We start from the raw sequence: 57,671 nt of genomic DNA, 5'->3' as shown, positions 1-57,671 counted from the left end.
TTTGCGGGCAAGCACCCAGAGGATTGATCTGGACAACGGCTCCGTCTGGTACCGCGTCAACGTTGGCCCTTTCACATCCAGAAGCCAGATGAATTCCGCTATCGACAAACTGGTTTCCCTGAATATCCAGCCACTGGTCCGGAAGATCCCCAAGGAAGGCTGATCTTTCGGGCCTGGTGCGAACACCTTGAATTCGCACCAGAAGCCTCCATAACAACGGGATACCAATTTCAATCAGGCAATTGGAGCCCAAATGACTACCATTCTTTCCGTCAGGCGCGATGACGAAGTTGCCATGGGTGGCGACGGCCAGGTTTCCCTCGGCAATACCGTAATGAAAGGCAATGCCCGGAAGGTTCGCCGACTTTACAACGGCCAGGTGATCGCCGGCTTCGCGGGCGGTACCGCTGATGCCTTCACCCTGTTCGAGCGATTCGAAGCCCAGCTTGAAAAACACCAGGGCAACCTCACCAGGGCTGCGGTGGAATTGGCGAAAGACTGGCGAACTGACCGTGCGCTGCGCCGGCTCGAGGCCTTGCTGGCTGTAGCGGACAAAACCGCCTCGCTGATCATCACCGGCAACGGGGATGTGATAGAGCCGGAACAGGGCCTGATTGCCATCGGTTCTGGCGGGCCCTTTGCCCAGGCTTCAGCCCGGGCTCTGCTGGAAAACACCGATCTGTCTGCCCATGAGATAGTCGAGAAAGGTCTGGATATCGCCGCCGACATCTGTATCTACACCAACCACAATCGCACCCTTGAAGTGCTCTCCAAAAACGACTGATCCGGAGCGACCATGTCTGCAATGACTCCCCGTGAGATTGTCCACGAACTCAACAAACACATCGTGGGCCAGGAAGAAGCCAAGCGGGCGGTGGCTATCGCCCTGAGAAATCGCTGGCGCCGGATGCAGCTGGACAGCAGCCTGCGCGAAGAGATTACACCCAAGAACATTCTGATGATCGGCCCTACGGGTGTGGGTAAAACCGAGATCGCCCGGCGCCTCGCCAAACTGGCCGACGCCCCGTTTCTGAAAGTGGAGGCCACAAAATTCACGGAAGTCGGTTATGTGGGCCGTGACGTGGAATCCATTATCCGCGATCTGGCGGATATGGCCGTCAAAATGCTGCGCGAAGCAGAGATGAAGCGCCACGAAGAACAGGCACTGGATGCTGCGGAAGAGCGCATTCTGGACGCGCTGATTCCGCCGCCGCGGGATTTCGGTGAAGACAGCCAGCGCAGCTCCGATTCATCCACCCGCCAGCTGTTCCGGAAGAAACTCCGGGAGGGCGAGCTGGATGACAAGGAAATCGAGATCGATCTGCGCAACTCCAGCGCCGGGGTGGAAATCATGGCGCCCCCGGGCATGGAAGAGATGACCAACCAGCTGCAGAGCATGTTCTCCAACCTGTCCTCCGACAAGCGCAAGACCCGGAAAATGAAGGTTGCGGACGCGCTCAAGCGCGCCAAGGAAGAAGAGGCTGCCAAGCTGGTCAACGAAGAAGAGATCAAGCAGAAAGCCATCCAGGCGGTGGAGCAGAATGGCATCGTATTCGTGGATGAGATCGACAAGGTGGCCAAGCGGTCCGAGAACACCTCGTCAGATGTTTCCCGCGAGGGCGTCCAGCGCGATCTGCTCCCGTTGATCGAGGGCAGCACCGTGAGCACGAAATACGGTTCGGTGCGCACCGATCATATTCTGTTTATTGCTTCCGGCGCGTTCCATCTGTCCAAACCCTCGGATCTGATTCCGGAACTGCAGGGCCGTTTGCCGATCCGCGTTGAGCTTCAGGCACTGACACCCGAGGACTTCAAGCGCATCCTGACCGAACCGGATGCCTCCCTGGTGCAGCAATACGAAGCACTGATGCTGACCGAAGGCGTAAAACTGACGTTCCGGGAAGATGCCATTGCCCGTATTGCCGAGGTTGCCTGGAAGGTGAACGAGAGCACTGAAAACATCGGTGCCCGTCGGCTGCATACCGTCCTTGAGCGGTTGCTTGAAACCCTGTCCTTCGATGCCGGCGACAAGGTTACCGATGGCTTCGAGGTAACCGCTGAATACGTGGACGAAAAGCTTGGAGAGTTGTCCGAAGACGAGGATCTGAGCCGGTATATCCTGTAAGCGTGAACATGGGGTCAGATGAAAACGGGGTCAGATGAAGAGTTCATCTGACCCCGTTTTCATCTGACCCCGATTTACTCCTTCCAATATTACTGCGCCTTTGAGAAGAGGTGCGACACGTTTCCCAATCCGCTCGCCAACCGTCCCTTCTCGGCTTTTTTCTTCCTTCCCTTGGCCACATACAGTGGCAGCATTTCGCCATACAGGCTGGTACTGATCGTCCGCTGCTCATCTTCAAGGCGATCCCGCCGAAGCTTGATGCCGTATTTCGCCAACTTGGGCTCCAGTTGATCCGCACGACTCAGAAGATCCCGCCGGGTCATCTGATAGGCGTGTTCACACACCATTCTCCGGGACTGGAAGCTGAACACATTGGAAAAGAATAGCTTGGCGTCGTCACGGGTAGGCTCGAACAGCAGAATGTCCTTGTCGGGATAATCTCGGGCGTACTGGGCAATGCCCGACTGCATCCGGGAGTACACCATGGTCCTGAAAGTCTGTGACAGAACATTCGGCATGCCTGAGCGGGTCAGCTCGCCTGGTTTCATGGAGCCCGCCCGGACCGCGGCGCTGGCATCAATCGGCACTTGAGGGTTCACGGCGAATACCAGATCCGCACCGTCTTCAAAAGCCACTGATGCGTGCAACCCCTTACGCAGAGTACCGTCCACATAATAGCGGCCGTCAATTTCTACAGGCACATACAGGCCCGGCGAAGCAGTACTGGCCTGAATGGCTTTGGAAATGGGTACGTGATCAAAACCGGGAGCGCCAAAGCAAACTGCCTCGGTACTCTCGACATCGGCAGCAACTATGTAGAGGCTGTGCTTGAGCTGACGAAAATCGTTGGTGCGACCGAGCATGGTGAAGGCCCGTTTGAGATACTCATGCAGACCCTCGTTATCAAACAATCCAGCCGGCGCTGCCTGAGCCAGGATGGTCATGGCTTCCAGCAGACTCTGATCGTAGGGGTTGTTAATGAAGCGACTCACCGCCGTCGAAACCAGGCCCGGGATTGCCAGCAAACGACTGCCAATCTCCCGGAAAGCCGGGCGATAGAACACTTCCGGATGGAACGGGTGTACTTCGGCCTCGTTGCGCACGAAGATCCGGCACAGTTGCGCCGTGGTCATCTGGTTGGCAAGATTCGCCGCCACAAAAGAGCCACCATTCACGCCAACATAAACATCAATGTTGTTGAAATCGAGACCATCAAGCGCCTCATCCAGCGCCCGGAGCGCCCCGATTTCATAAATTCCGCCCAAAGGACCACCGCCACCAAGGGCAAGCCCGATGCGGGGAGCGGGTTTATGATCAGCTGGCGAGCTCATAGCCTTCCCTTTTCCGGATAAAGAATGCGGGTCCGTGAGCCGGACCGCCGGATACATCAGTAATCAAGATAACAGCCGTATTTAGAGTGCACACCCTATATTGCCGAAAGCCATTGTCGTGATCAGGAGACGGCGGCCTCCGATACCGCCGTGGCCGCTGATTTTCCGGGTCTCAGATAGCGGCCAAAACCGGCATTTCGCAACGCCAGATCTACACAGCTCTTGATAACGTGGGGCGAATCCAGCAGCAGCACGTCTTCCAGTAACTGGACGGCCCATTCCCGGCTGACACTGCGAATCACCGACTTGACTTTGGGCAGGCTGGCCGCGTTCATGGACAGGGAATCGTAGCCCATGGCCATCAGCAGCAGCGCACCGCCGGGATCACCAGCCAGCTCGCCGCAGATACCAACAGGTTTGCCGACCGAGTGAGCGTCCTGAGCGATCCGCACCAGTGCCTGAAGCACCGCCGGATGGTAGGAGTGATAGAGTTGGGCAACCCTTGGGTTGTTGCGGTCCACCGCCAGCAGGTACTGGGTCAGATCATTAGAGCCCACCGACAGAAAGTCCACCCGGTCTGCCAGCTCGCGGATCTGATAGACGGCAGCGGGAATCTCGATCATCACACCCACTTTGGGCATATGAATGTCGTAGCCCTCTTCACGAACCTCGTGATACACCCGGTAAATCAGATGCAGGGACTCTTCCACTTCCGAGATATTGGATATCATCGGCAACATGATCTGGAGGTTGTTCAGGCCTTCACTGGCTTTGAGCATTGCCCGCACCTGAACCAGGAAAATCTCGGGGTGGTCCAGAGTAACCCGGATACCACGCCAGCCCAGGAACGGGTTCTCTTCCTTGATCGGAAAGTAGGTCAGCGCCTTGTCACCACCAATGTCCAACGTGCGCATGGTTACCGGGCTGGGTGCAAAGGCTTCAAGCTGCTCCCGGTAATACTCACGCTGTTCCTGCTCGGAGGGGAACCGGTCCTTGATCATGAACGGTACCTCCGTCCGATACAGGCCGATACCCTCTGCACCGTGGGAGAGCGAGCGGACAACATCGGTCATCAGTCCGGTGTTGACCAGCAGCGATACCCGATGGTGATCGGTGGTTTCACAGGGCTTGTCCTTGAGGACTTCCAATCCACGGATCAGCTCGTCTTCTTCATCACAGATCGCCTGGTAATAGGAGCGGAGATCTGAAGAGGGCGAGGCAAAGATCTGGCCTTCAAAACCATCAACAATCAGTTCTTTGCCATCGAGCTGGTTAACGGGAATATCCACCAGCCCCATGACCGTGGGCACGCCCATGGCACGGGCAAGAATGGCGACGTGGGAATTACTGGAGCCCTTGACCGAAACCAGGCCAATCAATTGCCCCTTGGGAACCTCCCCGAGCATAGCGGGTGTAAGCTCCTCGCTGACCAGTACCGTCCGTTCCGGGTAATTCAGGTGTTTCTGCTCACCTTCCTGGAGATGCGACAGCAAGCGGCGGCCAAGATCCCGGATATCAACAGCACGCTCCTGCAGGTAGTGATCGTCCATCATCTCGAAGTGACGGATGTATTGCTGGACCACCTGTTTCAAGGCGCCCTGGGCCCAGATGCCTTCCCGGATCTTGTTTGCGACCTCACCGGGCATGGCATCATCACCCAGCATTCTCAGATAGACATCGAACAGGGCCTGCTCCTCGGGACGCAGCTGTGAAGCCAACCGTTTGGCCACCCGCTCGATATCTTCCCGGACCGCTTTGACCGAAGCTCCGAACAGGGCCAGTTCCTGATCAATATCGTCAGTGGGCTTTTCCGGAACCACATCAAGGTCAGCGGACGGATACACGACAACGCCACTTCCGATGGCAACACCCGGGGCACCCGGCACACCATTGAAGCTGACATCGTGCGCCTCCTCACCGGTCAGGGACAGGCCGCTGATGGCGCCGGTGGCTTCACTGTGAGCGATAACCCCCGCCAGCTGGGCGGAAACGGTTACCAGGAAGGCCTCTTCGCCCTCATCAAAGCACCGGGAACTTTCCCGCTGCTGAACAACCAGCACGCCCAGCACCCGGCGATGGTGAATGATAGGAACACCCAGGAAAGAGCGGAACCGCTCCTCCCCTGTCTCGGGGAAATAACGATAGCGTGGATGAGAGGGGGCATCTTCCAGGTTAATGGGTTCCTCGCGGGATCCTACGAGCCCGACAAGACCCTCGGAGTAGGCCAGACTCACCTGGCCAACCGCCTTGCGGTAAAGACCCTCGGTGGCCATCAGAATGTAGCGGTTGCTGGCCGGGTCGAGCAGGTAAACGGAACAGACCTCGGTTCCCATGGCTTTCTGCACCCGCGATACAATGATATCCAGCGCCTCCTGCAGATCGCGGGCGCTGTTTACCTCTTGTACTAGACTTCGCAGAATGCTCAGCATAGCGGTGTCATTCCGTCATTTCTGGTGTTCCTGTAAACGCTGGTTCTGCTCTGCCCTGTGCCACTGCTCCATGTTGTAGAACAGCCGCGGCGCAAGCTCTCTCAGCGCGCGTCGATACACTTCTCGCTTGAATGAGACCACCTGGCCCAACGGATACCAGTAGCTTACCCATTGCCAGCCATCGAACTCCGGTGAATCCGTGCCGTCCACGCAAACCTGCGCGTCCGGCGATAACATCCTCAGCAGGAACCATTTCTGTTTTTGGCCCACACAAACGGGGTGGGAGTTTTGGCGTACCATCCTCCTCGGGAGTCGATACCTCAGCCAGCCTCGGGTGCAACTGATGATCTCCACATCGTTTGCACACAGGCCGATTTCCTCTCCAAGCTCCCGGTACAGTGCATCCTCGGGGGACTCATCATGTTTGATGCCGCCCTGGGGAAACTGCCAGGAGTCCTGCCCTATTCGCCTTGCCCAGAGAACTTCTCCTCTGTGATTGGCCAGAATGATTCCGACGTTGGGTCTGAAACCGTCTGAATCGATCACGGCACAGTCCTCTCAAAAGTCGGTGGACCGGTCAAAAATTCACCGGTCGGATTTGTCCAAGTTGCTCTCATTCTTACAGAATCCCAAGGGTTCGGCAAACGGAGCCGTTGGGGACAGGTCGTGGTAGACTTGGCGTTTTCCTGCAAGCCCTGTGATCACCGGAGGTAACTGCTTGACGCTCGCAATTTTTGATCTGGACAATACCCTGCTGGCCGGCGACAGCGACCATGCCTGGGGCGAATTTCTGGTGGAGGAAGGCATCGTTGATGCCGAGGAATACCGCCGAGCTAACGACCGTTTCTACCAGGAATACCTGAACGGCGAGCTGGATATCCTGCATTACCTCGGCTTTGCGCTTCAGCCGCTGGCTAACCACAACATGGAGGAGTTACTGACGTGGCGGGAAGCCTTCATGGAGAAAAAGGTGCGCCCCATGATGCAGGCCAGTGCGAGTGCGCTGCTGGACAGCCACCGTGAGCAGGGCCACACCCTGATGATCATCACCGCAACCAACCGTTTTGTGACCGAACCCATTGCCGAAGCCCTGGGCATCGAACATTTGATTGCCACTGAACCAGAACTGGTCAACGGCCGGTACACAGGCGAAGTGGCAGGCATTCCAAGCTTTCAGGACGGCAAGGTCACGCGCCTGGATGACTGGCTGGCTGCCCACAACAGGACACTTGAGGGGGCGTGGTTCTACAGCGACTCCCACAACGACCTGCCGCTGCTGAAGAAAGTGGACAATCCGGTGGCCGTCGACCCGGACTCCACCCTGGAGCGATTTGCCAGGGATAACGGCTGGAAAGTGATGTCACTTCGGGGTTGAAGGGGTCAGAAAAATCCGGTTAGTGAGCGAACAAAGCAGGATTTGATGTAATCGGTCTCTGGAATGCCCGGAATCACCGGATGATCCGGAGCCTGATGCCCCTGCTCCAGCAACTGGACAAAGCGGTCGATCTTCCGGCCGCTGCCCCGAATGATGTCCACCAGCTTTTCCTGCGAGAGGTGCATGGAACAGGACGCGGACACCAGAATGCCATCGCGCTCCAATAACCGCAGACCAAGCTGATTCAACCGGGCATAGGCCTCTTCCCCCGCCTTCTGGTCCCGGCGGCGGGGAATCAGTGCCGGCGGATCCAGCACAACGACATCAAACTTCTCCTTCTCATCCGCCAGCGCCTTCAGGGCTTCGAAGGCATCGCCCTCAATGGTTTCCACATTGTCCAGGCCGTTTAGCCCGGCGTTATGGTGGACCGAATCAATGGCACCGGCCGAACTGTCAACACAGGTTACCTGAGTGGCCCCCGCACAGGCTGCCTGGATACCCCAACCACCAACGTAACTGAACACATCCAGGACCCGCTTACCCGGCGCATAGGCCTGTAAACGGGCACGATTCATCCGATGATCATAGAACCAGCCCGTCTTCTGCCCGCCTTCCAGAGGTACCTCGAACCGGACACCATTCTCCTCCACTTCCAACAGACTGATTTCAGCACCATGGGCCTGCTCCACATAGGTATCCAGCCCCTCCACCTTGCGCATCTTGCCATCGTTCTTGAGGATGATCGCCTCAGGATGCACCAGCCGCTGAACCGCCCGAACAACCGCTTCCTTCATGGCCTCCATACCGGCCGTGGAAATCTGCACCACCACCGTGGAATCAAACCGGTCAATCACCAGTCCCGAAAGCCCGTCACTGTCGCCAAATACCCAACGGTAAAACGGCTTGTCAAAAAGCCGATCCCGCAGCGCAAGCGCAGCCTCCATCCGCTGGGTCAACCGCTGCGGCGTCATGCCATGGCCCGGGTCGCGACTGATCAGCCGGCCACAAATCAGCGCATGGGGGTTCACAAACACCGTCCCCAAAGGCTTGTCATTGGAAGCCCGAAGCTCCGCCTGAACACCGGCCTCGAAATCCGTCAGCGGGCTGCGACGGGTGTCCACCTCATTACTGTATACCCAGAGATGGCCAGCACGGAGACGGCGCTCTGCGCCTTTTCGAAGATACAGAACCGGAAAATTCATAAAGACCACCTGGAAAGGAAAGACAGGGATTATACAAGATGAGTTGAAACTGATACCGATGTACGACGGGCTGACGGGGCGGGCCTTCCAAAACTGTGCGGAGCCAGGGATGGCGGAGCCAAGCGTACAGGGACGTATTCACAGCGTGTTTTGGAAGGCCCGCCCCGTCAGGCCAGCCTCCCAAATCGAAGCATTATTCCTCGGCAGCCACATGCTCCGCATAAGCCGCAGAGTCCATCAGGCCATCCAGCTCACCAGCATCCTCAAGCCGCACCTTGTAAAGCCAGCCGTCGCCATAAGGATCTTCATTGACCTTCTCCGGCTCATCCTCAAGGCTCTCATTCACCTCGATAACCTCACCCGTCACCGGACTGAACACATCCGAAGCCGACTTGACCGACTCCGCCACACCGGCTTCCTCACCACCATTAACGGTGGCGCCTACATCCGGAACCCCGATGTAAACCACATCACCCAGTAGCTCCTGGGCAAAATCGGTAATGCCAACCGTCGCCGTGCCGTCATCGGACACGCGAACCCATTGATGGGTCTCAATGTATTTCAGGTCTGCGGGTATCTCACTCATAGTCTGGTTTCCTGAACGAATTTTTTGCGCAGTTTAACTGAAGACGTTAACTCCAGCGAACCTCACGTGCCAGCTTCATGAACGAATTCAGGTAATCCACCTCCCGGTCACGCTCCCGAAGGCCCAGAAAAATCTGTTTGGGAATCCCGGACTCCCCCAACTGCACCGGCAGAACCGGGATTCGGGAACCGTAATCCTCCACCAACCAGCGCGGAAGCGCGGCTACCCCGCGGCCTGCGGCGACCATTTGCAGCATGATATCGGTGGTCTCAATGGTTTTATGCCGTGCCGGACTGGCATGGGCCGGCAACAGGAACCGCGTGTAGATGTCGAGGCGCTCGATCTCTACCGGGTAGGTGATCAGGGTCTCTTGCTCCAGATCCTCGGGTTCAGCCCACGCCTTATCTGCGAGGGCATGATCCGCTGCCACCACCAGCACCTGCTCGTAGTCGAACACAGGCTCGAAAACCAGGCCCGGGCGGTGCAACGGGTCCGGAGTCACCAGCATGTCGATGTCGTGACCAAACAGTGCGCCAATGCCGCCGAACTGGAATTTCTGCTTCACATCCACATCCACCCCGGGCCAGTCTTCCAGGTAGGGCCCGACCACTTTCAGCAACCATTGATAGCACGGATGACACTCCATCCCGATGCGCAGCGTGCCACGCTGCCCCCTGGCAAACTGACCAATCAGCATTTCCGCATGCTCCATCTGCGGCAACAGTCTGTTGGCGAGTGACAGCAAATACTCACCAGACTGAGTGAGCCTGAGCTGCCGCCCTTCCCGCACCCAGATGTCGGTACCCAGCAGCTGTTCTAGCTTACGAATGGAATGGCTGAGGGCAGACTGGGTCAGATGCAGGCGTTCGGCAGCTGACGTCAGAGAACCCTGCTGATTGACCGCCCTGAGAATTTCCAGATGGCTCCGCTCGATCATCGACACCCCATATATGACTAATATTCATCGTTGTCTGAAATAATACCATTATTCTTCATCTACCCAGACAGATACTCTGCCCTTGTTGCAATCCAAAGAACCAAGCAGAGGACACATCATGGTAACTACACACTCTCTCGGCTTCCCCCGTATTGGCGCCCGCCGTGAACTGAAATTCGCCCAGGAAGCCTTCTGGAAAAGCCAGATCAGCGAGGAGGACCTGCAGATTACCGGTGCCGATCTTCGGCGCAGACACTGGCAGAATCAACAGCACCTTGACCGGGTACCCGTGGGCGATTTCTCCTTTTACGATCAGGTTCTGGACATGACTTTTACCCTGGGCAACCTGCCCGAGCGGGTTAGCGATACGGGGGGCAGCGAGCTTGACCGCTATTTTCGGGTGGCCCGGGGCCGCTCCGGGCAGGAATCAGCATGCTGTGGTGTTCAGGCGGGGGAAATGACCAAGTGGTTCGACACCAATTACCACTACATCGTGCCCGAGTTTCAACAGCACACCTGTTTCCAGCTCAATGCCAACCGGCTGATCGAACAGATCACTGAGGCGCGGGCCCAGGGACATTCTCCCAAGCCGGTGATCATCGGACCGGTCACCTATCTCTGGCTGGGCAAAGCCAAAGACGAAAGCGACCGGCTATTGCTGCTGGAGTCGCTGCTGCCTGTTTACTCACAGCTTCTGGACCTGCTGGCAGACCATGGCATTGAGTGGGTTCAGGTGGACGAACCCGCGCTTGTAAACGACCTGGACGCAGACTGGCGCCACGCCTTCAGCCTGGCCTACCACCACCTTAAAACCAGCGCGCCCAAGCTGTTGGTAACCACTTACTTCGGTGAGTTGCGTGAAAACCTGCAGCTGGCCTGTGAGCTTCCCGTGGCAGGATTGCATCTGGATGCCATCAGTGCCCCGCAGGAAGTCGCCCGTGTCGTTGACTGGCTGCCTGCGCACAAGCAACTGTCTCTGGGTGTCGTCAATGGCCGGAATATCTGGCGAACGGACCTGGAGAAAACCCTCGACTGGCTGGAACCGGTCTATGAAAAACTGGGAGACCGCCTATGGCTTGCGCCATCCTGCTCACTGCTCCATGTGCCTGTCGATCTCGCGAGCGAAGAAACGCTGGATCCGGAAATCCGCAGCTGGCTGGCGTTTGCAATTCAAAAGCTGGATGAGCTGAATACGCTCTCCACGGCGTTAAATCATGGCAGAACAGCCGTTCGCGAACAGCTGGCAGAATCGGCTTTCGCCGTGAACAGCCGGGAAACGTCCGAACGAGTGCATGATGCCTCTGTCCGGGCCCGAATAGCGGACATCAGCCCGGTATTCGGCCAGCGCCAAAGCCCGTATCCGGACCGCATCAACACCCAACAGCAGAAGCTTGGTTTACCTCGCTTCCCTACCACCACCATTGGGTCCTTTCCCCAGACGCGGGATATCCGCCAGACCCGCCTGCAGTTCCGCAAGGGCGAACTTACCGAGGCGGACTATAACGCCCGGATTCGCGAGGAAGTGCGCCGCTGTATTACCGAGCAGGAGGCCCTCGGACTCGACGTGCTTGTTCACGGCGAAGCCGAGCGCAATGACATGGTCGAGTATTTCGGCGAACAGTTGGACGGTTATGCCTTCAGCCAGTTCGGTTGGGTCCAGTCCTACGGATCCCGGTGCGTGAAGCCACCCATCCTGTTCGGCGACATCTCGCGCCCGAAGGCCATGACCGTCGAGTGGATCCGCTATGCCCAGTCACTCACCGAAAAGCCCCTGAAGGGCATGCTGACCGGTCCCGTCACGATCCTGAACTGGTCGTTCGTTCGGGACGATCAGCCACGGCGGGAGAGCTGCCTCCAACTGGCACTGGCAATTGGTGAGGAGGTACTTGATTTGGAGGCCGCCGGGGTTGGCATTATCCAGATCGATGAAGCCGCCCTGAGGGAGGGCTTGCCGCTGCGTCAGTCCGATTGGAACAACTACCTGGGCTGGGCCATCGATGCATTCCGGATTGCCGCCAATGGCGTTCGCGACGAAACCCAGATCCACACCCACATGTGCTACTCGGAATTCAACGACATTATTGAAGCTATCGCCCGAATGGACGCGGACGTCATCACCATCGAAACCTCCCGCTCGGACATGGAACTTCTCGATGCCTTCCGTGGTTTCCAGTATCCGAACGACATCGGCCCGGGGGTCTATGACATCCACTCACCCAACATCCCTGACAGCGAGCAAATCCGATCGTTGATGATGAAGGCGGCAGAGCGGATACCGGCGGAGCGGCTATGGGTTAACCCGGACTGTGGCCTGAAAACCCGTCAGTGGGAGGAAGTGCTTCCCGCCTTGAGAAGCATGGTCGCTGCCGCCCGGCAACTGCGGGCAAGCGTTTAGTAACCCGTGCTGTTCTGATCCAGCTCGAACTGGAAATCTGTGGCCCGGCGGACTTCCGTGGTGAAGTCCCCGGAGTCGTGGAATTCGAACCAACGGTAGCCCGGCGGCAAATCCTCAACCGAAAACCTGCTGGAACCCGAGGTAAACTGGATACAGGTGGACGGTGTGGCCATCAGTTGCACACCGTTGCGTTCGCGCACGTGCTCCTGATGAATATGCCCCCACAACACGAGCCTGACCTGAGGGAATCGATCGACCACCTGCCAGAACGCATCCCGGTTGGTGAGGCCAATTTTTTCCATCCAGTCAGAGCCGATATCGACCGGGTGGTGGTGAAGAGCAATAACTGCCGGCAGGTCCGGATGCTGTTCAAGGGTTTCCGCAAGAAACGCCAGCTCCGAATCGGCCAGGGCTCCGAAGACCTTACCGGGCACCGAGGAGTCCAGCATGATGAACTGCCAGCCACCCTGAATCACGTGACGTTCACCAGCATCATACTCGCGAGACACTTTCAGGAGATTATCACCATGATCATGATTACCGGCAATCCAGACTGAAGGGCAGGAAAACGCCTTCAGGCTCTCGCCAAACACGCGGTAGGCGTCTTCCGAGCCGTCCTGGGCAAGATCCCCGGTAGCCAGGATCAGGTCGGGCTGGCCATGGACTTCAAGCACTTCGGCAATAACCGCCTGCAGGCTTTCCCGGGTTTTTACGCCCAACAAATCCCCGTCGGCACGCGCCATCAGGTGTGGATCAGTCAACTGCAGTACCCGCAGTGGCCGGGCTTGTTCCTTGTTGGTCATGGCTGTCTGGATTTACTCGCTGGCAATACGTGGTGTTAAACGAAGTGTACGACGCCGGTTCGCGGATTTATCACTTTCGAATCGAACCGGGGTCACATTCTGGCCAGACTTTGGCGAAATATTGCAATTTTTGACAACTATGGCACATCGGTGAGCTATCGCCACACCACTTTAGTACGGGATGAGCCTGTGACAGGCCGCCTCAGTCGACGCCTTCACCGGCAGACCAGGCGGCATGTTCCATGGGCAGGTGACCAAACCGAAGACAGTAATCCAGCCAGTCGGCGAGGAAACCGTTGACCTGAACTTTCTCGTCCGGATGGTGCATGAAGCGATTGGGGTAATCATTGACGGGGGCAATCTGGCGATCACGGTAGCAGCTGATCACTTCCGCCATGTTGGCGTCGTGGTAGACCCGCACGGTCATTTGGGGGTTGTTGAGCCAGCGCCCGGAGTTATGGACCTGCTCAAGCAGCAGGGTTTCGGTGAATCTCGCGGTCTGGAGCACCTGAATACGGACTCGTCCCAGATAATGGTTTTCCCGATGCAGCTCGAATTCGCAGACAGGCTTGCCGTCTACCTCGAGCTGGCGCAACTTCTGTAGCCGCTGATAGTTGCCATCACACAGGGCACCCAGTTGCCGCAAATCCGGAACGTATCGCTTGGGCTTCATGCTCCACTCACCCATCACTGCCACCCTTGCCTCAAACGGGCCCGATTCAGCTCGAGCCACTGTAGGGCAATAATGGCGGCAGCGTTGTTGATACGGCCATCGTGGATCATCGCTATGGCATCGTCGGATGACACCACATGGGCGCGGATATCCTCGTGTTCGTGTTCCATACCATACAGCCCGCCAGCGTCTTCGGTGCTCACGCGACCACAGTAAAGGTGAATCATCTCGGTACTGCCACCGGGGGAAACCAGGTAATCGCAGATTTTTTCCAGCGGTTCAAAGGTAAGCCCGGCCTCTTCCTGGCCTTCCCTCTGGGCAACCTCTTCCGGGCTCTCGCCGTCTTCGTTCATGCCGGCTACGAGCTCCAGCAGCCACGGCGACTGGTCGCGGCCGAGCGCACCGAGGCGGAACTGCTCCAGCAGAACTACTTCGTCCCGCTCGGGATCGTAAGGGAGCACGCAGGTGGCATCGCCACGAATAAAGAGTTCGCGGGTAAATACGGGCATGTCCCGGCCATCAAAACGCGGGTGGGTCAACCAGAGCTTATCCATGCGGAAGAAGCCCTGGAAGACGGTTTCACGTTTTTCGACTTTGACGTCGTTGGCTTTGAACTGGAACGGTTTGGCCATTTTTCGTCCGGTCGTTGAATCGACTTGGAACGATAGCCTTTAGTTGGGTATTACTTCAAGTTCAAACCTTGTCGTAAAGCTTGCTCCCGGACTCCACGAACTCGCGGGATTTCTCCTGCATACCAGCATCCACCGCGGATACCTCGTCAAGACCGTGCTCCCTGGCATAATCCCGAACCTCCTGGGAAATCTGCATGGAGCAGAACTTCGGTCCACACATGGAGCAGAAATGGGCCACCTTGGCGGACTCCTTCGGCAGGGTTTCGTCGTGATAGGCGCGGGCCGTATCCGGGTCCAGCCCCAGGTTGAACTGGTCTTCCCAACGAAACTCGAAGCGGGCCTTGGACAAGGCGTTGTCGCGGATCTGGGCGCCGGGGTGCCCCTTGGCCAGGTCGGCGGCGTGGGCGGCGATCTTGTAGGTAATGATGCCGGTTTTCACGTCGTCCTTGTTGGGCAAACCCAGGTGCTCCTTGGGTGTGACATAGCAGAGCATGGCACAGCCGTACCAGCCGATCATGGCGGCACCGATGCCGGACGTGATGTGGTCATAGCCCGGCGCAATATCCGTAATCAGCGGGCCAAGCGTGTAGAACGGCGCTTCGTCGCAGCACTCGAGCTGCTTGTCCATGTTCTCCTTCACCAGATGCATGGGCACGTGGCCCGGACCCTCGATCATGCACTGCACGTCGTGTTTCCAGGCAATTTTGGTGAGCTCACCCAGGGTTTCGAGCTCGCCGAACTGGGCCGCGTCGTTGGCATCGGCAATGGAACCAGGGCGCAAGCCATCGCCAAGGCTGAAGGACACATCGTAGGCTTTCATGATCTCGCAGATGTCTTCGAAGTGTTCGTACAGGAAGCTTTCCTTGTGATGAGCCAGGCACCATTTGGCCATGATGGAGCCACCCCGGGAGACAATGCCTGTGGTGCGCTTGGCAGTCATAGGCACATGGTGCAGGCGGACGCCCGCGTGGATGGTAAAGTAATCCACCCCTTGCTCGGCCTGCTCAATCAGCGTATCCCGGAAGATTTCCCAGGTCAGGTCTTCGGCCACGCCGCCGACTTTTTCCAGGGCCTGGTAGATCGGCACGGTACCGATGGGCACCGGTGAGTTGCGAATGATCCACTCGCGGGTTTCATGGATATTTTTGCCGGTGGAGAGATCCATGATGGTGTCGGCGCCCCAGCGGATGCCCCAGGTCAGCTTCTCCACTTCCTCTTCGATGGAAGAGCTCACTGCAGAGTTTCCGATATTGCCGTTAATCTTCACCAGGAAGTTGCGACCGATGATCATCGGTTCGATTTCGGGATGGTTAATGTTCGCGGGGATAATCGCCCGGCCGCGGGCCACCTCGTCACGGACAAACTCCGGTGTGATTTCCGGAGGCAGATTGGCGCCGAAGGACTGACCGGGATGCTGGTCTTTCAATAGCCCCTGCTCCCGGGCTTCCTGCAGTTTCATATTCTCCCGAATAGCGATGTACTCCATTTCCGGGGTAATGATGCCCTGATGGGCGTAATGCATCTGGGAAACGTTATGGCCCGGTTTGGCTCGCAGGGGTTTGCGCTCGTCCATAAACCTCAGCGGGTCGAGCTGCGGGTCTTTCATGCGGCGGCGGGTGAACTCGGAGGAGTAACCGGGGAGTTTTTCCACATCGCCGCGCTCCGCAATCCACTCAGATCTCAAAGGCTTCAGGCCTTTGCGCAGGTCAATGGTGGCATCGGGATCGGTGTAGGGGCCGGAGGTGTCGTACACCACAACCGGTGGATTCTTTTCGCCGCCCATCTCGGTGGGCGTGTCCTGCACGGTAATTTCCCGCATGGGCACACGCAGATCGGGTCGGCTACCCTGTACGTAGATTTTGCGTGAACTTGGCAGGGGTTTAATGGCGGCGGAATCCACCTGGGCGGAATCGCTGAGGTAATCAGGCAAGTTGGTCATCATTCGCTCCCGGAAAAATCATTGGATTTCGGGTCGCGTATGACGGAGCTTTCGACACGGATTCCCTCTGGGGGGAACACTGGTCTGTCAGCACTGTGGTCTTAAATCCCTACGCCGGTATTATCCGGATCAGGTCGCGGGTTCTGCGATGCAATCTCAGCCGGCTGCCCCCAAATTTCTCGGAAAGCAGACCAGCACCCCGTCAAGACGCGAATCTGTAAAGCATGACACCCACAATGGGTGCCATCTGCAAGTGTAGAGCTGCGGGCAATTATTGTCCATAATGGCCAACCAGACCCGTCAGCCCATAAAACCGGGGCAAAGTTGCGTGCCCGCCAACCCGATACGCGCCCCGGCTACCGGGCAAAGATGCGTAACTGTATTCAGGAGACAGAATGAAGAAGCGATTGCTTTCCGGACTTATTGGCCTCATGGCGGCCCAGCCCGCCCTTTCCATGGATCTGGTCGAGACCTATGAGAAAGCGCTTTCCTACGACTCCGGCATTGCCGCCGCCCGGGCAAGCTTTGAAGCCCAGCAGGCGGCCAGCGATGTCAGCCAGAGCGCATTACTGCCTCAGATCGGCGCCTTTGGTGAAGGCAACTACATTGATGTGGATGGCCCCAACCAGGACAATAGCTACCGGGAGCTGAACTACGGGGTTCAGCTTACGCAGCCGCTGTTCCGGGCCGACGCCTGGTTCCGCTATGACGCCAGCAAATTTCAGACTGAATCGGCTCGCGCAGAATACAACCTGGCCCAGCAGCAGTTGATCCTGGACGTTGCCACCGCTTACTTCAATGTCCTGAGGGCCAGGGACACCGTCACCACGGCCCGGGCAACCGAGGCTGCTATCCAGCGCCAATACGAGCAGGCTCAGGAACGGTTTGATGTAGGGCTCATTGCCATTACCGAGGTCTATGAGGCGCGGGCCAGCTACGACGACAGCAAAAGCCAGCGCATTGCAGCCGAAAACCAGCTCAACGTGGCCCGGGAACAACTGGCCCGGCTGACCGGTGAGTACGCAGAGGAGCTGGACAACCTGCGCCAGAACTTCCCTCTGGGCCGTCCGGATCCCATGGACCCGTCCGCCTGGGAAGCAACCGCTCTGGAACAGAACTGGTCAATTCAGTCTGCTCTTTTCGAGCTCAATGCCAATGAAGCCGGCCTTCGGGAAGCCAAGGCTGGCCACTACCCGACTGTGGACTTGAATGCGTCCTACGGGAAAACAGATCTCAGCGGAATTGACGCGGCCAACGCGCCCATCACCAGTCAGCAGGATGGCACCACGACACGCGGGACCATCGGCCTCACACTGAACGTGCCGCTCTACAGTGGGGGTGGCACACAGGCAGGTGTTCGCCAGCAACGTTCATTGGTTACTGTTGCGGAACAGTCATTGAATACCGTTCGCCGCGATGTCCGGGTGAACACCCGAAGCCTTTTCCTGACCGTCAACAACAACGTTGAGACCGCCTCGGCACTTGAGCAGACCATCGTTTCCCGCCGCAGCGCACTGGACGCAACCCGCGCAGGTTATGAGGTTGGAACCCGAAACATCGTCGAAGTGCTGGATGCCGAACGAGCGTATTACGTTGCACTGAGAGATTACGCCAACGCCCGCTACGACTACGTGATCAACTCACTTCAGCTAAAACAGGCGGCCGGCACCCTGAGCCCCCAGGATCTGATTGAGCTGAACAACTGGCTGAGTGCGGCCGCACCAGGCATCGAAGCTCTGGCAAACGAGGAAGAAACCCTGGACGACCCGACCCGGTGACCGTCAGGGCGAGCCTGCGGGCTCGCCCTGTCTTGTTCCAGAGGTGCGTCACACCCGCTCGATGATGCCATCCACTACCTTGTCCAAAGCCCCGCGGTTCTGGTTTACAACCGCCAGCGCTCGCTGACCAATCGCTTCACGTTCCTGAGAATTACTAAAAAGAGACGAGACGTGAGCGGCCAGATCATCGGCATCGGCAACCAATTTTACCCCCCGGTCATCCAGCAGGCTCTGGTAAATCGTTTCGAAATTAAAGGTATGCGGGCCGGAAAACACCGGAATTCCCCATCCGGCGGGTTCGAGGGGGTTGTGGCCGCCGCGCTCGATCAGTGAGCCGCCTACAAAGGCCAGGTCACTGGCGCCGTAGAGCATCATCAGCTCCCCCATGGTATCTCCGAGATACACCTGGGCCTGGGCAGGGCCCTCTCCAAGGGAGCGACGGGCCAGAGTCAGCCCCTCCTTGACCGCTTTTTCTGCCACAGGCTCAAAGCGGTCGGGGTGTCGCGGAACCAGGATCAGCAGAGCGCCTGGATGTTCTGCCAAAACTTTTCCATGAGCCGCCAGCAGTTGATCGTTTTCGCTGCCGTGGGTGCTGCCGGCAATCCAGACTGGCCGCCCCGCCAGCTCCTGTCGGAGCGCCATAGCCGCAGCTCGCACATCTTCCGGGATATCAACGTCAAATTTGACGCTACCCGTTACGGCCACTTTCTCAGGCGCAACGCCAATTCGCCGAAACCTCTCGGCGTCTTTCTCTGCCTGGGCCGCCACCCAACTGATACTGCGCATGATTGGGGCTGCGAGGCCGCGAATACGCTCATAGCCCCGGGCGGATCGTTCTGACAGGCGGGCGTTGATCAAAAAAACGGGAACCCGGCGGGCACGGCACTGGCGGATCATGTTCGGCCAGATCTCAGTCTCCATTATAACGAGTATCCGGGGGCTGACCCGGTCGAGAAAGCGTCTGATGGCACCTGGCGTGTCATAGGGTGCGTAGGCGTACTGCACCTGATCACCAAACATCTTGCGTGCCTGGGCCAGGCCGGTGTCGGTCATGGCTGTCATCAGGATGGTGATACCCGGGTTCCGGGCCAGCAATCGCCGGACCATGGGCGCTGCCGCTATGGTTTCACCGACCGAGACAGCATGAACCCACACAACCGTACCGCTCGCCCGGGGCACAATGCCCAGGCGCTGGTACCAGTTACGCCTGAGTTCCGGAGCGCGACGTCCGTTCCACCACAGGCGCAGCAGAATGAACGGCAGAATCAGCCGAATAAGCTGGGAATAGATAAATTGCAGCACACAGGACTCCGGGCAAAACAGTGCGCTATCATAGCGCAAAACCTATTGATTTGCTTCCGATTGATGGCTCGGGCCATTGTGCCACCATCGATCGATTCAAACTTTGCAGGACCGGCTTTACGTGAAAACGAAATACCGCAAACTACCGCGAAACACGGATTACTCGGCCTACCGCCATCCCCGATGGTGGCCCACCTGGCTGGGAATCTTTCTGATGTGGTGTGTGTCCCGGCTGCCAATACGCGTTCAGTGGTGGCTGGGCAAGCTGGCGGGACTTCTGGCGTTCCGCCTTGCCCGGGAACGTCGGCACATCGCCGAGGTGAACATTCGGCTGTGCTTCCCGGAACTCACGGCCGCTCAGCAATCTGCGCTGGTTCGGAAAGCGTTTATTGCCAATGGTATTGGTTTGCTGGAAATTGGCATCGCCTGGTTTCGCGATCCAGCCAAACTGACAGGCATCACACAGGTCCATGGCCTTGAGCATTTCGAGCATGCTCTGGCACAGGGTAAAGGCGTTTTATTACTGGGCGGCCATTACAGCACTCTGGATCTGGGCGGGAGCCTGGTAACCGAGTTCATTGAAGCAGACGTGATGCAGCGGGACCATAACAACCCTTTGATGAACGCCGTGATGACGAGAGCCCGTGAACGCCGGTATGGCACCGTGCTCGGCGCCAAGGATCTCCGGGGCCTGTTTCGCAGCCTTAAGAAAAACCGGGCCGTCTGGTATGCCACCGATCAGGATTACGGCCGCAAGGATATTGTCTTTGCGCCCTTCTTCGGAATACCGGCGGGGACGATTACCGCTACGTCCAGGATCGCGGAGCGCAGCGGCTGCAAGGTCGTCCCGTTCAGTCATTTCCGACGTGACGATGGTCCGGGCTACGACATCTACTTCCATCCTGCCCTTGAGACCTTTCCCAGCGGGGACGATCTTCAGGATGCAACATTGATCAACCAGACTATCGAGCGGGAAGTGCGGCGCGCCCCGGATCAATATCTGTGGATGCACCGGCGCTTCAAGACCCGCCCTGATGAGAACGATCCGGGATTCTACAAACGCCGGTAATAACGAACTCAGGCAACACGGAGGCCGGCAATACATGCCGGAACACCATGGCCAAACCCGAGCCCAGAACGCAGGATGCATCCACTCCGGTGGTGTGGCTCCTGACCGACAATAAGCCGGGGCACCGGAATCAGCTGAAGGGACTTGGCAACCGGCTTCGCGTTCTGGCCGGGGCAAGCACCTACTGGATCGATGCTTCCCCCATAAAGGTACCTCTGTGGCGGGCATTGCTGGCCTCTTCGCCACGTATGGAGGCGTCACTGCCTCGCCCCGATCTTGTCGTCGCGGCAGGGTCCGGCACGCATCGATTACTGCTTGCGCTGCGAAAACGTCGCGGGACCCGAACGCTGGTCATCATGAAGCCCGCGTTTCCGCTGTCTCTGGTCAGCGGTGCCCTGATTCCAGCCCATGATCGCGTAAAGCCAGGCCCGCGGGTTCTGTTAACCGAGGGCGTTTTGAACACCATCACACCCCTGGCCAGAATCACCGAGAAACGGGAAGCGCTATTACTCATAGGCGGGCCTTCGCCGCACTTCGACTGGGACGACGATGTCGTCCTGGGCCAGATATCCCACTTGATCGGTCAGTACCCTGACTGGCGCTGGACCATCAGCACCTCACGGCGAACACCGGAACCCCTGCAGGACCGCCTCGACGACATGGCCGGACTGCGGATCACCGTTGTTCACCCCCAGCAGACCCACGAGGATTGGCTGAGCCATCAACTTTCCGCCTCACGGGCGGTCTGGGTGACCCCCGACAGCATGTCCATGGTTTGCGAGGCGGCAACCTCCGGGGTGCCAACGGGCCTTTTCGAGTTGGCGGCGAGACCCGGCAGCCGGGTCGTGGACGGAGTGGAACGGTTGGTCCGGGACGGCTATGTTGCCAAGTGGACGGACCACGCCAGCGTCATGGCCGGCAGGGCCGACCACGCCCAGTCGCTCTGGGAAGCCAATCGCGCAGCACTATGGGTCATCGAAAACGAATTATTGCCAAAGAGCCACAAAACCAATCAACGCCTGCCCAAGGGGGCCCAGCCTTGAGAATTCTTCAGGCACTTCCAGCGCTGTACAGCGGCGGTGTAGAGAGAGGCACCGTAGAGTTCGCTGCAGACCTCGTCAAACGCGGCCACGAATCCTTTGTCGTCTCCAAGGGCGGCCCCATGGCGGAACAACTGCGGGGACAGGGTTCAAAGCATATTTTCATGCCGATTCACCGGAAAAATCCGGCGTCCTTCGGGCAAATCCTGCCAATGCGAAAGCTGCTCCTTGAACTGAGGCCGGACATCGTTCATGTCCGCTCGCGCATGCCCGCCTGGATTATCTTCCTGGCCCTGAAAAGCATCCCGAAGCGGGAACGCCCGGCGGTTGTGTCCACATTCCACGGCATGTATTCGGTAACACCCTACAGCGCCATCATGACCCGCGCCGATCACATCATTGCCGTGTCCCAGTGTGTGCGGGACTACGTGATGAGCAACTACCCGGTACCCGAGGAAAAGCTGACCGTCATCCAGCGTGGTGTCGATGTGGATGCCTTCCACCAACGTGAACTCAGCCAACAATGGCTGGACCGCTGGTTCCGTCAATACCCACAGCTTGCCGGAAAGAAAATCATCATGATGCCCGGGCGAATTTCCCGTTGGAAAGGCCAACTGGATTTCCTGGCCATGATCGCGAAGCTGGTGCGGAATCGGCCTGATTGCCATGGCATCATTGTCGGTGGTGCAGAACCCGGCAAAGAGCATTTCCTCGACGAACTGGAAAAGGAGCGGGCACGCCTGGATTTGACCGACAAGGTCAGCTTTCTTGGCCAGCGCAATGACATGACCACGCTATATCTGCTCGCCGATGTGGTCTGCCATATGAGCACCAAACCGGAACCCTTTGGCCGAACGGTGACCGAAGCCCTGGCCTCCGGAACACCGGTCTTGGCCTATAATCGCGGCGGGGCGGCGGAAACCCTGCAGGCCTGTTTCAGGGATGGACTGGTGACACCGGATAACGTGGAGGAATTTGCCCACGCCGTTTCCAGGCTACTCGATGCCAAACCGCCGAGCATCGAGATCCCCTATCGATTCCGACTGGAAGCGCAAACCGAGGCAACCTTGCGGGTTTATGAGAACGTGCTGAAAAACGCAGCCGACCAATCATGACTCCCCCCCGCCAATTAACCATTGCCCTTCTTGTCGCCACACCCGGAACCACATGGGGCGGCATGGAACAGCACACCGCGGATCTGGCGGGTGCGCTGGCGGAACGCGGGCATAGCGTCCATGTGCTTGGACACAAAACCTACCGTGATCACTTCCCAGCCGGTGTCCAGTTTCATCCACTGCCGGTTCAACTCGGGCGACGGAACCTCTGGCTCCAACTGGCTCTCCGCCGGCGACTTCGCCAATTATCGCCCGATATCCTGCACGCCCAGGGCAATAAGGCAGCGCAACTGGCTGGTAAAACCGGAAAGCTTGCCCGTGTGCGCATCGGCACAGTGCACGGCACCAAGTCCAGCCACAAGGCATTTGATCGCCTCGACGAGATCGTTGCAGTAAGCCCACGGATCCTGGGATCTCTGCGACACCCCCATACACACCTGATCTACAATGGTGTCGACTCAGAACGCCAACAGAATACAGCGGACGATGGCCCCAACCTTCCGGCAGGTGTCACCAATGTGATCGCCGTGGGGCGCCTGGAACCCGTAAAAGGTTTTGATGCGCTGATCAGGGCCTGGGCCATACTTGGCCCCTCTGCCGACAACTGCCACCTGACCATATTCGGCGAAGGAAGCCAGCGGGAACAGCTGGCGCGTCTAATTCAACAATCAGGTCTCGGAGAATTGGTCACCCTGGCAGGGTTCAGCCGGAACCTGGCACCGGTTTACTGCAAAGCCGAACTTACAGTGATCAGCTCCGAGCGGGAAGGTTTTCCCTATGTGCTGGCGGAGTCGCTCATCTATGGTTGCCCGGTTGTCTCCACTCCGGTGTCCGGGCCTCGCGACCTTCTCCCACCTTCCTCTCTCAGCGCCGGACACAACGACCGAGACCTTACCGATCTCATGGCCCGGGCGCTCGCCAATCTGGAAGCGTTGAAACAGAGCCAGCGGTCCGCTATGGCGTTTGCACGTGAAACCCTCACAGTGAAAGCCATGGCTGAACAAACAGAGGCCCTTTATCGAAAAGCCATTACTGAACGCCGGGCCACTGGAAAATAATCTGGGCACACTGATTCCTACCGGGTACTTTCCTCCTCAAACTCAGACAGCATCTGTATCTCGCGAGCCTTCGCCAGCCGCATAAAGTTACGGTTGGCCGCAGTAATGGCAACGCTAAGGCCAAACCAGCCGTTCAGAATCTGTCGGTGCAGCAGGTAATACTTCAGGAACTTCAGGGGAAACTCGGCAAACAGACGGGCACTGGAGATTCGTCGCCCCTTTGCGGCAATAAAGCGGGCCTGCTCCGAAGACAACTGGCAGTACTTGCGCTCCATCTGCTCCAGGGAAATCAGCGTGCGATGTAACACGTCGCCCTTGAGATCCAGGACCCGGCCTGTTTTCACCTGGGGTCGGTCATTGTTGCTGTCTTTTTCAGCCTCAATCACCGCCTTTTTCCGATTGTAGAGTCTCAGGATTTTCTTCGATTTATCATGACGGAACGGATGCCGGGGATTTGGCTGGGACAGCACCCAGCGCATTCGAAAACCCGCAATATCCGGGTCGACCGGCTTTGAAAACAGGGCCTTGATATTGGCCACAAGCTCGTCCGACAACACCTCATCCGCATCCAGATCCAGAACCCAGTCATTGCAGCACAGGCTTGCGGCGAAGGCCTTCTGACAAGCAAATCCCTGCCAGTCGTTATGAACAAACCGGGCGCCCGCCGCTTCCGCAATATCTCGGGTTCGGTCAGTGCTCCCGGAATCAACTACGATAATCTCATCGACCCAACCCGAAACCTTCGCCAGGGACTCTGGCAGTCGCAGTTCTTCGTCTTGGGTGATGTAATAAACGGACAACGGTAGCTTCATCACAATTCCTGGTATCGGGACAATCAGTTTACGGACTGGTCAGAACAATATCATGGTTGCCTTATGATAAGATGACGCGCCTGATATTGATGTTTTTCTTGGCATTCTTTAACTCAAGCCCGGAGTGTACAGATGATTCACCCCGTCATTATGGCTGGCGGTACCGGCTCACGCCTTTGGCCGATGTCGCGCCAGCTGAATCCGAAGCAGTTCCTGAAACTGACCAACGGCCCCCCGTCGATGTTGCAGGCCACCGTTGCGCGGCTTGAGGGCATGGACGCAGCAAACCCTCTTCTGATCTGCAACGAGGAACACCGGTTCCTGGCTGCGGAACAAATGCGGCAATCCGGCCACGAGGATACCCGGATCATTCTGGAGCCCTGTGGCCGGAATACGGCGCCGGCCATTGCATTGGCAGCGCTACAGCTGACCGAGGCTGCAGAGAACGGTGCCGATGATCCCCTGATGCTGGTTTTGGCAGCCGACCACCTGATCAAGGACGTCACGGCCTTTCAGGAAGGGGTGAAGAAAGCTATTCCCCTGGCGCGGGAAGGGAAGCTGGTCACCTTCGGTATTGTCCCGAACCATCCTGAAACCGGCTACGGCTACATCCACCGTGGCACCGAACTGGGGCCGGACAGCTACCTGGTGGACAAGTTTGTCGAAAAACCGGACCAGGCGACCGCCAATGGCTACCTGGATTCCGGCGAGTACCTCTGGAACAGCGGGATGTTCCTGTTTGGTGCCCGCCAATACCTCGAGGAGCTGGAAACCCATCGCCCGGATATCCTGGCTGCGTGCCGCGCTGCCATCGCAGATACCGCCGATGACCTGCACTTTACCCGAATAAATGCCGAACGATTTGCGGAGTGCCCCTCGGACTCGGTGGACTACGCCGTTATGGAGAAAACCGACAAGGCTGCCGTGGTTTCCCTGGATGCCGGCTGGAGCGACATCGGCTCCTGGTCCGCGCTCTGGGAAGTCAGCGACAAGGACGCGGATGGCAACAGCCTGACCGGCGACGTGATTACCCACAATACCGCCAACACGCTGGTCCGTGCCGATAGCCGACTAGTAGCAACGGTTGGCGTGGACAACCTGGTGGTTATCGAAACCAAGGATGCTGTGCTGGTTGCCCATAAAGACAGCGTTCAGGACGTCAAAACCGTGGTGGAGCGAATCAAGATCGATGGCCGCCACGAACACATGAACCATCGGGAAGTCTACCGGCCCTGGGGTGTGTACGATTCCATCGACAACGGCGCCCGCTACCAGGTCAAACGCATCACGGTAAAACCCGGCGCCAAGCTCTCTGTGCAGATGCACCATCATCGCGCCGAGCACTGGATCGTGGTCAGTGGCACCGCCCGGGTCACCAACGGCGAGAAAACCTATCTGGTCACCGAGAACCAGTCCACCTACATTCCGATTGGCCAGGTGCACTCGCTGGAGAATCCGGGGGTCATCGACCTGGAACTGATCGAAGTCCAGTCAGGCTCTTACCTGGGTGAGGACGACATTGTCCGTTATGAGGATCGGTACGGCCGGAAATGAGCAAGCTCAAATATTTCGTCATTGCCGGGCTGCTCAGGATTGCCGGCTGGTTATCCCTTGCCGGCGCCCAGCGGGTGGGTCGTTTCGTGGGCTATCTGGTGTGGCGTCTGCCTACCAAATCGCGAAAGGTTACCGATACTAACCTGTCCATCTGCCTCCCCGAGCTTTCAGACACCGAACGTGCGGTTATGTCAAAGAGGTCTCTGGCCCAGACCGGCATGACCATGCTTGAGGTTCCGCTGATGTGGGAGTGGCCGGTGGAGAAATGCCTTGGCCTGATCCGGGAAACCGAGGGGCTTGAACTGATCGACAGGGCCATGGCCGGAGACCAGGGGCTGATCCTCCTCGCACCGCACCTGGGTAACTGGGAGCTGGCCGGGTTGTTCTTCTCATCGCGCTACAAGATGGCAGCCCTTTACAGCCCGCCGAATATGCCCGAATTCGAAGACTACATGATCAAGGTACGCGGGCGGCTCGGCTCTGAGCTGGTCCGGGGCGACCGACGCGGCCTGGCCCGACTTGCCTCGATTCTCCGGGAAGGCGGCGTTGCCGGGATTCTGCCGGATCAGTCACCCCGGGGTAAAGGCAACGCCTTTGCGCCTTTCTTTGGCATGGAAGTGAAAACCATGACCCTGGTTTCCAAGCTGATCCAGCGCACTGGCGCCAACGTGCTGATTACTTATGCCGAGCGTCTGCCCGACGCTTCCGGGTTCCGGATCGTTGTACGCGAGACCGGCCCGGGCCTCGGCGACAAGGACCCTGTGGCCGCAACCACGGCCATGAATCACGCCATCGAGCAATGCGTGCGAGAGATCCCCGAGCAGTATCAGTGGGAATACAAGCGTATGCGCCATCGGCCGCCCGGCGAAATCAACCCCTATAATCCGGACCGAGTATGTTGAACCCCAGACTCGCCTTTCATGCACTGCTGATCATCGGGCTCGGCGGCGCGCTCCTGTCCTCAAGCATCCTGGCAGGCGCGACCCTCTTGCTTGCCATTGCCGGAATGGTGCTCAGTGCCCGCAAATCTTTGTATAAAGCCGGCTGGGACAAGCCCAAAGAGCTCAGGCTGCTGCACTTTTCCTTCTGGTTCTTCGTTCTGGTGAGCTTTCTGTCCTGGGCCCTGGAAGGCTTTGATTATGAGGGCGGCAAAACATTTGGCACGCACGCCCGGTTTATCCTGTTCTGGCCACTCATTGTTGCCATTAGCTATGCCCGGATCGGCGCCCGAACCACCTTTACAGCCGTCGGACTGATGGCCGTTTCCGTCATCGGAGTTTTTCTCGTGACCGTTGCTGCCCGCCAGGGCGCACTTGATCAGGTGCTGAATTCCCGTTTCGGTGGCGGGATCAATCCCATCAGCTTTGGCAATCTCGCTCTCCTGGGCGGCATGCTAACGATCATCGCTGCCATGTTTTTTATCCGGGACAAACGGGTGGGCCTGGCAATACTGTTTCTCACCGGTGGAACGTCTGCAGTCCTGATTTCCATGCTGTCTGAAACCCGCAGCAACCTGGTTGCTCTGCCATTTCTTCTGGTCGTGCTCGTACCGCTGCTCAGCAAAAGGCTTCGAATTGCCGGATTGATTGTTGTGCCACTGCTCGTCGCCGGCGCGATTATCACCAGCGACCGCATGTCCAGTTCGCTCAATGGTTTGCTCCATGATGGCCACCTGGATTCAGGCATGGAAATACGCCTGGAAGTCTGGGGGCAAGCCTGGAATATGCTCAGCGACAACCCCTGGACCGGCGCTGGCCTCGGTGGCTACACCCACCGCATAGAATCGGAGGTTGCAGCTGGAAATCTGCCAGAACACTTCCTGGACTGCTGTACGGGACATGCCCATAACGACCTGCTCAATAATGCTGCCACCAGCGGTATTCCCGGTATTCTCAGCTGGGCCCTGTTGATTTTCATTCCGCTGGCCATCTTTGCCAGAAACCTGTCCAGCCGCCACGCCGCAACGGCCCACCTTGCGGCGGCTGGCTGTATGATCTCCATCGGCTACTTTTTCTTTGGCCTTACAGAGGCCACTTTCAATCGGACCCTGTTCCTTACCTTCTACCTTCTGGCAGTTGCATCGATCGCCTCCTCGATGTTCACAGACTTAAGCGCCTCTTACGTTCGAAACAGGGCCCGGAAGGTCTCAGCGACCATTATCACGAAAAACGAAGAAGACCATATTACCGACTGCCTTAAGTCAGCGAGGCTGGTGGCAGACGAAATCATCGTCCTGGATAGCGGCAGTACTGACCGGACTGTGGAACTGGCCAGAGAGTTGGCCGATGTCGTTGAAGTCACCGACTGGCCGGGTTTTGGCATCCAGAAGCAACGCGCACTTGAGAAAGCGACCGGTGAGTGGGTGCTGTCACTGGATGCCGATGAGCGCGTCACACCAGAGCTGGCAAGAGAGATCAACGATCACCTGGCAGACCCTGACGCGGACGCCTACAAGCTTCCCTGGGCGGTAACGATTTATGGCAGCCGCCTGGATTTCGGGCGTAGCGGCCGGGCACCTCTCCGACTGTTCCGTCGGGAAGGCGTAAGCTTTTCAGACGCCCTGGTACACGAGCGGATACTGATTCCATCCGGCCGCAGGATCAAGACCCTCAGAGGCCGCCTGACGCACTACACACACCGGGATTTCGGCCACTCTCTGGAAAAAAGCGCGAAATACGCCTGGCTTGGTTCTCTGGAGAAGCACCGCAAAGGCAAGAAGACCCGCACCATGATCTACCCCACGCTGCGGGGGCTGATGACGTTCGTGCAGGTGTACTTCATCCGTTTCGGCTTCCTGGACGGCGCTGTTGGTTATCTGACGGCGGTTACCTATGCGCAGGTAACCTTCAACAAGTATGCCGGATTATGGACTCTGGACAGACCGGCCCGCTTCGAAAAGTCGTGACCCCCGAAGGAGCGTTGTTTCCACGCCGACGCTCCTGAACATACTCCTTATTTCGTCATAGTAGGGTAGCCGCGCACCAAGTGCGGCATCATCAATCTGGAAAACCCGGATTTCCGGGAAAATCTTTTTCAGAGTGAACAGAGCGGTTGAAGCAAAGCTGTAGAAAGCCAGATACGATTCTCCGGACAGAGCTACCTCTACCTCTATGGGACGACCCGCCTGTCGAATCTCGAGCGGAAATTCCGCCAGCAGCTTCTCCAGCTCTTCCCTGCTCTCCTTCCGGTGCATGAAGTACACGACACGGCTATCGGGGTGGCGCTCCACCACATGCTGAATTTGCAATTTCAGTTGCTGAAGCCGGTCCTCACCACCAAAGGGCTGGCCAAGAAACCCGACCATGGGCGTCTGACTGCTGTCACGGGCGGATGTTTTGAAGGTTCTGCGAAATACCGGGAAATCATGAACCCGCACCTGAACCAGCTCGGAACTCTGCAACGGAAAGAACGTGAAGAAAGCGATCACATCGGGAACAACCCGATGAATCCGGATTCCCATGGTTCTCAGAAGCCGTTTTTTTGCTACTGAAATACGGGAGGCGATACCCTCTTCGTGGATGGCATGGTAGTAGGTCACTGTCGCCAGGCCGTCATCCACAAAGATGAGCTGTTCGCTATCGAATCCCCGGTAAAACACTTCATGGATCCAACTGGACTTGTTTCCGATAAACAACCTTTCAATTTTTCGTCTCGAAAGGCTCTTGGCGACCGCTCCCAGACGAAGATAGAAGGAGCTCTTTTTCAGATAGATGGTTTCGATGCCCTGCCAGCCAAGTGCTTCGGCAAGGAATTCAATCTGCTCCTCCGTTTCCCGGTTATCAGGTCGGGCAATGACAAGAAGTGTCGTTTCGGCGCTGCAGCCATAATGGTGGCGAGCCTCGGAGCAACTGATCAGTTGCAGGGGAGTGCTCGCAACAAAGACATTGACAGGAATGGCGGCGCTGCTCAAATCATTCGTTTCCCGATCTGGATCATCGAAGCATCTATCCTGAGCTTTCCGGTGCCATGCGTGCAAGTTCCTTACGCAAGCGGCGCCTGACTTTCAGTTTGCGCAACAGGTTCATCGGCTTGCGTTTGAGTTCGCTGCGCTTGTTGATCAGGAAATCCTCAACCGCATCCAGAACCCGCCCGCTCGAGCGACCATCCCTGAAGCTGTGCAGCTGGTCGCAAAGGGCTCGTGTTTCTTTCATCAGGGTATCGGGATACTGCACAGCCTCTTCCAGCGCTGACTCAACACTCTCCACTTCGTGGACGTCGATCAGATAAGGACCCGGCATTTTAGTCCTGAAGGTAACCACCGGGCGATCAAGGAACATGAACTCGAACATGATGGACGAAGTATCGCAAAGCATCACATCCGCCTCAGGAAGTAGGGGCAGCAAATCCTCATCGCTTTCGACAAAGCGAAGGTTCTCGCCGCTCAGCTTGCGATACTGATCCACTACCACGGGATCCATTTTGGGATGCAGAGTTACAATGAACTTCCAGCGACCATTCCTGGACAGCTCGCCGATTTTCGCCACCAGATCCGGAGCGGAAGTAACGGATCGGCTGAACGTTGATGCGTAGAATACAACCGGTAACTCGTTTTCCGAGCGGTTTCTCTTACCCTCCTCGGGCTGCGACAACAGCGGATCCAGTTTGGGCCAGCCGGTATGGGAAACCCCGAAATGCTGGTATTGGGCCGCCAGCTCACGGAATTTTTCCGTGTCTTTCACGGCATGCGTACAGTAGAGATCAAACCATCCGCGAATGCGGTAATGATCACTTTCATCCTCGCTGCTATGGCCACGCTTGTTGCGAGCCATGCCATGAAATACCTCGACCTTGATTCCGGGGAAAAAATAGGGCACCCAGTCCCCGGGCACAAAGGTCGCATCGGCGTTGTACTCCATAACCTCTTTGACGCTGCCAAGGCGGCGCTCGTCGGGTCGAAGTGGCGCCGTTGAGCATCCCGCAATGAACCAGGCCGCTTCATCGCCCCGGCGCCATATCTCCTCCTGCAGGGGGCGCAGGATTGAATAGGAATAGGGCTGATTGACAAAAAACAGATACCGCCGCATTCAGGCCCTGCCCGTGAGTGCTGTGTAAAGCTCACCCGTCTCCCTGACGGTCTGTGAGGTGTGGAAATCCCGGGCTATCCTTTGCCTCGCAGCTTGCCCGAGGGAGGCCGCCAGTTCCCTGTCGCGGTATAGCCGCTCGATGGCCGCTGACAATTCAGGCGCATTTTCCGGCGGGACTACCACCCCACTGACACCATCTTCCACCAGCTCTGGCATGCCACCGACATTGGTTACCACCGGTGCAACACCATAGACCATAGCCTCGATAACCGCTCGAGGCAGCCCCTCCCTTTCTTTCGAAGGAAGCACAAACACATCACTGGCTGCGGCAATGGCCGGCGCATCGGTACGGAACCCCGTGAAGTGAATGCGTTCGGGGTGAGACGTGGCAGCAGCCAGCGCCTGAATCTCATCGTTTTCAATGACATCCCCGACCAGCAACAAATGTGCATTCACATTTTCTGGCAGCCTATCCATAGCCTCTATGAGGTCGTCGAAGCCTTTTCGAGGACTGTTGCGTCCGGTGCAGCACACCACAAAGGCGTCTTCAGGAACGCCAAACTGGGTCAGATCAGCCTTGGGCGATTGATACCAGTTCAGGTCATGCCCCTTGTAGATTCGTTGAAGCTTTCTTTCAGGGATGTGCATCCACAGGAACCGAAGGCTCGCGAGGTAATTCTTGATGGCATCGGCAACACAGACAATCTTGCTGACGCGTGGATGCAGAAAGGTAATCCAGGACTCCGGATTGAGAAAGCTGATGTTACCGATCACACCACGATAGGCGACGATCTTGATATCTGTGCCCCGGGAAGCGCGCAGCCCGCAGGCCAGCGCTCGGGGATTATAAGCGTGAATGACATCGTATTTTTTCTTCGCCAGTTGTTGGCGGATGGCCTCAGTGCCCTCTTTGTCAAAGCGGTTCTTCAGGGCCATGGGACAGGCAACCATGCCCTCGTCGACGAGACGCTGATAATTCCTGCCCTTGGGGTTGCACATGACGTCGACGTCGAATCCGGCCTTTCTGAGTCCGATAAAAAGTTCAGTCTCCGGACGATCACAGGCATCCGTAAGACAAAGTATCGACGGAAGCGATCCGCCCTGTTGTGGATGGGTCAAGTGGCCATTCCCCTGTTATATCCGTTCATAAAAAAATTCCAGACCTTCGCACGGGCGTCCTCCCCGGCCACCTTCACTAGCGACCGAGAGAAGCGATGAAGATTGGCCTCTTTCCAGCGCGCCGGGGCACTGCCTGTAATCAGCGTGCTCTTGTCGAAATCAATCAGAAAGTATTCTTTGCCTCGAACCAGCACGTTGAAACAGTTCAGGTCTGCATGCATGACGCCGGCGTCGTGAAATCGACGAATGGTTTCTCCGATGGAAGCCCAGGCCTCACCGTCCAACTCGGAAATAAGGTCAGCCAGCGGTGACGTGTTCTCCAACCGCTCAATGATGATGGCCGCGCGATACTGAATCGGTGACAGTTTCCGGTACCAGGCTGCAACCGGCCGGGGCACGGGAAGCCCCTGGCTGACCAGGGTGTTCAGCAAACGGAATTCTGCAAAGGATCGCACATCCGCCTCGCGAGTAAAGGCATAGGCGTATCGCGCAAATTTCGCCATCAACCCGCCTCGGCGATATTCCCGAAGCACCAATCGGTCGTCTCCGGCCTTTAAAAACCAGGCACCGCCACGACCGCCGCTGCTTACCGGTCTGGCCTGATCACCCCAGGAATCGGCATTGAACCAATCTTCGGTAACCCTGCCCTCGTAATCCGGGTGAATCAGCATTGCCGAAGCCCTTTCCCGGATACAGATTTCAGACTCCACCATGCTGGGTCCCCGGTCACCGAAATTGAAAGAAGGCACGCCTTACCCGCTCACGCCGGGACGGACGCGCGCGAGTACGTTAGAATGGCGGCCAGTTTACCAATGATTGCCGACAAAGCTCCACAGCCCCAGGCCACAACCTGAACCGGATCAATATTTGATGAACTCCATCTGCATTCTTCGCCTGTCCGCCATCGGCGACGTGACCCACGTGATACCTGTCGTTCTGAGCCTTCAGGAGCAGCTTCCCGGCGTGAAGATCACCTGGGTCATCGGCAAGATCGAAGCAAAGCTGGTTGGCGACTTGCCCGGCGTTGAATTCATTGTTTTCGACAAAAAAGCCGGCCGCAAAGGCTACGCCGAGCTTCGCAGACACATGCAGGGCCGCAAGTTCGACGCACTGCTTCATATGCAGGTGGCGTTTCGAGCCAACCTTGCTGCCGCCTGCATTCCTGCCCGCACCAGGATTGGCTATGACAAGGCCCGCAGCAAGGATCTTCACAGCCTGTTTATCAACCGCCGAATCAAACCGGCACCCCAACAGCATGTTCGCGACTGCCTCGCCAGCTTCCTGGAGCCTCTTGGGCTTGAGGCCGCACCGCCGCGCTGGCAGATTCCGGTGAGTGACTCGGACCATCATTTCGCCAGGGAGCAACTGGCAACTGATCGCAGAAACCTGGTAATCAGCCCGTGCGCCAGTCATACCCTGCGTAACTGGCCTGCCGAGCGCTACGCCCAACTGGCTGATCATGCGGTACGGAAGCACGGAATGAAGGTGATTCTGGTGGGCAGCCCCGCGCCCTTCGAGGCCGAGTATTGCGCCGCCATCGAAACGGCAATGAAAGAAAAAGCCCACAATATCTGCGGCAAGGACACGCTGAAACAGCTGACAGCGTTGATGAGCCATGCTGATCTGGTGGTGACCCCCGATACCGGGCCGGCCCATATCGCCAGTGCGGTTGGCACCGATGTGCTTGGGTTGTTTGCTGCGAGCAATCCCTACCGCTCCGGGCCCTACAATTCTCTGGATTGGTGCGTAAACCGGTATCCGGAGGCTCTGGAGAAATTCACTGGCAAAACAGTGGAACAGGCACGGTGGGGTGCGAAAGCAGAGTTCGAGGGAGCGATGGAGCTGATCACGGTGGCGGATGCAACGGATATGCTGGATCGGTGGATTGAAGCTCACCCGGCGCCAGACACACAAACGGCGCCAAAGTCTGACTGACCCCGGCGCCGTTTGAGAGCTTTGTCGGATTACGCTTTGCTAATCCGACCTACCTGCTGGCCAAAACTGAAAACGGGGTCAGATGAAAGTGTTCATCTGACCCCAACTTTCACTTTCTGGCGGTGTAGTCCTGGTAGGACTTTTCTTCCACGAAACGCGACCCGAGGGCCAGGTTAACCTCTTTCTTGATGGCCGCGCGCTTGTCGTTGGTGACGTAAACGGCGCGAGCCAGCTCGATGAATCTCGGACCAAAGTCCTGGGCGGCTTCCTGATCACGAATGTCGTCTTCAATCACCCACAGCTCTTCGTTTACCGCTTTCAGTTGCTTGCGAAGATCGGCAATTTCAGCAGCCTTGTCCTTTAACGCCTCGTCCCAGGTAGCACTCAGCTCATCAAGCTCAAGCCGAACGTTCCTGACCTTTGCTTCATCTTTGATGCGCTCGGACTTGATTTCGAGAATGGTGATTTTGTCCAGCACCTCGCCGAAGGATACCGGTACCTTGATAACGTCTGCCATTTGCTCGTCCCGCCAGTAAACAGGGTGTGTTAAATAACAAAGCCGCCGGGCTGAAACAGTCAACGGCGGCTTGCGACTTTTTCTGGAATCAGCCTTTGACGTGAGTCAGCCAGCCGCTGTGCTCAGCCAGCTTGCCCTTGACCGCATCAAAGTACATACCTTGAAGCTTCTCGGTCACCGGACCACGCTTGCCGGCACCGATTACACGGCCGTCCAGCTCACGGATCGGCAGAACCTCGGCTGCTGTGCCTGTGAAGAAGGCTTCATCAGCGATGTAGACTTCATCACGGGTAATCCTGCGCTCCTTGACCGGAATGTTCAGCTCGCGGGCGAAATCCATGATCGTGGCGCGGGTAATACCCTCCAGGCAGGAAGTGAGTTCAGGCGTGTGAAGAACGCCGTCACGCATGATAAAGATGTTTTCTCCGGAACCCTCGGCAACGTAGCCTTCGTTGTCGAGCAGCAGAGCTTCCTCGGCGCCGCCGGAGATAGCCTCGTTCAGGGCCAGCATCGAATTGATATAGTTGCCGTTCGCTTTGGCCTTGCACATGGTAATGTTCACGTGGTGGCGCGTATAGGACGACGTGCGCACCTTGATGCCCATCTCCTTCGCTTCCGGGGACATGTAAGAGGGCCAGCTCCAGGCCGCAACCATGACGTGAACCTTGAGATTATCGGCCCTCAGCCCCATGCCCTCGGAACCCAGAAACGCCATCGGGCGGAGATAGGCTTCGTCGAGGTTGTTCTCGCGAACTGCCGCACGCTGGGCCTCATTGATCTCGTCCTTGCTGAACGGCATTTTCATGTTCAGGATGTGGGCCGAACGGAACAGTCGATCAGTGTGCTCTTTCAGGCGGAAGATAGCCGGGCCATTCGCGGTATTGTAGGCCCGCACACCTTCAAAACAGCCCAGGCCGTAATGCAGAGTGTGAGTCAGGACGTGGGTCTTGGCATCCCGCCAGGGAACCATCTCACCATCCATCCAGATAACGCCATCGCGATCAGCCATCGACATTCTTCATTGCTCCTAAAAAAGCGTTTTTCGGGGGAACCGGCATTCTAGCAGGAAAATCTGCCGGAATTGAATTTGCCTCAGGTATCAAGCATCACTTTTTTCCACATGGCGCGGATGTAGTCACGCTCCTCTGTGAAGGCATCGCCGTCCACCTGGCTATTAAGGTTCTGAAGCGCCCGGCGGTGAATGGTGGAGCGAAGGGCAATGAAGGTTTCCCTGAGTTTTTCGGCATCTTCCACAGCCATCACACCGGCACGCCCCAACTCTTCCATCTGGCGAATATTGTCGGACCACTGGGTAAGCTCCGGGTGTTCGGCGCACCAGGCCAACATCAGGTACTGCACCAGAAACTCGATATCCACGATGCCACCGGTATCATGCTTTATGTGGAACACTTCGGCTTGCCGGCTTTCCGGCGTGGCGAGGCTGGCGCGCATTTTCTCCCGCATGTCGACCACTTCTTTGCGAAGCTTTTCACGGTCACGGGACTGGCAAAGGATGTCATGGCGTATCGATTCGAAGGCTTCGAGAGTCTCACTGCATCCGGCAACGCCCCGGGCACGGGCCAGGGCCTGGTGTTCCCACGTCCAGGCATCTTCACGCTGATATTTTTCGAAGGCCTGCAATGTGCTGACCAGCAGGCCCGAGTTGCCGGAGGGCCGCAGGCGCATATCCACTTCGTAGAGTTGTCCTGACGGGGTCTGGGTATTGAGGATGTGGACAATCCGTTGCCCCAACCGGGTATAGAAAACCGCATTATCAATGGGCTTTTCGCCATCGGTAGCCAACTCCGGATCGGCTTTGTGCACAAACACCAGATCGAGATCGGAGGTGTAGCCAAGCTCGATCCCGCCCAGCTTGCCATAGCCAATAATCGCGAAATCCGTCTCACAGGCAGAACCATCCTGCCGTCGAGGATAGCCATGACGGCTGACCAGGTTGGCGAAGGCCACGTCCACTACGTGGTCCAGAACAACCTCGGCGATCCAGGTCAGGTAGTCACTGACCTTCATCAACGGTAATGTGCCTTTCAGTTCAGACGCCGCCACCCGCAGGATGTGGGCTTTCTTGAAATGGCGCAGGGACTCCATCTGCTCTTCCAGATCCTCAAACGGAATCCGCAGCATTTGCTGGCGCAAATCATCCTGTAATTCTGCTTTTGCGGGCGGACTGTAGAGGCTCTCTGCGTTCAGAAGCTCATCCAGCAGCAGCGGAGTTTCTGCCAGTTGCCGGGCAATCCAGGGGCTCTCACTGCACAACCGGACCAGCTGGGTACAGGCACCCGGGTTTTCCAGCAGCAACACCATGTAGGCGGTGCGCCGCAGAATGGCTTCTACCAGCTGCAACACTCTCGACAGCGTCTCGGAAGGGTTATCCACCTGGGTGAGCGCTTCCAGTAGCATCGGCATGAACTGGTTGAGCCGCCTTCGTCCCTGAGTCTGAAGATTTTGTACGGTCCGGTTGTCACGCAGCTCGGCCAGCTCGGCCAGCGTATTCTCGGGGTCTTCATACCCTCGGGATTTCAGCCAGTCGGCAGCAGCGCCCTCTTCCATTTCGGCGAGCCAGAGTTCAAACCAGCCTTCTTCAAGCGACTCCTGGTCTTCATTCTCCTCATCCTCGGTGGCGATGATATTGGCGAAATGATTGGCCACCCGCTCCCTGTGCTGGCTGAGGCTTTGCTCACAAGCCTGCCAGGTCTCGAAACCCATGATCGTAGCTACCCGAACTTGGGATAGCTCATCTTCCGGAAGTAGCTGGGTTTGCTTATCCTCCATACCCTGAAGCGCATGTTCCAGGTTTCGCAGGAACACATAGGCGTCGCGCAGCTCATGAACCACCGATGAAGGCAAGAGCTCCAATTCCTCAAGCTCCTTCAGAATCACCAGCAGTTCCCGCTGCTGAAGCTCCCTGTCCCGACCACCGCGAATGAGCTGAAACGCCTGGACCACGAACTCGATCTCGCGGATGCCTCCGCTGCCCAACTTGATGTTGGTTTCGAGTCCCTTTCGGCGCACCTCCCGGCCGATCATGGCTTTCATACTGCGCAGGGACTCAAAGGCGCTGAAATCGATGTACTTGCGATAGACAAAGGGGCGAAGGCTTTCCATGAGCACCTTCCCCGCCTTCTGATCGCCGGCCACCACCCGTGCCTTGACCATGGCGTAGCGCTCCCAGTCGCGCCCCTGATCCTGGTAATAGGTCTCCAGAGCGGCAAAACTCAGCGCCAGTGCACCGCTCTGACCATAAGGCCTGAGGCGCATGTCCACCCGAAAAACGAAACCGTCCGCGGTTATCTGATCCAGAGCCTGAATCAGACGCTGCCCCAGGCGGACGAAAAACTGCTGATTATCCAGCGAGCGCCTCCCGCCAACAGTTTCCCCTTTGCTCGGAAAGGCAAAGATCAGGTCGATATCCGAGGACACATTCAACTCCCGACCACCCAGTTTGCCCATGCCCAGGACCACCATTTTCTGGTCTGCTTCCTGACCGGTAACCGGATCAGCACCGCGGGGCGTGCCGTACTGTTCGCAGGCATCCCGGTACAACCAGCTGAGCGCTCCATCGATGCAGATATCAGCAAACGCGCTGGTGGCCGCCATTGTTTCAGCCAGGTCGGCCCACCGCATCAGATCCCGCCAGATAATCCGGAACTGGGACTCCATGCGGAATTGCCTGAGAGCCGAATGCAGTGCCGACTCGCTATCGACCTCAGAAAGATAGTCCTGCCAACGATTTTCGAGGTATTCGGGAGTGGTGGGCTCCGTCAGCGAACGGGAGGCCATCAAGGCCTGAATTTGCCCGGGATGGCGCTCCAGAGTCTGGCGCAGGAACAGGCTGCGGGAGATTGCAGTGGCCACCGCCGCAGCATCCATACCCTCTGATGACGTTAACCAGGCCGGAACCCCCTCGGGAAACACCGATTCCCAACACCCGGCGACATCATCCGCCAGCGGTTTCGGTAGGCTGTGCCACGGCTCGGACATAATGCAAACCCTTATCTGCCTGTTGTATTTCCGCTACTGTATAACGTACTTACCCGTGACTGAAGACTCGGGCGACATGGATGCAAGGAAACCGACGAGGCGGAGCTCGCAGAAGAGAACTCAACTGATCAGAAAGCGGTCGCTTCAACAATCCAGTGATTACTGACCGGCAGCAGCAAGCTGCAACTGAAGAACGCCCAGCTGCGTCGAGTTTTCGGAAAGATCACGAACGGCAGCGCCACTGGCCAGCTCAGCGATCACGCACTCATAAAGTTCGCCACACCGTGCGGTAGCAGCGGTCCTCTCCACTTGCGAGAGATCCAGCTTGTCTACAGGAAACGGCTTGTCGAGCAGCCAGCATGCGCCCAACGCCTGAAGAAACTCAGTCACTGTCAGTGGCTCAGGTTTGCAAACAATCTCCGGGCAATACAGGCCCGCAAGAAAATAACCCTGCTCAGCCTTACTGATGAGATTCAGGAAAACCGGCACTTCGCGGGCCAGTTCGAGCGCCCAGGCCACCAGTTTTCCGCCTTCCCCGCTTTTGAGTTCAAATTCCACTTCATGCAGTGGCCATCTGGCATCTTTGCCCGCCACAGTGCCAGAGTCGACGGCGATCTCGATGACACTCGGCCCTTGTTCCAGCCAGAGCACCTGACGCTGAAAGTTGGTTTCAAACACCACCTCGAGACTGCCGAGATCCAGTTCGGAATTCAGCGGTGTTCCTTCGAGTAAAGACAGATCCAGTTCAGGACCGGATACCGGCCACTCCCACTCTTCGCGCCGGTGAGCCCCATCAACGAATTCACCCCGGGTTTTCAGGGTCTGGATATAGTCATCGCCCGCTTTGCGAACTCTCAGCGCGGCTTTGGCCCGATTCAGATCGGCATTGGGCGTGTCGAAATAGCGATTGATCAGCGATTTGGTTTTTCCGGGGCGCACCTCAGGTCGGGAGGAAAGCCACTCCAAAGCCTTCGCCTGCGCTGCGTCAGAAACACTGAGCTTGATTTCCAGTTCGGTTGCCATGCCCATGCCTTATTTTTCGGGATTCAGAAACACAAAAAAACCGGCGACCCTGAGGTCGCCGGTTTTCATACTACAGGATTAGCCGATTGGCTGATCAGAAGTAGTAAACACCACCAACGGAAGCGATAGAACGCTCGCTTTCATCAGCAACGCCGTATACGCCGTCGTCACCGCCGCCCAGGTAGCCTTCGAAGTACACATACATGTGGTCAGACAGGTTGTGCAGAGCCTGGAAGGTTACTGTGGAGGTTTCGGTGTCGGTAGCGTCATCAGCAACGTTCATCTCGTAAGAGAGAGCGAACTGATTGGCACCCATGGTGTAGTAACCGATTACGCCGTAAGTGTCAGAAGCGTCCTTGGTGGTGTGGTACTCACCAGTTACGCGCAGATCACCCATGTCGTAGCTGGCACGCAGGCCGTAGGTGTTTTCGTTGCTGGCAGAACCGCCACCATCGTTGGAGTCCATAGCGAAGGCCAGCTCCAGAGCGTCCATTTCATAGACAGCGGCCAGCTGGTACGGGTAGGACTTCTTGCCACCTTTGTCAGACAGTGTCTGGTCATCGCCGTCGCCGTTGATCTGAACAGCGCCCATCAGGGTCAGGCCACCGAAGCTCGGGCTGCTATACTGAATCATGTCGCCTTCGCCAGTGGTGTAGTCAGCGCCGATGTTCAGGGTAGCCACTTCGTAGTACTGGGAGATTTCGTCTACAGCGCGCTCGTAAGTGGAGTCGTCAGAACCAACCCAGATCTGGCCGAAGCTGTCGCCTTTGATACCAATGTAAGCTTCATCGAGCTCGTTCAGACCGGCGTTGTCACCTTCACCGTCCTTGTCGTCGGCGTTAAGGCCTTCCATTTCAAGCTTGAAGAAACCAGTGATACCGGGAGCAATCTCGTGGTCGTGCTTAACACCAAGGGTGGAACCGTTGTCAGCGTGTTCAACAACAGACTCGCCGCCCTTTACGCTGTCATGATAAAGGACGTACTGGATGTTGCCGTATACAGTCGGCATGGAATCCATCTTGGCAGCCAGCTCGGAAGCAGACATGGTCTGTGCAGAGGCAGCGCCGGAGAAGGTTGCGACTGCGATAGCAGATGCGAGGAGCGTTTTTTTCATGTTGCGTCTTCCTTTTTGAGTTAACTCAGGTTTTAGCGACGGGTTCTTATCCCGATTTTGTAAGGCTTCACCAGTCAGGCTGGATGAGGCCGATTCTGCATCACTCCCATGTCAGTTTTATGACAAAGAAGCAACTTTTCTTCTTTTTCGAATAAATCTGAAAGAATCCAGATCTATACAGCTCAATCACTTATCGAGCTTTCTTAAAGCTCTAGATGATGAAACTGTTTTAATACAATCATTCTCATTTTGCAAATTAACTGCGGTGCTTTTTTAGCTCTTTTAGCAGCAGAAACGCAAGTATTTATGCTATTTTCAGCTCGCTAGCCGCGTTACAGTTCCGTTTCAAATCCGAGGCCAGATTACGATTAACCTTTTATTAACAGGACGTTAGGCCCCGAAAGCTGCACAAAATCAAAGTCTCTCGTGGCATTTTCGCACCATTGCAGCCCAGCATGACGGGCCGCGCACAATACTAGTGCAACTACCTATACGCGCCTTTGTTTAATCTCTAGCAGGAAGGTGACAGGCCCGTCATTCGTCAACCCAACCTTCATATCCGCGCCAAACCGTCCTTCACCCACCTTGCTCGAACCCAGATGGGATCTTGCGTCTGCCACAAACAATTCGTAGAGCCGGGTGGCGACATCCGGACCCGCTGCAAGGGAGAAACCGGGCCTCGTTCCAGATGATGTATCAGCCGCCAAAGTAAACTGTGGAACAACAAGGAGGGAACCACCGATATCCAGCAGGCTGCGGTTCATCCGCCCCGCGTCATCGGGAAACACTCGGTAAGTGAGGATTTTTCGGCAAAGTTCCCTTGCCTCGCGCTCGCTATCTCCTTTTTCGACACCCAGCAAAAGCAGAAGGCCTGTGTCGATCGAGGCTATCTGCTCACCGTCCACGGTAACACTGGCTTGCGAAACTCGCTGGATCAATCCTTTCATCAACTGCCTTGGGGACGATGGAACAGGCAAAAATTAAGATCGAGCAAGAGTGTATCCATGGCGGGTACCGGCCGCAACCCTGAAAACGGAATTCAGCCAGCACTTTTCTCAGTTTTGGCGACAACGGACTCAATACCACGAATCAGCGCATCGATTATGGCAGGCTCCGACGCGGAGTGGCCCGCATCGCGAATGATCTGGAATTCCGCCTCCGGCCAGGCCTTGCTGAGCGCCAGGGCATTGTCCAGCGGGCAAACCATATCGTACCGTCCGTGAACAATAACCCCGGGAATGTCTGCCAGGCGATGCGCATCGCGAATGATCTGGTCTGGCTCAAGAAAGGCGGAGTTCATGAAATAGTGGCATTCGATACGGGCCAACGCGATGGCAACGTGGGGATGACCAAAGTGCTCAACCACCCTGGGGTTCGGGTGCAGAGTTGCGCATCGGCCCTCCCAGACTGACCAGGCCTTGGCAGCCTGGATTTGTTCCAGCTCGTTGGTACTGGTCAATTTTCGGTAATAGGCCGCCACCATATTATCCCGCTCGGCTTCCGGAATTTGTGCCTCGAAGTCAGACCAGTAATCCGGGAACACGCGGCTGGCACCCTCCTGGTAAAACCAGTGAATATCACGGGGACGACAGAGAAATATGCCACGCAGAACCAGCCCCGAGACTCGATCCGGGTGCGCCTGGGCATAAACCAGACTAAGAGTCGACCCCCAACTGCCGCCAAACAGAAGCCACTTGTCGATACCAAGAAACGAACGCACCGCCTCCATATCCTCAACCAGCTTGGCCGTGCTGTTGCCCTCAAGCTCTGCCAGTGGCGTGGACCGGCCGGCACCCCGCTGATCCATGAGGATAATCCGGAATCTTTCAGCGTCGAAAAAGCGCCGGTGATAATCCTCGCACCCGTCACCCGGGCCACCATGAACGACAAGAACCGGCATCCCGTCAGGGTTCCCGCTTTCCTCAATGTAGAGTTCGTGGGGCGGATCAACGGCAATACGGTGCTGGGCGTTGGGCTTGATGTCAGGGTAGAGGGAAAGCATGGAGCACTCCGGAACAGGGTTGTCCCAGAATTCTGGATGAAGATGGGGTCAGATGAAAGCTTTCATCTGACCCCAAGGGATACTTCGACTGGAGAGGTCAACATGGGGTCAGAAGAACGCTCTCTTCTGACCCCGCATTCACGTTACTTCTTGCTGGCGCGCTTACGCTCATTCTCGGTCAGGAGTTTCTTGCGCAGCCTGATGGATTTCGGTGTCACTTCCACCAGCTCGTCGTCATCAATGAATTCCAGCGCCTGTTCAAGGGTGAACTTGATCGGCGGCACCAGGCCAATGACTTCATCCTTGCCGGAGGCGCGCATGTTGTCGAGCTTTTTGGCCTTGGTGGGGTTAACCACCAGGTCGTTGTCCCGGCTGTGAATACCACACAGCTGCCCTTCATAGATCTCCTGCCCCGGATCCAGGAACAGCTTGCCGCGGCTCTGCAGGGTTTCCAGCGAATAGGTCAGTGCTGTGCCCGTAGCCATGGACACGATGACACCGTTCTGGCGGCTGGTTACATCACCAACCTTGATCGGGCCGTAGTGGCTGAAGGTCGAAGTCAGGATGCCAGTGCCTGAGGTCATGGTCAGAAAGGTGTTCCGGAAACCAATCAAACCACGTGCTGGAATGGTGTAGTCCAGACGCATCCGGCCCTTGCCATCCGGCACCATGTTGGTCAGATCGCCCTTGCGCAGCCCCATTTGCTCCATGACGGCACCCTGGTGCTGCTCCTCGATATCAACAATGACGTTCTCGTACGGCTCCTGCTTTACGCCATCCACTTCCTTGATAACCACTTCCGGGCGACCAACAGCCAGCTCAAAGTTCTCGCGGCGCATGTTCTCGATCAGAACTGACAGGTGCAATTCGCCACGACCGGACACCTTGAACTTGTCCGCGGAGTCACCCTCTTCGACGCGCAGCGCAACGTTGTGCAGCAGCTCCTTTTCCAGGCGCTCCTTGATGTTCCGGCTGGTAACGTACTTGCCTTCCTTGCCGGCGAAGGGCGAATCATTGACCTGGAAAGTCATGGATACAGTCGGCTCATCCACCGTCAGTGCCGGCAGCGCTTCAACATTGGCCTGATCACAAAGGGTGTCGGAAATGAACAGCTCATCCATCCCGCTGACACAGACAATGTCGCCAGCCTGGGCTTCATCAACCTCAACACGTTGCAGACCGGAATGCCCCATGATCTTGAGGATACGGCCATTGCGCTTTTTACCATTGGCGCCGATCGCGGTTACCGGCGAATTGGTCTTGATCTTGCCCCGCATGATACGGCCGATGCCGATCACACCGAGGAAGCTGTTGTAGTCCAGCTGTGAAATCTGCATCTGGAACGGGCCATCCGGATCAACATTTGGCGCCGGCACATGATCAACAATCGCCTGGAATACGGCATCCATGTTGTCATCCAGCTTTTCGTGATCCATTCCGGCAATGCCGTTCAGGGCACTGGCGTAGACAATCGGGAAGTCCAGCTGCTCGTCGGTGGCGCCCAGGTTATCAAAAAGGTCAAACACCTGATCCACAACCCAGTCCGGACGGGCGCCGGGACGGTCGATCTTGTTAACCACTACGATCGGACGCAGACCCGCGGCAAAAGCCTTCTGGGTAACGAAACGGGTCTGAGGCATGGGGCCGTCGATGGAATCAACCACCAGCAGCACGCAATCCACCATACTCATGACCCGCTCAACCTCACCACCAAAATCAGCGTGGCCCGGGGTGTCTACAATATTGATGTCGTAGCCATTCCACTTCAGAGCGGTGTTCTTCGCCAGGATGGTGATGCCCCGCTCTTTTTCCTGGTCATTGGAATCCATGACCCGCTCGCTATCGAGCTCTTTGCGCTCCAAAGTGCCTGACTGGCGCAAAAGCTGGTCGACAAGCGTGGTTTTACCATGGTCAACGTGGGCGATAATGGCGATATTACGAAGTTTTTCGATCACAAAAATATTCCTGCGGCATGCACTCAATGACCTGAGAAGGTCGTTCGCAGGGGAAATCCCAGCACATGCCGTCTCAAATCCGTAAAATGAACTCATTCACCGGAGCTCTCTGCCCGGCACCCTGCACGGCGATTTCCGATCCGGGATCCGAAAATGGCAGGGTAAAAAATGAAGCGGCGCGCAGTATATCGAAAAGTCTGTGTCGTTAATATGAAGAAAAACGCCTATTCTTTATACGAAGCAATCGCACCTATTTAGGGCAATCAACCGATAAACGCACCAATAAAGTGCACCATTTAAGTGCAAGTGATCATCCAACAGCTACTAATTTCTCGTGAGCATGCCCCAAACCCTTGCAGTTGCGCCGTTCTGGAGCATGCCCTAAAAATTGGCAAGCGCCTTGCTTTACCCAGATCAGCCGAAATTTACAGGTAAGACGCAACGGCATTTGCTAAGCTGCGCGAACCTGAGAAACAGATCGGAACCCGTTAGCCCGGGCGATCCGGCACCACGAACATGAATACAGCCGCCTGTGCGGTATAACTAACGGAGCATGCACAATGTCCAAGACAGTTGATTTGATCAAAGAACACGAAGTCAAATGGGTTGACCTGCGCTTCACCGACAGCCGCGGTAAAGAGCAGCACGTTACACTGCCTGCCACCGAAGTGGATGAAGACTTTTTCGCAGACGGCAAAATGTTTGACGGCTCCTCCATCGCGGGCTGGAAAGGCATCAACGAATCCGACATGATCCTGATGCCGGACGACGAGACTTCCGTACTCGATCCGTTCACCGAAGAAACCACGGTCAACATTACCTGCAACATCGTAGAGCCCTCTACCATGCAGGGTTATGAGCGTGATCCGCGCTCCGTTGCCCGCCGTGCCGAGGAATACCTGAAGTCCACCGGCATCGCCGATGGCGCCCTGTTCGGCCCGGAGCCGGAGTTCTTCGTGTTTGATTCTGTTAAATGGAATGTGGACATGCAGGGCGCTTCCTACCATATCCACTCTGAAGAAGCTGCGTGGGTTTCCGGCGAGGACTTCGACCGCAACAACATCGGTCACCGCCCGGGCGTCAAAGGCGGCTACTTCCCGGTTCCGCCTGTGGACAGCCTGCATGACCTGCGTGGCGCCATGTGTGCCGCCATGGAATCCATGGGCCTGGAAATTGAAGTACACCACCACGAAGTCGGTACTGCCGGCCAGTGTGAAATCGGCGTTGGCGCCAACACCCTGACCCGCAAGGCTGACGAAGTACAGATTCTCAAGTACTGCGTACACAATGTGGCCCACGCCTACGGCAAAACCGCCACCTTCATGCCCAAGCCGGTTGTCGGTGACAACGGTTCCGGCATGCACGTACACATGTCCTTGAGCAAAGACGGCAAGAACCTGTTCGCCGGTGACAGCTATGCCGGCCTGAGCGAAGCAGCGCTGTACTATGTCGGTGGTGTTATCAAGCACGCCAAGGCCATCAACGCCTTTACCAACCCGGCAACCAACAGCTACAAGCGCCTGGTACCGGGTTACGAAGCACCGGTTATGCTGGCTTACTCCGCCCGTAACCGTTCGGCTTCCATCCGTATCCCGTACGTGAACAGCCCGAAAGCGCGTCGTATCGAAGTACGTTTCCCTGACCCGGCGGCCAACCCGTACCTGGCGTTCGCGGCACTGATGATGGCCGGCCTGGATGGTATCCAGAACAAGATCCACCCTGGCGATGCCATGGACAAGGATCTGTACGACCTGCCGAAGGAAGAAGCGCTGAGCATTCCGAAGGTTGCCGAGACTCTGTCTGAAGCCCTGGACTGCCTGGAAGCAGACCACGAGTTCCTGACTCGCGGCGGCGTATTCACCGAAGACATGATCGCGGGCTACGTGGATCTGAAGCGCGGTGAAGTCGAGAAACTGAACATGACCACTCACCCGGTCGAGTTCGATCTGTACTACTCCTGCTAAAACCTCTCCAGAGGACAAGCAGACAAGCCCCGCCCTCGTGCGGGGCTTTTTTGTGAGCGATAGCACAGTGCCTGCAGCCCTTAACGATATGTAACCAACATCCGGGTCTGCAGGCGTTGAAAAGACCCAGGGCGCCGCCGATAATCGGGGAAACCCAATAGCAGGTGAGCTTATGAATCCAAAGTATGGATTGGTTACCGGCCTTCTGTTTTTTCTGGCAATTCCGGTTTCTGCCGAGGTATACCGCAACGTCGATTCTTACGGCAACGTCACCTACTCTGACGAGCCCAGCGAAGGTTCTGAAACGGTCGATGTAAAGCCGGTCACGACGATCACACTGCCCAAGCCAGAGGTAGTTCAGGAAACCGAAAAGCTGCGTGAAGAGGTTCAGCGAGAGGGTGCGGTTTACGAAAGTGTCTCCTTCGCCTATCCGGATAACAACCAGGCGTTCCACAGTGGTAGCGGCGACATCCAGTTCGAGGTACGCAGCACCCCTGCCCTCCAGCCCGGCCACAAATACGAAGTAACACTGGACGGACAGCCCGTGGGGCAGAGCACGTCCGGCTCAATGACCGTCAACAACGTTTTCCGTGGAACCCACGAAGCCCGCGTTCATATCGTGGATGAAAACGGGGTTCAGGTGAAAACCGGCTCGCCGGTTACCTTCACCGTCCATCGCCCTTCCGCCCTAAACTAGCCAAGCCAACCAAATAGATCGCACTATTTTGGTGCGCTCGCACCAGAAAAAAGCCATACTCTGATCAGCAACGGGGCGCATTTTCCCAACTGATCAGAGGCTTTCTTTGCACTTGCACCAGCTTACGGCACTTTTCAGCGCCAATACGCCCTTCTGCCCGCACTTTGCCCACTCATTCATGAATCTGGCTCAAAGTGGTTCGCTTTTTGCAAAACTCCGGAGGTCACACTATGTCGAACCAACGGGATTCACGCATGGCACTGCCTTCGGCCCATCAAACTGGCTACAAGAACATTCTCGACAGCCTGACTACGGCGGTCCTGGTGCTCGAAGATAACCTGACCATCCGGTATCTCAACCCGGCCGCCGAAAGCCTGTTCGAAACCAGCATGACCCGAAGCCAGGGCCAGCCCTTCCAGGACATCCTGGTCGAATCCGAAGACGCTCTGAAAACGCTTTTTGCCGCCGTCCGTAACGGCCAGTCCTACACTCGCCGCGAAGCCGAGTTTCTGCTCACCAGCGGTTCCCGACTCACGGTGGATTATTCCGTAACGCCCATCAGCCTGGAACCAACGGAACTGCTGATCGAAATTCAGCCACGGGACAGGCTAATGCGGATCAGCCGGGAGGAGGACATTATCTCCCAGCAGGAGACCACCCGCATTCTGGTTCGTGGCATGGCCCACGAGATCAAGAATCCGCTGGGTGGCATACGGGGTGCAGCGCAGCTTCTCGACCGGGAACTCAATAGCGAAGACCAGCGGGAATACACCCGGGTTATCATTGACGAGGCGGACCGCCTCAGAAGCCTGGTTGACAGGATGCTCGGCCCGAACAAGGCGCTCAAGCTTGCGCCAACTAACATCCATGAAATCCTCGAACGAGTGGGTACGCTGCTCGAGGCTGAGAGCAAAGGTCGGCTGCATTTCAGCCGGGATTACGACCCCAGTATTCCCGAGTTCCGGGGCGACAAGGAGCAGCTCATTCAGGCGTTCCTGAATATTGCCCGCAATGCCATGGAAGCAGCATTCGAGAACCAGGGCGGTCACAGTTCCGAGGAGCCGCCGACGATCACCTTCCGCACACGCACCCTGCGCCAGTTCACGATAGGCAACCGACGCCATCGTCTGGTGTGCCGGGTCGACGTTATTGATAACGGCCCCGGCATACCGCCGGAGCTTCTGCAGAATATTTTCTATCCGATGATCAGTGGCCGTGCCAGCGGCACCGGCCTGGGCCTCTCCATTACCCAGAGCATCATCGGCCAACACCATGGACTGGTTGAATGCGAGAGCGAACCAGGCCGAACCGACTTCATCATCTTCCTGCCTCTGGAGGACACCCCATGAGCCAACCGGCAAACGTCTGGATCATAGACGACGACCGCAGTATTCGCTGGGTGCTGGAGCGCGCCCTTAACCAGGCCGGTATGCAGCCCCGAGTTTTTGACAGTGGTGAAAGCATCATGATGCGGCTGGAACACGAACAGCCGGATGCCATCGTAAGCGATATCCGGATGCCTGGGGTCGACGGCATCACCCTGCTTTCCCAGATCGTGGACGTTCACCCGGACGTACCAGTCATCATCATGACCGCGCACTCGGATCTGGAAAGCGCGGTGACCAGCTACCAGACCGGCGCGTTCGAATACCTTCCGAAACCGTTCGATGTGGATGATGCGGTAGCGCTGGTGAAACGGGCCATTGCCCACAGCCACGAAAAGCGCGCCAGTGCTGAGCCCCAGGCCGAGATGGCCCAGCGTAACGCCGAAATTATCGGTGAAGCGCCAGCCATGCAGGAAGTTTTCCGGGCCATTGGCCGGCTTTCCCACTCCAACATTACCGTGCTGATCAACGGCGAGAGCGGCACGGGCAAGGAATTGGTGGCCCAGGCACTGCACAACCACAGCCCCAGGGCAAACCACCCGTTCATCGCCCTGAACATGGCCGCTATTCCAAAGGATCTGATTGAATCCGAACTGTTTGGCCACGAAAAAGGCGCCTTTACCGGCGCCGGTGCCGCCCGCCAGGGCCGCTTCGAGCAGGCCAACGGCGGCACCCTGTTCCTGGATGAAATTGGTGATATGCCCGCCGACACCCAGACCCGACTGTTGCGGGTTCTGGCCGATGGCGAGTTCTACCGGGTGGGTGGCACCACGCCGATCAAGGTGGACGTACGTATCATCGCTGCAACCCACCAGGATCTGGAAAAACTGGTGCAGGCCGGCAGCTTCCGGGAAGACCTCTTCCACCGCCTGAACGTTATTCGGGTGCACCTGCCCAAGCTGGCCGAGCGCCGGGAAGACATCCCGCGACTGATGCAGCATTTTCTGAAACGGGCCGCGAAAGAGCTCGCCGTAGAGCCCAAGATCCTGCGCGAAGAGGCCGAAGAATACCTCACCACCCTGCCCTGGCCCGGCAACGTCCGCCAGCTGGAAAATACCTGCCGCTGGCTGACCGTGATGGCCAGTGGCCGCGAGATCCACATTGATGACCTGCCCCCGGAGCTTCTGCACCAGGCAGAGGCACCGACCACCGGGACAACCTGGCAGGAAGGCCTGAAAAACTGGGCCGAACAGGAACTCAAGCGGGGCAAGAAAGGCATTCTCGATACGGCCGTGCCCGAGTTCGAGAAAATCATGATCGAAACAGCTCTGAAGCACACCGGCGGCCGCCGCCGTGATGCCTCGATTCTGCTGGGTTGGGGGCGAAACACGCTGACCCGGAAGATCAACGAACTGGGGATGGATCACCCGGAACACGAAGACGACTGACGATTGGCGGACCGCCGGGGTTCGTTGATGTTTTGGGGCCAGATGGAACTTTCATCTGGCCCTTTTTTTGTTTGCAGGTGGGGTCAGTTCAGGACTTCCTGCCAGTAGATAATGCGGTCGTTGCCACGGTAAACGCCGAAAGTTGCCAACCCCGAAGGATTGACCAGATCATTCGGCTGGCCATCATCCCAAAAGTCCTTCAACCAGTCAGGGACTGCCATTTCCACAACGATACCCCGATTTCCCGGTGCCTCTGATTTGCCCTCACCGGGTGCTGAAAGTATCAACCTGTCGCCGGGCAAAACCGAGCCTTCCTGCGTTTGGCCATCAACCACTGCCGACACACTGGTATCCCCGTCGCTGAGTGCCGAACCGGAAAAATCCAGATCTGTATCGCCAGGCAGATTGAACACCCAGCAGCTCTCATCCGCATTGGTGACAAACCGGTTGCCGTCAAAATATTGGGCAAACATTGGAACCGTCAGCGGCAGGGTTTCCGGGCCGAACGCATTTTCAAGAGCAATCCGCCCATAACGCAAATCAAATCCGAAGTTCGGCTGCAAAGACAGGGCAGGCTGAGTAGAACTGATGCCATCCATATCAGTCACGCCATTGAGCGCAATCCGATAGTCTGGAACGAATGGAGCCACGCGAGCCGTGGGCTCTTTCAGATAGCGGAGTGCATCCCCGCCATTGAAGGTAAATCGCATCACTCCCGGAGCAAATACCGAACGAGCCATCGGATCAAGCGTTGCACTCACCGGAAGCAGCGCTCCCCCAGTACCTGAGGCTACCTCGTCTGTAACGGCCGGCAGCCGGTCGATCCCGGTGCTGTCCAACCTCAGAAAACTGCCCAATGTATAATTTCGGGTTACCGTTCCTCCAACCGCAAGAGCCTCGACCTCAAGCAGAGGTTCCGAACCGGGTGACCAGCCAAGATCTTGGCCGATGTAGGCAAAGCTGTTTGCGACTGAGCAGTAGGCTTCCGCGTCGCCGGCATCGACGATTTGCATGTCAAAGTCTGCCGGTGCAAACCGACCGACGTTGGCAACCGCGTTTCCGACAACATCCTCAGTGCCAAGGTAAGCCCCGCTTATAAGGGATGGCTCCAGGCTGATAATGCCAACCTCTGGCCAATTAAATTCGCCGCACGCCGAACCCGCCTGGGCCGTGTCACCATTGCAGTCCTCGCCAAACATCCCGAACGCTCCACCAATGGGTGGCAAGAATCCACCAACAGGAGCCACCAATGAAGGTGTGAGCGCGACACTTTCCGGCGCGGACTCTCTGCCAAAATTTGGCGTAATCTCATCGTCCACATTCCTCGCCGAGACCGTCACTGGAAAGGGCTCTCCCGCGCTACGGAACACGTTCCCCTCTGCCACACCCGTAGCAGCCGGATTTCCCGAGATATCGAGACTGAAATAGGCCGGCCTGGCAACGAAGCTTCCGTTACCGGTCATCACGAGCCCTTCGCTCTCTTCACTGCCCTCATGGCGTGCATTGAGGGTAATTCGTCCAACATCGGGATATCTGAGCTCAAAGTCGGCCACACCAACACTATCGAATTCAAGGCTTCGTGTACTTCCGGGGGCGGATGCTGCAAGTGCGCTGCCATCGACGGAAACAGCCAGGGTTCCGCTGGATGGGTTGCTGTATTGAGACCACAGAGAAACCTCTTTTGTCTCATCAGAGAAACCGGGCACGCAACGCTCGCTTTCATCGTCCTTGCGAACAGCCGCGATGCTTCCACTGACCAGCGAGCCGGAGACATGATCCGGCACGTCAACCACGAAGCCGGAATCAAGGAACGTAAGCTCACAGGTCTCCACACCACCGCTGAAACAACGCGTGGGGTTCTGAGCAGATGGGGCGACGCTTGCCCCCAGTGTGACTGTGTTTGGTTGGGTGACGTTTAACTGGACATCGGTCTGACCAGTAAACGTCACCGGATTAGGCACCCAGTTATTCGCGGGTGAACTGAATGCCACCTCCACGGGATCAGCGAACAGCGTTGAACAATCCTCGTTAGCACAGGCCTCGACAGTTACTTCCGCCGGAGAGCAAGTAAGTCCCTGTCCGGGATGAGTCAGACGGATATGATTGGGGCCGAAGCCGGAACAGGGAAACGCGCGATTCATTTCAGCCATGATCTCCGCTTCGGTGAGAGCAACCCCGAAAATACGGAATTCATCAATGCCACCCTGCCAGCGCTGCCCCTTGGCGCCGAAACCGACCTCAAGCCTTTCCACACCGGCGAGGGCCCCTGTTCCCCCGGTGCCCTGAGTACCGGACGTGCCGACTTGGGAACCATCGACAAACACTTTGATTTCACCATCGGTAGTCCAGGTCATGGCTATATGCTGCCACTGATTCTGGACCATCTGACCAGAGACTGTCTCGACCTGACGACACTCCTGGTTCAGATCACATTCGTCAGTGAACACACTGGCTTTGATGACATTGCTGCCGTCGCCAAAAAAACCCTGAGTGTCGTATCGGAGTCCAAGACGGTTATCCCTGCCTCCACTGGGATCATCGGTAAAGAAAATCCCCCTGTCGTTCCCTGACAGCGAGGCTGTGTTGTATACCCAGGCCATGACAGTGATCGCTTCCAGACCATTGATGTAATCGCCGGCGTCGGCATCAATGATTCGATCGTTCGAGCCGTCAAAGTCGCCGTAGCGGCAGGTTCCGGGATTTCCCGGAATTGCGGGGCTTTCTATCGACGTTGCTAACCCGCCAAACGACGTGCCGTGGCGATTATTGCCGCTGGTATCAAGAATTTCACCAGCCGTGCCGTTCAGGCCCGTCTGCTCCATCCGATACTCCAACAAGGGTCCGGGCGAGCAACGAACAACATCCCTCCAACGGGCGCCTAAAGCCACCTGGCCAATTTCAAAGGCATCGCTTCCAGACAAATTCTCCGAGCGGAAGCCGACAGTGGAAACATCACTGACCCGGTTGTTGTTTGGCGAGACGTTTCTCTCGGCGGACGGACTGGATGGTGGGTTCACATCACATTCGGGGTTGACCCAGAGCTTCGCGTTACTGAAATAGTTATTCGTGCCCTTCGAATACTGGGCAACCAGGAGGTAGGTCTCGCCGGGCACAATCTCGGTCGAGTAGTCAGCATTCTGATCCAGCCGCACAAAGAAGTCGTCGGTACCGGAGCCGCCCTCGTTCACTTTCAATCCGAACTGTGGCGATGCCCCGAACGATGGTCGCTCTATCCAGAATCCAACAAAATCATTGTTGGTGGGATCCCCGGTGAAACGAACCAGCATACTCAGGAACAGGGTGTCACCGCTGAACGTTTCATTCAGAGCCCGGGAGGCAATTTCGTCGTTGTTACCGACGATTTCAAGGGTGGTGGCTGAACGGATCCTTCGCCCTTCCGAATCCACAAACTCCAGAGGATCGGCACTGGTATCGATGATGGACTGGCCCGCGACACCCTGCCAGGGGCCGCCCCAGTTTGAACCACCGTTATTACCGGCGACCGAAGCACCTGGTTGGTAGGACTCGAAATTGTCGAAGACGGCCAGGTTGCCAGCGAGTGGAATCTCACATAATCCCTCAAGACGCTCCTCATCCAACCATTGGGGAGGTGCATCTATCGGGTTATTGCCAATACTGATGGCTCCGCCTGCGGCCAGAGAGCCGGAGAAGAGGTTATTATTGGCCACGCTGATTGATCCGGCCGCATAGATGAAGCCATTTACCGCTATTCTCTTATCGGCAGCGTTTGAATTCGTTGGTGCCGAAAAGGACCCGCTCACAATAATAAGAAGTTGACTGGGCTCGCCCGCCTGATTGACCTTGACCCCCTCGCCGAACGTAAGGTCACCGTCCACAAAGAGGGTTACTTCTGCACCGGGGGCCAGCTCAAGGGAATAGTTCGTTAGTGTGGTTCCCTCAAATACGTACTCACCCGAATCCAACTGTCCGCCGCTTGCAGGCCATGCCTCTGCACCCAAAGTCCTTCCAGTGAGATCCAGTCCGTCAGCACCAAGATTCGGGTTTATATTATCAGTGATGCCCTGCGGAAATATCTCACCGCACTGAGCCGCAAGAGCGAGTGAAGGTAAACAAAAGAGACTCAGCGTAAGGAGCACAATAATTCGTAAAGGCATCATCACTGAACTCGCACCTCCACAGTTCTGGTTGCAGCGTCTGCTCCATTCCCGCAGGAACCAGTGCTGGCCAATGTGAATACTCCACTGGCACTATCGAATGCACAATCAAATGTTGCCGAGCAATCAGCAAGGCCGGAAGAGCTGAATGCGGTCACTGGCGAGGGACAGGAGGGTGTAATTCCATTATCGATTTCGTCAAAAATAGACTGTATCCGTACCTGAGCCCCACTCTCGGCCGCAAAAAACGCCCTCTGCGACTGAATCTGCAAACTCACAGCCTCACCTGTGCTCTGCTGCAGTTGAGCCATCCCGAAGACCAGCAACGCCAGCACGGTGATGACGAAGAGCGCGATCGGCAGACCTGCGCCCTTTTGGTTTCGGAGACAGCCGTTAAGGGACATTTCTTACCTGTACCTCCTGACTGACAAGCGTTGTTTCGCCACTTTGCGGATCCACCAGCTGAAAGGCAAAACTGACCACCGCTGCCCGCTGCAAAGACGCCGGTGTAACCCTGAACTCTACCGAGCCCGGTTCGACGTTGGCACCAAGCACGGCACCGGTTCCTGATGCCATCAGGGTTGTCTGGTCTGGCTGACCGCTACCATGGGAATAGCCACTGAACCGGTACAGGCGATCGGTGTTCTGGCAGATGCTGACCCGATCACCCACCACGAAGATGCGCTTCTCTGGCGAGCGCTCTCTGAATCGATGGCTCGCTGAGAAACCAAGGGCAGTATCCCCGGCTGAAACCGGATCGATGGGCGGTGAGACCGGCCCGGGATTCGCATTGTCGTAGAGCGCAGACTGGCCCGATCCATAACCGTACACAATCGTTCTCAAGCCACCATTAATCATTCTTCCAAAGGGTGAAATCGTTACTTCATCAAAATCCGGGCCAGTCGTCAGCTGATCGTAGCGGGTTGCTGCGACAATCGGCAGCCACTCGATACATGGGCCATTGGAGCGGACAGACAAGGGAAAAGCTTCTCGAACCTCCCGGGAAATCTGCTCACTAATCACCACACTTTGCAGCGCTCTCTGCTGGCGGCTACTGACATCCAGCGCCCCCCGGGTTGAAAGCGCAACGAACTGGACTGAGATGGTTGCGACGATGGCCAGAAGCACGATCACCATCACCAGTTCAATGAGCGTAAAACCGGCGGAGCGACTCATCAGAAGTTACCCCGATAAGCGCTGAACACATAGTCCTGCCCAGAGGGGTCGGTGATGGTGATGTCTATTCGTTTGGCCTCAAAACCGCTCAGGCCCACATCTCCGCCAGCACAACTCACCGTAATGGCGACCTCGAATGCGCTGTAGCCAGCGAGTTGCTGCGCCTCGCCATTCTCAGGCGGGCTATCCTGCAGATTGTTGTAATCATCCACATCGTCGAAGGTTGCCCGGGATTCTGCGCCTTCCGGGCCCACTGAACCGCAGCCTGCTTCTACCGAGGTGACAGCTCCGCCGCCATTGGGAGAGGCCTCCGCAAAACGCCGGGCCAGGATCTCGTCCATGTAAAGCTGAGCCAGTGCCACAGCCCGGGTCTGGTTAAGCGGATCGGCACTGCGCCCGGCAATGAGGGAGAACGCGCCGACAACGCCGGCAATGGCAACACTGATAATGACAATCGTCATTATCAGCTCCACGAGGGTTGCTCCATGCTGACCATGACCACCGCGCAGCCTCAACAGCCACCTCCATAAACCGCGCCAAGGGAACTCAGGCATACGGTAAAGGTGCTGTCGCCAGAAAAAGTAAAAAGGACATCGCCTGATGTATCAGGGCGCCCCAGATCATTAAAACTAATAGGGAAAGATGCACCGGAAACCGAAAGTCCGGTGCCATTCCGGCTCATTCGGAACTCACGTTCTGAAGGCGTACCCGGCCCCACTGTGAACACAAAATCATCGGCGCCCTGGGTTACCGAGAGTGAACCGGCCTCATTCCCCGCCAGCGCTGCCTGTTGGGCAAGCAGCGTGACGGAGGCAAGTTGCTGGATTGCCAGCAGAGGGGAGAAGGCAGAGCGGCTGGCGAACAGGCCAATGCCCAGAGCTGAAAGGACTCCGATCAGGGTGATGACCATTACTAGCTCAACGAGGGTAAAACCCGAGTCTCTCGGGGCGTTATTAATCCTCATGCCCCCTCCAAACTTTCCGAAATGTAGGTCGGGTTAGCTGAGCGTAACCCGACGCATTTACAACATGGTTATCTTTGTCGGATTACGCTTCGCTAATCCGACCTACACTACTGCACCTTTATGCCTTAGCAACTTCCGTCTGTTACACCAGCTATACCACTGATAGTCGGTGCGCCGTCAGCTGCTGCAGGGGTGTAAGAAAACGAACACGTGCCGACAGTAATCGTCACTGCGGCATCATCGACGATCGGATCAGGCGTTATATTAAACTCCTCGCTTAATTGGGCAGCTTCAACGATGCTACTGGCGTTAGGATAACCGTTAAGTAGTGTAATTGTTTCGCCTTCCAGCGTGATATCCCCATTCTGAACGTTACTTGCGAGCCCCTTGGAGTAGGCAATTGAGCTTGCAGACCTAACTGCACCCAACGCGCCTTGAATACTTGAATAGCGTGCATTCCCTCCCAAGTCCGCAAACCTCGGCAAAGCAAACGCCGCCAGAATCCCCAGAATCACAATCACCATAACCAGTTCGATCAGGGTGAAACCTTTCTCTTTTCTTGCTGCAATGGCTGTCATCGCTTTCATAGTACTACTCCGTTTTTGTCGCCAGTTGGCTTTCAGATTGATTAGTTAATCGTTGTGTTTATTTCGCCAGTATCCGCGTCATACTCGATGCTGCTGCCCTGATTGTCTGCCTGATAGGTGAACACACAATCACCGTTATCGATGGTAATCAGATATTCGGGCGTGCCAGCGGTACCCACAGTCGGTGCATTTGACTGCAACACGCCCAGCCAGACTTCCTGACACTTGGTCGCGTTCATGGCAGTTGTTGTGTCATCTGAATCAACGGATGTTGGCCAGCCATCATCACTGACATCCACATTGTCGTTACCAAAGCCCACCACATTCGTTTCCGCCGCGGTGAAGCCGTTGGATACCCACTGGGTTTTTGCCAGGGCCACACCCGCTGCCAGAGCCCCCGCAGTTGCCCGAATACTGGACTGATGCGCCTGCTCGGAAAGCTGAGCAAATCGTGGCAATGCAAACGCTGCTAAAATCGCAAGTATGGCAATGACAACCACCAGCTCAATGAGGGTGAAACCCTGCTGTTTT

Annotated in this window: 48 protein-coding genes and 1 riboswitch (2 of these 49 only partly in view); of the genes, 18 read left to right on the top strand and 30 right to left on the bottom strand. The window is 56.9% G+C overall.

Annotated elements, in window-relative coordinates; translation table 11 throughout:
- From KEHDKFFH_RS13825 to hslU, 3 genes are all read left to right on the top strand, one after another.
- Nucleotides 1-163, top strand: partial view of an SPOR domain-containing protein gene (locus KEHDKFFH_RS13825; protein WP_104322438.1) — the end only. Its footprint begins 476 nt before the window's first position; the window shows 163 of its 639 coding nt (coding positions 477-639); its start codon lies beyond the left edge, outside the window; the stop codon is at nt 161-163.
- A 90-nt stretch (nt 164-253) separates the two neighbouring features.
- Nucleotides 254-784, top strand: a complete 531-nt coding sequence (hslV, locus tag KEHDKFFH_RS13820; RefSeq protein WP_008170810.1) for an ATP-dependent protease subunit HslV — start codon at nt 254-256, stop codon at nt 782-784.
- A gap of 12 nt (nt 785-796) precedes the next feature.
- On the top strand, nt 797-2,125 hold the full coding sequence (hslU, locus tag KEHDKFFH_RS13815) for an HslU--HslV peptidase ATPase subunit (protein ID WP_104322437.1): 1,329 nt from the start codon (nt 797-799) through the stop codon (nt 2,123-2,125).
- A gap of 89 nt (nt 2,126-2,214) precedes the next feature.
- Here the strand turns inward: hslU and KEHDKFFH_RS13810 are convergent, their stop codons facing one another.
- The 3 genes from KEHDKFFH_RS13810 to KEHDKFFH_RS13800 all read right to left on the bottom strand — a co-directional run bounded on the left by KEHDKFFH_RS13810 (nt 2,215) and on the right by KEHDKFFH_RS13800 (nt 6,431).
- The gene (locus KEHDKFFH_RS13810) at nt 2,215-3,456 is read right to left on the bottom strand and encodes a patatin-like phospholipase family protein (RefSeq protein WP_104322436.1); all 1,242 of its coding nucleotides are present in this window, start codon (nt 3,454-3,456) and stop codon (nt 2,215-2,217) included.
- A gap of 122 nt (nt 3,457-3,578) precedes the next feature.
- Nucleotides 3,579-5,885: a phosphoenolpyruvate--protein phosphotransferase gene (gene ptsP, locus KEHDKFFH_RS13805; RefSeq protein ID WP_104322435.1), complete on the bottom strand. Its 2,307-nt coding sequence runs from the start codon at nt 5,883-5,885 to the stop codon at nt 3,579-3,581.
- Nucleotides 5,886-5,900: 15 nt separating this feature from the next.
- The gene (locus KEHDKFFH_RS13800) at nt 5,901-6,431 is read right to left on the bottom strand and encodes an RNA pyrophosphohydrolase (protein WP_104322434.1); all 531 of its coding nucleotides are present in this window, start codon (nt 6,429-6,431) and stop codon (nt 5,901-5,903) included.
- A 172-nt stretch (nt 6,432-6,603) separates the two neighbouring features.
- Between KEHDKFFH_RS13800 and KEHDKFFH_RS13795 the strand changes: the two genes are divergently transcribed.
- Nucleotides 6,604-7,260 carry a histidinol-phosphatase gene (locus tag KEHDKFFH_RS13795; protein ID WP_104322433.1) on the top strand — a complete coding sequence of 219 codons (657 nt, stop codon included), beginning with the start codon at nt 6,604-6,606 and terminating at the stop codon, nt 7,258-7,260.
- A 5-nt stretch (nt 7,261-7,265) separates the two neighbouring features.
- Here KEHDKFFH_RS13795 and KEHDKFFH_RS13790 read toward each other — a convergent pair whose 3' ends face one another.
- From KEHDKFFH_RS13790 to KEHDKFFH_RS13780, 3 genes are all read right to left on the bottom strand, one after another.
- Nucleotides 7,266-8,462 carry a class I SAM-dependent rRNA methyltransferase gene (locus KEHDKFFH_RS13790; RefSeq protein WP_104322432.1) on the bottom strand — a complete coding sequence of 399 codons (1,197 nt, stop codon included), beginning with the start codon at nt 8,460-8,462 and terminating at the stop codon, nt 7,266-7,268.
- 193 nt (nt 8,463-8,655) lie between these two features.
- Nucleotides 8,656-9,048, bottom strand: a complete 393-nt coding sequence (gcvH, locus tag KEHDKFFH_RS13785; protein ID WP_104322431.1) for a glycine cleavage system protein GcvH — start codon at nt 9,046-9,048, stop codon at nt 8,656-8,658.
- Nucleotides 9,049-9,094: 46 nt separating this feature from the next.
- A complete protein-coding gene (locus tag KEHDKFFH_RS13780; RefSeq protein WP_104322430.1) occupies nt 9,095-9,985 on the bottom strand; it encodes a LysR family transcriptional regulator in 891 nt (296 codons plus the stop codon).
- Nucleotides 9,986-10,103: 118 nt separating this feature from the next.
- Between KEHDKFFH_RS13780 and metE the strand changes: the two genes are divergently transcribed.
- Nucleotides 10,104-12,380 carry a 5-methyltetrahydropteroyltriglutamate--homocysteine S-methyltransferase gene (gene metE / locus KEHDKFFH_RS13775; protein ID WP_104322429.1) on the top strand — a complete coding sequence of 759 codons (2,277 nt, stop codon included), beginning with the start codon at nt 10,104-10,106 and terminating at the stop codon, nt 12,378-12,380.
- Here the strand turns inward: metE and cpdA are convergent.
- The 4 genes from cpdA to thiC all read right to left on the bottom strand — a co-directional run bounded on the left by cpdA (nt 12,377) and on the right by thiC (nt 16,427).
- A complete protein-coding gene (gene cpdA / locus KEHDKFFH_RS13770; protein ID WP_104322428.1) occupies nt 12,377-13,183 on the bottom strand; it encodes a 3',5'-cyclic-AMP phosphodiesterase in 807 nt (268 codons plus the stop codon). The genes metE and cpdA overlap by 4 nt on opposite strands.
- Nucleotides 13,184-13,385: 202 nt before the next feature.
- Nucleotides 13,386-13,871: a DUF1249 domain-containing protein gene (locus KEHDKFFH_RS13765; protein WP_104322427.1), complete on the bottom strand. Its 486-nt coding sequence runs from the start codon at nt 13,869-13,871 to the stop codon at nt 13,386-13,388.
- The gene (locus KEHDKFFH_RS13760; protein WP_104322426.1) at nt 13,871-14,488 is read right to left on the bottom strand and encodes an NUDIX domain-containing protein; all 618 of its coding nucleotides are present in this window, start codon (nt 14,486-14,488) and stop codon (nt 13,871-13,873) included. Before KEHDKFFH_RS13760 ends, KEHDKFFH_RS13765 begins: the two co-directional genes overlap by 1 nt.
- A gap of 61 nt (nt 14,489-14,549) precedes the next feature.
- Nucleotides 14,550-16,427: a phosphomethylpyrimidine synthase ThiC gene (gene thiC / locus KEHDKFFH_RS13755; RefSeq protein WP_104322425.1), complete on the bottom strand. Its 1,878-nt coding sequence runs from the start codon at nt 16,425-16,427 to the stop codon at nt 14,550-14,552.
- An 88-nt stretch (nt 16,428-16,515) separates the two neighbouring features.
- Nucleotides 16,516-16,639: riboswitch (TPP riboswitch) on the bottom strand.
- A gap of 183 nt (nt 16,640-16,822) precedes the next feature.
- Here thiC and KEHDKFFH_RS13750 point away from each other — a divergent pair.
- Entirely contained in the window at nt 16,823-18,205 is a 1,383-nt protein-coding gene (locus KEHDKFFH_RS13750) for a TolC family outer membrane protein (protein WP_104322424.1), read from the top strand.
- 48 nt (nt 18,206-18,253) lie between these two features.
- Here the strand turns inward: KEHDKFFH_RS13750 and waaA are convergent, their stop codons facing one another.
- Nucleotides 18,254-19,507 (bottom strand): lipid IV(A) 3-deoxy-D-manno-octulosonic acid transferase, encoded by a 1,254-nt coding sequence (gene waaA / locus KEHDKFFH_RS13745; protein ID WP_104322423.1) that lies wholly within the window; start codon nt 19,505-19,507, stop codon nt 18,254-18,256.
- 121 nt (nt 19,508-19,628) lie between these two features.
- Here waaA and lpxL point away from each other — a divergent pair, with 121 nt between their 5' ends.
- The 4 genes from lpxL to KEHDKFFH_RS13725 are packed head-to-tail and all read left to right on the top strand — an operon-like array spanning nt 19,629 to nt 23,789.
- Complete coding sequence (lpxL, locus tag KEHDKFFH_RS13740) at nt 19,629-20,576, top strand: LpxL/LpxP family Kdo(2)-lipid IV(A) lauroyl/palmitoleoyl acyltransferase (protein WP_104322422.1); 948 nt, start codon at nt 19,629-19,631, stop codon at nt 20,574-20,576.
- 47 nt (nt 20,577-20,623) lie between these two features.
- Entirely contained in the window at nt 20,624-21,619 is a 996-nt protein-coding gene (locus KEHDKFFH_RS13735; RefSeq protein WP_104322421.1) for a mitochondrial fission ELM1 family protein, read from the top strand.
- Nucleotides 21,616-22,731, top strand: coding sequence for a glycosyltransferase family 4 protein (locus KEHDKFFH_RS13730; RefSeq protein WP_104322420.1), 1,116 nt, complete (start codon nt 21,616-21,618; stop codon nt 22,729-22,731). Before KEHDKFFH_RS13735 ends, KEHDKFFH_RS13730 begins: the two co-directional genes overlap by 4 nt.
- Nucleotides 22,728-23,789: a glycosyltransferase gene (locus KEHDKFFH_RS13725; protein WP_104322419.1), complete on the top strand. Its 1,062-nt coding sequence runs from the start codon at nt 22,728-22,730 to the stop codon at nt 23,787-23,789. The genes KEHDKFFH_RS13730 and KEHDKFFH_RS13725 overlap by 4 nt, the downstream gene beginning before the upstream one ends.
- A gap of 17 nt (nt 23,790-23,806) precedes the next feature.
- Here the strand turns inward: KEHDKFFH_RS13725 and KEHDKFFH_RS13720 are convergent, their stop codons facing one another.
- Nucleotides 23,807-24,601 carry a glycosyltransferase family 2 protein gene (locus KEHDKFFH_RS13720; RefSeq protein WP_104322418.1) on the bottom strand — a complete coding sequence of 265 codons (795 nt, stop codon included), beginning with the start codon at nt 24,599-24,601 and terminating at the stop codon, nt 23,807-23,809.
- 132 nt (nt 24,602-24,733) lie between these two features.
- Between KEHDKFFH_RS13720 and KEHDKFFH_RS13715 the strand changes: the two genes are divergently transcribed.
- Genes KEHDKFFH_RS13715 through KEHDKFFH_RS13705 form a run of 3 tightly spaced genes read left to right on the top strand, consistent with a single transcriptional unit; the run spans nt 24,734 to nt 29,060 of the window.
- Nucleotides 24,734-26,155: a mannose-1-phosphate guanylyltransferase/mannose-6-phosphate isomerase gene (locus KEHDKFFH_RS13715; protein WP_104322417.1), complete on the top strand. Its 1,422-nt coding sequence runs from the start codon at nt 24,734-24,736 to the stop codon at nt 26,153-26,155.
- Complete coding sequence (locus tag KEHDKFFH_RS13710; protein ID WP_104322416.1) at nt 26,152-27,057, top strand: lysophospholipid acyltransferase family protein; 906 nt, start codon at nt 26,152-26,154, stop codon at nt 27,055-27,057. The genes KEHDKFFH_RS13715 and KEHDKFFH_RS13710 overlap by 4 nt, the downstream gene beginning before the upstream one ends.
- Nucleotides 27,051-29,060: an O-antigen ligase family protein gene (locus tag KEHDKFFH_RS13705; RefSeq protein ID WP_104322415.1), complete on the top strand. Its 2,010-nt coding sequence runs from the start codon at nt 27,051-27,053 to the stop codon at nt 29,058-29,060. The genes KEHDKFFH_RS13710 and KEHDKFFH_RS13705 overlap by 7 nt, the downstream gene beginning before the upstream one ends.
- Here the strand turns inward: KEHDKFFH_RS13705 and KEHDKFFH_RS13700 are convergent.
- From KEHDKFFH_RS13700 to KEHDKFFH_RS13685, 4 genes are read right to left on the bottom strand one after another with little or no spacing between them, the layout of a single operon-like run.
- Entirely contained in the window at nt 29,019-30,065 is a 1,047-nt protein-coding gene (locus KEHDKFFH_RS13700) for a polysialyltransferase family glycosyltransferase (RefSeq protein ID WP_104322414.1), read from the bottom strand. The genes KEHDKFFH_RS13705 and KEHDKFFH_RS13700 overlap by 42 nt on opposite strands.
- Before the next feature lie 34 nt (nt 30,066-30,099).
- The gene (locus KEHDKFFH_RS13695) at nt 30,100-31,179 is read right to left on the bottom strand and encodes a CDP-glycerol glycerophosphotransferase family protein (protein WP_104322413.1); all 1,080 of its coding nucleotides are present in this window, start codon (nt 31,177-31,179) and stop codon (nt 30,100-30,102) included.
- Nucleotides 31,180-32,298, bottom strand: a complete 1,119-nt coding sequence (locus KEHDKFFH_RS13690) for a glycosyltransferase (protein WP_104322412.1) — start codon at nt 32,296-32,298, stop codon at nt 31,180-31,182.
- Nucleotides 32,295-33,011 carry a 3-deoxy-D-manno-octulosonic acid kinase gene (locus KEHDKFFH_RS13685; RefSeq protein ID WP_104322411.1) on the bottom strand — a complete coding sequence of 239 codons (717 nt, stop codon included), beginning with the start codon at nt 33,009-33,011 and terminating at the stop codon, nt 32,295-32,297. Before KEHDKFFH_RS13685 ends, KEHDKFFH_RS13690 begins: the two co-directional genes overlap by 4 nt.
- 157 nt (nt 33,012-33,168) lie before the next feature.
- Between KEHDKFFH_RS13685 and KEHDKFFH_RS13680 the strand changes: the two genes are divergently transcribed.
- Nucleotides 33,169-34,233: a glycosyltransferase family 9 protein gene (locus tag KEHDKFFH_RS13680; protein ID WP_104322410.1), complete on the top strand. Its 1,065-nt coding sequence runs from the start codon at nt 33,169-33,171 to the stop codon at nt 34,231-34,233.
- A gap of 109 nt (nt 34,234-34,342) precedes the next feature.
- On the opposite strand, the gene KEHDKFFH_RS13675 is transcribed toward KEHDKFFH_RS13680, so the two are convergent.
- The 8 genes from KEHDKFFH_RS13675 to typA all read right to left on the bottom strand — a co-directional run bounded on the left by KEHDKFFH_RS13675 (nt 34,343) and on the right by typA (nt 44,843).
- The gene (locus KEHDKFFH_RS13675; protein WP_104322409.1) at nt 34,343-34,750 is read right to left on the bottom strand and encodes a DUF6165 family protein; all 408 of its coding nucleotides are present in this window, start codon (nt 34,748-34,750) and stop codon (nt 34,343-34,345) included.
- 88 nt (nt 34,751-34,838) lie between these two features.
- Entirely contained in the window at nt 34,839-35,765 is a 927-nt protein-coding gene (locus tag KEHDKFFH_RS13670; RefSeq protein WP_104322408.1) for a branched-chain amino acid transaminase, read from the bottom strand.
- 77 nt (nt 35,766-35,842) lie between these two features.
- Nucleotides 35,843-38,749, bottom strand: a complete 2,907-nt coding sequence (gene glnE / locus KEHDKFFH_RS13665; RefSeq protein WP_104322407.1) for a bifunctional [glutamate--ammonia ligase]-adenylyl-L-tyrosine phosphorylase/[glutamate--ammonia-ligase] adenylyltransferase — start codon at nt 38,747-38,749, stop codon at nt 35,843-35,845.
- A 159-nt stretch (nt 38,750-38,908) separates the two neighbouring features.
- A complete protein-coding gene (locus tag KEHDKFFH_RS13660; RefSeq protein ID WP_104322406.1) occupies nt 38,909-39,772 on the bottom strand; it encodes a CYTH domain-containing protein in 864 nt (287 codons plus the stop codon).
- A 94-nt stretch (nt 39,773-39,866) separates the two neighbouring features.
- Nucleotides 39,867-40,886 carry a porin gene (locus KEHDKFFH_RS13655; protein WP_104322405.1) on the bottom strand — a complete coding sequence of 340 codons (1,020 nt, stop codon included), beginning with the start codon at nt 40,884-40,886 and terminating at the stop codon, nt 39,867-39,869.
- 488 nt (nt 40,887-41,374) lie between these two features.
- Complete coding sequence (gene dtd / locus KEHDKFFH_RS13650; RefSeq protein ID WP_104322404.1) at nt 41,375-41,833, bottom strand: D-aminoacyl-tRNA deacylase; 459 nt, start codon at nt 41,831-41,833, stop codon at nt 41,375-41,377.
- A gap of 92 nt (nt 41,834-41,925) precedes the next feature.
- On the bottom strand, nt 41,926-42,888 hold the full coding sequence (gene pip, locus KEHDKFFH_RS13645) for a prolyl aminopeptidase (protein ID WP_104322403.1): 963 nt from the start codon (nt 42,886-42,888) through the stop codon (nt 41,926-41,928).
- Nucleotides 42,889-43,031: 143 nt separating this feature from the next.
- Nucleotides 43,032-44,843, bottom strand: a complete 1,812-nt coding sequence (typA, locus tag KEHDKFFH_RS13640) for a translational GTPase TypA (protein WP_104322402.1) — start codon at nt 44,841-44,843, stop codon at nt 43,032-43,034.
- Nucleotides 44,844-45,403: 560 nt separating this feature from the next.
- Here typA and glnA point away from each other — a divergent pair.
- From glnA to ntrC, 4 genes are all read left to right on the top strand, one after another.
- Entirely contained in the window at nt 45,404-46,807 is a 1,404-nt protein-coding gene (gene glnA / locus KEHDKFFH_RS13635; protein WP_053114316.1) for a glutamate--ammonia ligase, read from the top strand.
- A 172-nt stretch (nt 46,808-46,979) separates the two neighbouring features.
- Nucleotides 46,980-47,504 carry a DUF4124 domain-containing protein gene (locus KEHDKFFH_RS13630; RefSeq protein WP_104322401.1) on the top strand — a complete coding sequence of 175 codons (525 nt, stop codon included), beginning with the start codon at nt 46,980-46,982 and terminating at the stop codon, nt 47,502-47,504.
- 254 nt (nt 47,505-47,758) lie between these two features.
- A complete protein-coding gene (gene glnL, locus KEHDKFFH_RS13625; RefSeq protein WP_104322445.1) occupies nt 47,759-48,853 on the top strand; it encodes a nitrogen regulation protein NR(II) in 1,095 nt (364 codons plus the stop codon).
- Nucleotides 48,850-50,277 (top strand): nitrogen regulation protein NR(I), encoded by a 1,428-nt coding sequence (gene ntrC, locus KEHDKFFH_RS13620; RefSeq protein ID WP_104322400.1) that lies wholly within the window; start codon nt 48,850-48,852, stop codon nt 50,275-50,277. Before glnL ends, ntrC begins: the two co-directional genes overlap by 4 nt.
- Before the next feature lie 83 nt (nt 50,278-50,360).
- Here the strand turns inward: ntrC and KEHDKFFH_RS13615 are convergent, their stop codons facing one another.
- The 6 genes from KEHDKFFH_RS13615 to KEHDKFFH_RS13585 form a co-directional block, all read right to left on the bottom strand.
- Nucleotides 50,361-54,413 (bottom strand): DUF6701 domain-containing protein, encoded by a 4,053-nt coding sequence (locus tag KEHDKFFH_RS13615; protein WP_422385694.1) that lies wholly within the window; start codon nt 54,411-54,413, stop codon nt 50,361-50,363.
- A 393-nt stretch (nt 54,414-54,806) separates the two neighbouring features.
- Nucleotides 54,807-55,589, bottom strand: a complete 783-nt coding sequence (locus tag KEHDKFFH_RS13605) for a PulJ/GspJ family protein (RefSeq protein ID WP_104322397.1) — start codon at nt 55,587-55,589, stop codon at nt 54,807-54,809.
- A complete protein-coding gene (locus tag KEHDKFFH_RS13600; RefSeq protein ID WP_146084209.1) occupies nt 55,589-56,143 on the bottom strand; it encodes a prepilin-type N-terminal cleavage/methylation domain-containing protein in 555 nt (184 codons plus the stop codon). Before KEHDKFFH_RS13600 ends, KEHDKFFH_RS13605 begins: the two co-directional genes overlap by 1 nt.
- Complete coding sequence (locus KEHDKFFH_RS13595) at nt 56,101-56,553, bottom strand: pilus assembly FimT family protein (RefSeq protein WP_104322396.1); 453 nt, start codon at nt 56,551-56,553, stop codon at nt 56,101-56,103. Before KEHDKFFH_RS13595 ends, KEHDKFFH_RS13600 begins: the two co-directional genes overlap by 43 nt.
- Nucleotides 56,554-56,678: 125 nt before the next feature.
- Nucleotides 56,679-57,140 carry a type II secretion system protein gene (locus KEHDKFFH_RS13590; protein ID WP_104322395.1) on the bottom strand — a complete coding sequence of 154 codons (462 nt, stop codon included), beginning with the start codon at nt 57,138-57,140 and terminating at the stop codon, nt 56,679-56,681.
- Nucleotides 57,141-57,181: 41 nt separating this feature from the next.
- Nucleotides 57,182-57,671, bottom strand: the 3' portion of a protein-coding gene (locus KEHDKFFH_RS13585) for a type II secretion system protein (protein ID WP_104322394.1). The gene runs 23 nt beyond the window's last position; 490 of the gene's 513 nt are visible here — the last part of the coding sequence; its start codon lies off the right edge, out of view; the stop codon is at nt 57,182-57,184.

This window comes from Marinobacter maroccanus (assembly GCF_002933275.1).
GTDB lineage: Bacteria > Pseudomonadota > Gammaproteobacteria > Pseudomonadales > Oleiphilaceae > Marinobacter > Marinobacter maroccanus.
Note: the sequence above shows the minus strand (reverse complement) of the source record. Positions and strands in the feature narration are given on the sequence as shown.

What these genes read in the sequence shown, in the direction of transcription:
- hslV (WP_008170810.1), top strand. Translation starts at nt 254, where the DNA reads ATGACTACCATTCTTTCCGTCAGGCGCGATGACGAAGTTGCCATGGGT.
- hslU (WP_104322437.1), top strand. Translation starts at nt 797, where the DNA reads ATGTCTGCAATGACTCCCCGTGAGATTGTCCACGAACTCAACAAACAC.
- KEHDKFFH_RS13810 (WP_104322436.1), bottom strand. Translation starts at nt 3,456, where the DNA reads ATGAGCTCGCCAGCTGATCATAAACCCGCTCCCCGCATCGGGCTTGCC.
- ptsP (WP_104322435.1), bottom strand. Translation starts at nt 5,885, where the DNA reads ATGCTGAGCATTCTGCGAAGTCTAGTACAAGAGGTAAACAGCGCCCGC.
- KEHDKFFH_RS13790 (WP_104322432.1), bottom strand. Translation starts at nt 8,462, where the DNA reads ATGAATTTTCCGGTTCTGTATCTTCGAAAAGGCGCAGAGCGCCGTCTC.
- gcvH (WP_104322431.1), bottom strand. Translation starts at nt 9,048, where the DNA reads ATGAGTGAGATACCCGCAGACCTGAAATACATTGAGACCCATCAATGG.
- KEHDKFFH_RS13780 (WP_104322430.1), bottom strand. Translation starts at nt 9,985, where the DNA reads ATGATCGAGCGGAGCCATCTGGAAATTCTCAGGGCGGTCAATCAGCAG.
- metE (WP_104322429.1), top strand. Translation starts at nt 10,104, where the DNA reads ATGGTAACTACACACTCTCTCGGCTTCCCCCGTATTGGCGCCCGCCGT.
- cpdA (WP_104322428.1), bottom strand. Translation starts at nt 13,183, where the DNA reads ATGACCAACAAGGAACAAGCCCGGCCACTGCGGGTACTGCAGTTGACT.
- KEHDKFFH_RS13765 (WP_104322427.1), bottom strand. Translation starts at nt 13,871, where the DNA reads ATGGGTGAGTGGAGCATGAAGCCCAAGCGATACGTTCCGGATTTGCGG.
- KEHDKFFH_RS13760 (WP_104322426.1), bottom strand. Translation starts at nt 14,488, where the DNA reads ATGGCCAAACCGTTCCAGTTCAAAGCCAACGACGTCAAAGTCGAAAAA.
- thiC (WP_104322425.1), bottom strand. Translation starts at nt 16,427, where the DNA reads ATGACCAACTTGCCTGATTACCTCAGCGATTCCGCCCAGGTGGATTCC.
- KEHDKFFH_RS13750 (WP_104322424.1), top strand. Translation starts at nt 16,823, where the DNA reads ATGAAGAAGCGATTGCTTTCCGGACTTATTGGCCTCATGGCGGCCCAG.
- KEHDKFFH_RS13735 (WP_104322421.1), top strand. Translation starts at nt 20,624, where the DNA reads ATGGCCAAACCCGAGCCCAGAACGCAGGATGCATCCACTCCGGTGGTG.
- KEHDKFFH_RS13725 (WP_104322419.1), top strand. Translation starts at nt 22,728, where the DNA reads ATGACTCCCCCCCGCCAATTAACCATTGCCCTTCTTGTCGCCACACCC.
- KEHDKFFH_RS13720 (WP_104322418.1), bottom strand. Translation starts at nt 24,601, where the DNA reads ATGAAGCTACCGTTGTCCGTTTATTACATCACCCAAGACGAAGAACTG.
- KEHDKFFH_RS13715 (WP_104322417.1), top strand. Translation starts at nt 24,734, where the DNA reads ATGATTCACCCCGTCATTATGGCTGGCGGTACCGGCTCACGCCTTTGG.
- KEHDKFFH_RS13710 (WP_104322416.1), top strand. Translation starts at nt 26,152, where the DNA reads ATGAGCAAGCTCAAATATTTCGTCATTGCCGGGCTGCTCAGGATTGCC.
- KEHDKFFH_RS13705 (WP_104322415.1), top strand. Translation starts at nt 27,051, where the DNA reads ATGTTGAACCCCAGACTCGCCTTTCATGCACTGCTGATCATCGGGCTC.
- KEHDKFFH_RS13695 (WP_104322413.1), bottom strand. Translation starts at nt 31,179, where the DNA reads ATGCGGCGGTATCTGTTTTTTGTCAATCAGCCCTATTCCTATTCAATC.
- KEHDKFFH_RS13685 (WP_104322411.1), bottom strand. Translation starts at nt 33,011, where the DNA reads ATGGTGGAGTCTGAAATCTGTATCCGGGAAAGGGCTTCGGCAATGCTG.
- KEHDKFFH_RS13680 (WP_104322410.1), top strand. Translation starts at nt 33,169, where the DNA reads ATGAACTCCATCTGCATTCTTCGCCTGTCCGCCATCGGCGACGTGACC.
- KEHDKFFH_RS13675 (WP_104322409.1), bottom strand. Translation starts at nt 34,750, where the DNA reads ATGGCAGACGTTATCAAGGTACCGGTATCCTTCGGCGAGGTGCTGGAC.
- KEHDKFFH_RS13670 (WP_104322408.1), bottom strand. Translation starts at nt 35,765, where the DNA reads ATGTCGATGGCTGATCGCGATGGCGTTATCTGGATGGATGGTGAGATG.
- glnE (WP_104322407.1), bottom strand. Translation starts at nt 38,749, where the DNA reads ATGTCCGAGCCGTGGCACAGCCTACCGAAACCGCTGGCGGATGATGTC.
- KEHDKFFH_RS13660 (WP_104322406.1), bottom strand. Translation starts at nt 39,772, where the DNA reads ATGGCAACCGAACTGGAAATCAAGCTCAGTGTTTCTGACGCAGCGCAG.
- KEHDKFFH_RS13655 (WP_104322405.1), bottom strand. Translation starts at nt 40,886, where the DNA reads ATGAAAAAAACGCTCCTCGCATCTGCTATCGCAGTCGCAACCTTCTCC.
- dtd (WP_104322404.1), bottom strand. Translation starts at nt 41,833, where the DNA reads ATGAAAGGATTGATCCAGCGAGTTTCGCAAGCCAGTGTTACCGTGGAC.
- pip (WP_104322403.1), bottom strand. Translation starts at nt 42,888, where the DNA reads ATGCTTTCCCTCTACCCTGACATCAAGCCCAACGCCCAGCACCGTATT.
- glnA (WP_053114316.1), top strand. Translation starts at nt 45,404, where the DNA reads ATGTCCAAGACAGTTGATTTGATCAAAGAACACGAAGTCAAATGGGTT.
- KEHDKFFH_RS13630 (WP_104322401.1), top strand. Translation starts at nt 46,980, where the DNA reads ATGAATCCAAAGTATGGATTGGTTACCGGCCTTCTGTTTTTTCTGGCA.
- glnL (WP_104322445.1), top strand. Translation starts at nt 47,759, where the DNA reads ATGGCACTGCCTTCGGCCCATCAAACTGGCTACAAGAACATTCTCGAC.
- ntrC (WP_104322400.1), top strand. Translation starts at nt 48,850, where the DNA reads ATGAGCCAACCGGCAAACGTCTGGATCATAGACGACGACCGCAGTATT.
- KEHDKFFH_RS13615 (WP_422385694.1), bottom strand. Translation starts at nt 54,413, where the DNA reads ATGCCTTTACGAATTATTGTGCTCCTTACGCTGAGTCTCTTTTGTTTA.
- KEHDKFFH_RS13605 (WP_104322397.1), bottom strand. Translation starts at nt 55,589, where the DNA reads ATGAGTCGCTCCGCCGGTTTTACGCTCATTGAACTGGTGATGGTGATC.
- KEHDKFFH_RS13600 (WP_146084209.1), bottom strand. Translation starts at nt 56,143, where the DNA reads ATGCCTGAGTTCCCTTGGCGCGGTTTATGGAGGTGGCTGTTGAGGCTG.
- KEHDKFFH_RS13595 (WP_104322396.1), bottom strand. Translation starts at nt 56,553, where the DNA reads ATGAGGATTAATAACGCCCCGAGAGACTCGGGTTTTACCCTCGTTGAG.
- KEHDKFFH_RS13590 (WP_104322395.1), bottom strand. Translation starts at nt 57,140, where the DNA reads ATGAAAGCGATGACAGCCATTGCAGCAAGAAAAGAGAAAGGTTTCACC.